This window comes from Micrococcus sp. KRD012, assembly GCF_017168555.1.
Lineage (GTDB): Bacteria > Actinomycetota > Actinomycetes > Actinomycetales > Micrococcaceae > Micrococcus > Micrococcus luteus.
The window spans coordinates 447-52680 of record NZ_JABFBB010000016.1 but is presented as its reverse complement, the minus strand read 5'-3'; the positions used below and the strand labels follow the sequence as shown (position 1 = coordinate 52680).

Here is a 52234-nt window from a genome sequence, read left to right as displayed (position 1 = left end):
CGTGGGCGATGCGGTGCATGGCGGCGGTGGACTTGAGCCAGCCCTGCCCGTTGGGCTGCAGGTCGTGGAGGGCGTCGAGGGAGCTGAGGGCGCGGACGGCGTCGAGGACGTCCGCGGTGGCGGCACCGTCCGGGGCCGCGTAGCGCACGGCGTTGGTCAGGACGGCGGGGATACGGGCCTGGCGGGCGGCGCGGAGGGTCTTCACGGCGTGCCCGGTGTCGAGGCGCCGGCCGGGGGCGGAGAGATGCGTGACGACGTCGGCGTGGGGGCTGCCTGCGGGCAGGGCCGCCTTCCAGCGGCGCAGGGCGGCGAGGCCGGCCGCCGCGGCGGCGAGCTCGGCGACGCTGGCCCACGGGCTGCCGCCTGCCGCTCCCCCGGTGGTGCGGGCGTGGGCGGCGGAGACGAGCTCGCACAGGGAGCGGTAGCCGGAGCCATGACAGCCTCCTCGGGCGAGCACGACCACGCGGCCGGCGTTCTCGTCCTCGCTCCACCGGACGGCCAGGTCCACGCCCACGATCGGGGTGATGCCGTGGCGCAGGCAGGCGCCCACGTGCTTGGCCATGCCGTAGAGCCCGTCCCGGTCGGTGCAGGCCAGCAGGTCCATGTCCGCGGCCGCGGCGGCGGCCACGAGGTCCTCGGGCCAGCTGACCCCATAGTGGGCGCTGAACGCGGAGGCGACGTGCAGGTGGGCGAAGGGTGCGGCGGTGCGTCCGGCCGCGGCGGCCTGGCTCATGCCGACCGCCTCAGGTCCTGGGCGTGCTCGTGGACGCGCACGAGCCGCCACCGGCCGGAGTCCAGGTGGTGGGCGACGTCGAGGGTCTGCAGGGGCGCGGCGCCGGCCCGGGCCAGGCGGACCTGCAGCCGCCACATCTCGTGGTCGACGAGACCGGCGCCGCGGCCCTTCTCCGCGCGGACCTCCTCCGCCCACCAGCGGCGCCGCTCGAACCAGCGCACGGGGCGCTCTGCGAGGACGTAGTCCCGCCCGTTCCAGCGCAGCCCCTGCGGGGTACCGTCTGCCCCGCACTCCACCGCCACCGACTGTGTGAGGACTCCCATTCTGCTTCTCTCCCTGTGCACTGCTGACCGGACCGACGACGGGGTGCCGTCGGGCGATGGGAGCGCGGCCCGTCCGGCGGACCGGACGCGGGGAAGAAGTGGGAAGGTGGGGCCGCACCCCCGATCGTACTCGAACACGTGTTCGAATGCGATGTGTGCGAAGGTAGGGCGCCCGCCGGACACGTTAAGGACGCATCGCCCCGAGACGGGCGAGGCCGGGAACGCCCTTTTCGTGAGGCCGGCTGGCCGAGTCCTGGCCGTAGGCCTCAAACCCGACCTTGGGGCGCACACGCACGAGAAAATCGTCTCTTGGGCCGGAAGAAGTGCGCCGGCACGGTCCTGTGGACAATGCGAGCAGGACCACAATCCGTCTGCGTATACTCCGAACCAACCGGGCCTCGCATGCCACGGGCACCGCGCTGCGGGATCAGCGCGGGAGGCGCGGACACACGACGGACGTCCAGTTGGAGGGGAAATGTCTCTCACCGCACCCGGGCGCGCCCTGCGCCGCCACCGATTCGCCCAGGCGGGCACGCTCAGCGTGGCCTTGGCGCTCACACTGACCGCCTGCGGCGGACAGTCCGAGCCCGCCGAGTCGTCGACGACGTCGCCCTCGTCCGCCAAGCCCGCCGTCGAGACGTCCGCGCCCGCGAGCACGAGCGAGACCGCGGGCGTCAGCTCATCCCCCGCGGCCAAGACGAGCGGGTCCGGCGAATACGTGCCTGCGTCTGCCGACGGTCCCGCTCAGAACGTACCCAAGCCGAAGATGCCCGCCGCCATGAAGGAAGAGACCAAGGAGGGCGCCGAGGCGGCGATTCGCTATTTCTGGGAGGCGACTTATTTCCTGCAGCAGACGGGTGAGCCCCAACCTCTGCAAGAGGTATCAGGCAAGACTTGCAAATTTTGCGAGCAGTACAAGCAGTCAATGACAGGTCTATATGAGAACGACGGATGGATGTCTGGCGACGGCCCAAGCATCACCTCCATGGCGACCCAGCCATCTACAGACGGATATATAGCAACACTTCTCATCGATCTGAGCCCTGAGACTGCCCGTGACTCCAAGGGAAAAATTCTTCCCGGCGGAGAGGTTTCAGCCTCACCTGAAAGTCCGTGGATTGCAGAACTTTCCTACTCAAGTGACCTTGGACATTGGGTCGTAGACAGCATGACGCTCGAGTCTCCAGCCGGATGACCAGCATGAAACCTAGGCTTTTCCTGTGCGGTTTCGCTCTTACCTCCCTGCTCCTTACTGCACAGCCCGCCGCCTCCGAAGAACCCGTAGTCAAATGTGGCACCCAGGGAAATTCCTATGGAATAGGCGACAACGCCGTGAAGTCTGAAGTAAATTGCACCGATCCGTCGGAGATTTCTTCACCTGGAACAGACGGTGCAAACTCGTCGGCTCCCGTGGCATCCCACCTAGAGCACAAGACGGTCAGTGCGTGCATCCCAGGGCAGCTCGGCAACTCGGATTTCGAGAGCTGCCGAGAGCAGGAGGACAACTTCTGCCCCGAGGGTTCATGGATCCGGGCGCAGACCATAGACACCCGTCAACCTGATGCGAATCCCGTCTATGGCGCCCCCAAATGTTGGACGGCCAAGGCCTCCAGCAACGGCGCCCCGCCCGTCTCCATCGACGAGGTCCGCACGCTCCTCGTGCTGGAGCCTGAGATCCGGTCGGACAACGGCGGACGCGGGATCCGCAATGCGGAGACGAACTTCTACGCAGACGCCGAGACGCGCACGCTCGTCACCACCCTCAACGGGGTCGAGGTCGAACTCCGCGCCACGCCGGTGAGCTTCCACTGGGATTACGGGGACGGGTCCCCCACCAAGACCACCTCGGTCGCAGGCCAGAGCCAGCCGGAGTTCAACGTCCCCACCCCCACGAGCCACGTGTACGAGGACACCGGGCAGTACACGGTCCGCCTCACCACCGTCTACATCGGCGAATACCGGGAGGCCGGGGGCGAGTGGGTGCTCATCCCGGGCACCATCAGCCTCGACTCGGCCCCCGTCACCGCGAACATCTGGCGCACCATCACCCGCAATGTCGCCGATGACTGCAGCGTCGACTCTTCAGCCTGGGGCTGCGCCGGCCCCATCGAATCCGCCCCGGCCGGCTGAGGACGGACCGCGGGGCGGCCGACGGTCTCCCGTCCACCGCCCCGCGGCCCCCTCGTCGGCCGGGTGTGTCAGACCCGGCGCACCCGCCCCCGGGCCATGAGCACGAGTCCCGCGCCGAGGGCCGCGAGTGCTCCGAGCACGCCCGCCGGAACCTCACGCCCGGTCTCGACCGTGTCCGGGGTCGTGTGGGTCTCCTCCCCGCCCGTTCCTTCTCCCGGCTCCTCCCCGGCCACGGGCGCCGGAGTGTCGACGGGCTCCTGCTCGGCGGGCGGCACCGGGTCCGCCTCGCCGGGAGACGGGGCGTCCTCCCCCGCCGGCACGTTCAGGGCCCGGGGCTTCTGCCCGTCCGCGAGCAACTCGACGAGCGCGAAGACGTCGGACCGCGCCGCGTCCTGGGTGATGATGACGTCCTCACTCTTGGTCATCCCGTCCAGCGACCAGTCGAGGACGAGGCGGTCGTCGGTCGGGTATGTCGCGTCGGCGAGGTAGTGAAACCCGGTGAAGGAGTCCACCGTGGTGTCGCGCCAGAGGGCACCCCAGCGCGGACCCCACGAGAGTTCCGCGACCGCCGCGTCGTCGCCCAGGCCTTCGGACCGGAACGGCAGCAGCACGCCCGACTCGGCGTGCTCCAGCGTGAGGAACCGCTCGGGGTAGTCCCCGAACACGGGGTCGGCCAGGCTGTGCTCGCCCCACGCGTAGACGAGTCCGGCAGAGGGGCCTATGTTGCCCTCCGGAGTGCCGGCGGCCTCGTCATAGAGGGCGGCGGCCACCGGGGTACCGTCCACGGACAGGGTGAACAGGAGATGACCGTCTCCGGCCTCGCCGAGCAGCGCCCGCGCATCCGCCACGCGCACCGCACCGAGGTCTGAGTAGACGTCGTCGTACACCAACGGGACGGCCACCTGGTCACCGTGGCCGGTCTCCATGCTGTACGGGGCGACGGTGAGCGCGATCTGGTCCTGACGCAGGTCGAAGAAGCCCTCCATGACGACGAGGCCCGGCACCATCTGGCGGAACGTGCCGGAACGGATGCCCTGCTCGGGAGTCCAGCGGGAGGCCAGGTCAGGCAGCTCGAAGCCCGGGCCGGGCGCCGGCTCCGGGCCCCACGCGCAGTCACACACCCCCTCGGAGACGGTGGGTCCCGCCTCTTCCACGGCGACGGCGGGCGCGGCCCCGGCGAAGAGACTCACGGTCAGGATCGCGGCGGCGGCGAGACGGGCGGGGCGGGTGGTCGGGACGAACGGGCGGGTGGACACCTTGAACGAGGACGGGGACGACATCATGGCAGGACGCTCCTGGTGAATGGCCACGCGGGCTCGGGTGACGGACTGCGGTTCACCGGCCTCACCGTGGCACCCCTCCAAAAGATGCGGCGCTCATACCGGCCCGGTGACACCCACGCTACGCAGAGCCCATTCTCAGGGGGAGTTCAGAACGGTCTCGGATCCGTCTCGATCCGGTCACGATGCCGCGGCACCGCGTTCCCGCGTCTCACGGGCAGGTCATCCCCGTCGCCCCGTCCTTCAGAGCAGCGTTCCCTGCTGCTCTCTCATCTCTTGGGTCAGCTCCGGCCCGTTGTTCCGGACGTTCCCCACGGCGCTCCCCACGGGCCGCAGCGACCAGCCCGCCGCGACGTCGTACGCGCCGGCGCACACCTCGCCCACGAGGGCGTCAGCTTCTTCGGCAGACCCGAGCGTGTCCGGGGCGAGCCACCGGTCCATCGTCTCGGCGTCCATGGGCACGGGCATCCGGTCGTGCAGCTGGCCGAGTGCGGCGAGCACCGGCTCGTCGTCGTCCGCGTCGGGTGCGGCCATGGTGAGGATCGTCGTCGAGAGGACCCAGGCGTCCTCCCCCGCGGCCTGGGCCTCGGGGTCCTGCCACCACTCGTACAGGCCGGCGAACCAGATGACCGGCCCCTCGCCGTCCCCGGCCCCGGCCGGGTGCACGTAGTAGGGCTGCTTCTTCGCGGCCCGCCCGTCGGGGCCCTTGGCGCCAGGCTCCGGCGTCTTCCACTCGTAGTAGCCCTCCACCGGCACAGCGCAGCGGCGGGCGCGGACGGCGGCCCGGAACGTCGGCTTGGAGGCCACGGTCTCCGAGCGCGCGTTGAACGCACGGGACCCCACGGACAGCCCCTTCGCCCACGGCGGCACCAGGCCCCAGCGGGCCACGTGGATCCGCCGGGTCACCCCGGCACCGCCGTCGTCCGCGTGCGCCACGAGGATCGGCACCTCGGCTGTCGGCGCCACGTTCCAGCTCTGGCGCAGCACCAGCTCCTCATTCGTCTCGGCATCGCCCAGGGCCACCAGGTCGCTCGTGGCGCGGGCCATCACGTAGCGGCCGCACACGTCAGCGGTCCCTCCCGTCCCGGCCACGCTCGACATACATCCACGCGATGCCGAGGGCGAAGCCCATCATCGCGCAGCCGAGCACAGTGCCCCAGGGCCTCTCGGTGCCCAGTCCGAACACCACCCCCAGGCCGACGCCGATCAGCAGCCCCACCAGCGGGATGCGCCACTGCGCGAGCGTGTCGGCACCGGCCGGAGCCTCGTGCGCCTCGTCCTCGTCTCTGCCATGTCGTGCCACGGTTCGCCCCTCCGTTCACATCGGTGCTGCGGGTCAGGTTGCAGTCTCCCCTGGCCGCCGCGGCGACACCACACACCAGGCCCCCCGGCTGCTCACCGATGCGTCGCACAGACACCTGTGATGGGATGGGCAGAACGAGCCCGCACGTCGCGCCGCCCCACGCATGCGCGGCATCGGGCAGATCCCCACCACCAGGAGGAACAACGTGTCCCAGAAGGTCCGCGGCGTCGTCGCCATGGCGAAGGACGCCCCCGTCACCATCGAGACCATCGTCATCCCCGATCCGGGACCCGGCGAGGCCGTCGTCGACATCAAGACCTGCGGCGTCTGCCACACGGATCTGCACTACCAGCAGGGCGGGATCGGCGACGAGTACCCGTACCTGCTCGGCCACGAGGCCACGGGTGTGGTCTCCGCGATCGGCGAGGGCGTCGACCACGTCAAGGTCGGCGACACCGTGATCCTCAACTGGCGCGCCGTGTGCGGCGAGTGCCGCGCGTGCCGCAAGGGCGAACCGAAGTACTGCTTCAACACCCACAACGCGACCCAGAAGATGACCCTCGAGGACGGCACGGAGCTGTCCCCGGCCCTGGGCATCGGGGCGTTCGCGGACAAGACGCTCGTCCACGCCAAGCAGTGCACCCAGGTCGACGGCGTCGACACTCCCGAGGAACAGGCCGCGGTCGGCCTGCTCGGCTGCGGGATCATGGCCGGCATCGGCGCGGCCATCAACACCGGCGAGGTCAAGCGCGGCGAGTCCGTGGCCGTGATCGGCTGCGGCGGCGTCGGCGTGGCCGCGATCGCCGGGGCGAAGCTCGCCGGCGCCACCACGATCATCGCGGTGGACATCGACGCCAAGAAGCTCGCCAAGGCTGAGGAGCTCGGCGCCACCCACACCGTGAACTCGAAGGACGAGGACCCCGTGGAGGCCATCCGCGCGGCGACCGGCGGCTTCGGCGCCGACGTGGTCATCGAGGCGGTCGGCCGCCCGGAGACCTACGAGCAGGCGTTCTACGCCCGGGACCTGGCCGGCCGCGTCGTCCTGGTGGGCGTGCCCACCCCCGGCATGGAGCTGAAGCTGCCCCTGCCGGAGGTGTTCGGCCGCGGCGGCGCGCTGAAGTCCTCGTGGTACGGCGACTGCCTGCCGGAGCGCGACTTCCCCATGCTCGTGGACCAGTACCGCCTGGGCCGCCTGCCGCTGGACGAGTTCGTCACGGAAACCATCGCCCTGGACGAGGTGAACGAGGCCTTCGAGACGATGAAGTCCGGCGACGTCCTGCGCTCGGTGGTGGTGCTCTGATGGCGCGCATCGATCACCTGGTCACCTCCGGCACGTTCTCCCTGGACGGGGAGACGTTCGACGTGGACAACAACGTGTGGATCGTCGGCGGCGCGGAGCAGTGCGTCGTCATCGACCCGGCCCATGACGCCTCGGCCGTCTGGAAGAAGGTGAACGGCCGCCAGGTGCTGGCCATCGTCCTCACCCACGGCCACGACGACCACATCCGCCAGGTCCAGGAGTTCCGCCAGATGGTGGACGCCCCCGTGCTGCTCCACCCCGCAGACCGCATGCTCTGGGACGACGTCTTCCCCGACGAGGAGCCCGACGGCGCGCTCGCCGAGGGCGACGTCCTGCGCGTGGCCGGCGTCGAGCTGCGGGTGCTGCACACCCCCGGGCACTCCCCCGGCTCGGTCTGCCTGTACGCCCCCGCCCTGGGCGAGGCCGGCGACGACGGCGCCCCGACCGGCGTCGTGTTCTCCGGCGACACCCTGTTCCAGGGCGGGCCCGGCGCCACCGGCCGCTCGTACTCGGACTTCGACACGATCATCGAGTCCATCCGCGAGCGCCTGTTCCCGCTGCCGGAGGCCACCGTGGTCCACACCGGCCACGGCGACTCCACCACAATCGGCACGGAGAAGCCGCACCTGCAGGAGTGGATCGACCGCGGCCACTGAGGACGCGCCGAGGTGGGGAAGAATGGTCCCCCGTGACCATCCTCCCCGCCTCGCCCCCTCCCTCCGTGATCCTGCTCGGCGGCGCGTCGGGCTCCGGCAAGTCCTACCTGGCCCGGCGGCACGGCCGGCCCCACCTCTCGCTCGATGCGTTCTACCGTCCGCAGTCCGACGACGGCGCCGCGGGCGGGCCCGGCCCCGTGTTCCCGCGCACCCCCTACGGTGAGATCGACTGGGACCACCCCGGAACGTGGGATGAGCAGGCGGCCGTGGACGCCGTCGTCGAACTGCTCGAGGAGGGCGCCACGCGCGTGCCCGACTACGACATCTCCACGTCCTCCGTCCGCGGGCACAGCACCGTCGCGCTCGAGCCGGGCGGGGTGATCGTGGCGGAGGGCATCTTCGCTGAGCGCATGCCCGCCGCCCTGGACCGGGCCAGGGTCCGCTACGCGGCCTGGTACATCGACCAGGCGCGGACCACGACGGCGGCCCGCCGGTTCGTGCGCGACGTCGCCGAACGCCGCAAGCCGGTGCCGTTCCTCGTGCAGCGGGGCTGGTCCCTGTACCGGACGGACGCGGCGCGCCGGGCGGCGGCCGTGGCGGCCGGCTTCACCCCGCGACGCAAGCGGGAGATCATCGCGGATCTCACGGCCTGACGGGCCGCCCGCAGCCGGGCCGCCCGTGCCCTCAGCCGGCGGTGCCCGCGCCGAGGACGGCGAGTTGCTCGTCCACGACCTCGAGCCCGGCGGCGGCGGCCCACGCCGTGTACTCCTCCCGCAGGGCCACGGCGAACGCGGGGACGCTCACCCCGGGACGCACGTCCTCGGCCGCGCCCGCCGTGCGGGGGTCCATGTCCAGGCCGAGCTCCCGGTAGACGTCGACGAGCACGGCCCGCAGCGGGGCGGGGTCGGACACCACCACGTGGGTGGAGAACAGGAACGCCCCCTTCACCACGCGCTGCGCGGAGCCGGCCAGCTTCACCGGGTAGGTCGGCGCAGGACCCTGCACGGAGAACTCACCCGGGCAGTACTCCCCCGGGATCTCGCCCACGGAGGCGGGCACGTCCATGCGCGCGAACGCCCGCACGAACAGGTCGGCGAACTCGGCGAACCGGGCCTGCTGGGTGAGTGCCGCGTCCTCCTGCTGGCTCAGGTGGTCCACCACCAGGCAGCCGTGATGGTAGGCCGCCGCCCGCCCGCCGGCCCGGCGCACCACCGGCGCGAAGCCGTGGGCCCGGGCCGCCGCAGCCGCGGCCGCGAAACCGGGCAGCCGCGCGTCGCGCTGGCCGAACGCGACCGTCGGTTCGGGCACGTAGACGCGGATCAGATCGTCGAGGGCCCTTCCCTCGGCCGCGGCGGCGCGGAAGACGGCCAGCTCGCCCATGGCCCAGTCGAGGTCTTCAGCGGCCCCGAGGGTCCGCTCCTGCACGGCCCAGCGCAGCCGGGGAGCTGGGCTCACAGGCCGCCCTCGACCGGCCAGGAGCGCAGGGTGAGGGTCTGCTCGACGTGGGCGAAGGGGCCGTCGTCGTCGTGGAGGACGGTGCTGGTCAGGCCCACGCCGTCCGGGCCCACCGTGACCTGCCCCGCGAGGCCGAGCCAGTGGCCGGTGGGCTCGCGGTACAGGTGGATCTGCAGGTCCACGTTGGGGAAGAACCACCCGCCCGGCTTCGCCGGCAGGGCGGGGGCGATCCCGTTGGCCGCATCGGTGAGGCTGATCAGGCGCACCAGGTCGCTCGTGCTCTCCCCCGCCACCATCTCGCGGTCCGTGGTGAGCCACACCCGGCCGTGGCCCGGCCCGTGGCCGGGCAGGACGACGCCGTCGAGGGAGGCGATGTACCCGCCTCCCCATCCGTGGAGCGCGTTGTGCGACTGCGCCTGCGAGCGCGGCGGGAGGGGCTCGTCCGGCAGCTGGGCGACGGCGGAGGTGTCCGAGGTGGACAGCAGCCAGGCGCGCAGGGTCAGCACGGTGCGGCCCCGGGCGTGGAGCACGGACTCGACGAGCTCGATGGTGCGGCCCGGACGCAGGGTGCGCGTGACCACCTCGAGCTCGCCCGACCAGAGCGTGCCCAGGATGTCGTAGGAGAGCCGTCCCACCCGCAGCCCGGGGGTGGTCTCGTGCGCGGCGACCTCGTGCAGCAGCAGGCCCGAGACGGCGGCCATGTGCATCTCCTCTTCCCGCCATGCGCCCTGGGCGTGCACGGTGGAGCGCACGCGGGAGGTGCGGACGCCGTCGGCGTCCACGGTGGGCTCGCCGAGGCGGACGTAGAAGGCCAGGGGATCGTCGGCGACGGAGGTCGCGGGGGTGGAGGTGATGTCGGTCATGGGCCGAAGTCTGCCAGAACGACGACGACGGCCGGTGACGTCCCCGCGGGGATGTCACCGGCCGTCACGGCGTGGGCCGAGCCGGGGTTCAGCGGCGCATGACCTTGCGGGCGATGCCGTTGCCGATCAGCTGCAGCGCCTGGACGAACACGATCACCACGACGACGGCCAGCCAGGTGACCTCCGGACGGAACCGGTTGTAGCCCTCCACGATGGCGAAGTTGCCGACGCCGCCGCCGCCGATGATGCCCGCCATGGCGGACATGTCCACGAGCGAGATGATCACGAATGTGAAGCCGAGGATCAGCGGGCCGAGGGCCTCGGGCAGCACCACGGTGCGCACGATCCGCATGCGTGAGGCGCCCATCGCGCGGGCGGCCTCGATCACGCCGGGGTCGAGGGAGACGAGGTTCTGCTCCACGATGCGGGCGATGCCGAACGTGGACGCCCAGATCATGCAGAACACCACGGCGGTGTTGCCGATGCCGGTGCCGAGCACCGCGATGGTCAGCGGCTGCAGGGCGGCGATGAGGATGACGAACGGGATGGGCCGGATGAGGTTCACGATGAAGTTCGTGACCAGGTAGACGGCGCGGTTGGCGAAGATGCCGCCCGGGCGCGTGGTGTAGAGGAGGAGCCCGACCAGCAGGCCGAGGACGCCGCCGATGACGAACGCCCAGCCGACCATGTAGAGGGTGTCCCCCACGGCGGTCAGGAGTTCGGGGCCGTAGTACCCCCAGTCGAGGTTCTGGAAACGGTCGATCACTGCTGCACCTCCTGCACGTCCCCGGCGCCGGCCAGGTCCGCGACGAACGCGTCCACCGCGGCGGGCTCACCCGTGAGCGCCACGGTGAGCAGGCCGTACGCGGAGTCCTTGGTGGCGGACATGCCGCCGTGGGCGATCTCGAAGCCGACGCCGCGCGTCGACGCGGTGCCGAGCACGGCCGACACCGCGGCGGCGTCCTTGAGCGAGACCATGATCAGCCGACCCTCGGTGCGCGCCCGGATGCGGGCCACCTCCTCGGCATTCGGCCGGTCCTTGAGCGCCGTGGCCACGAAGGACGCGGCGTCGGCGGAGTGGGCGGGCCGAGAGAAGAGGTCGTAGACCTTGCCGGACTCCACCACGCGGCCGCTGTCCATCACGGCGACACGGTCGGCGATCGAGCGGATGACCTCCATCTCGTGGGTGATGGCCACGATCGTGACCCCGAGCTCCTCGTTGACGCGGCGCAGCACGGAGAGCACCTCGTGCGTCGTCGAGGGATCCAGGGCGCTGGTGGCCTCGTCTGCGAGCAGGATCTCCGGCTCGGCGGCCAGGGCGCGAGCGATGCCGACGCGCTGCTTCTGGCCGCCCGAGAGCTGCTCCGGGTAGTGCTTGGCCTTGTCCGCCAGGCCGACGAACTCGAGCAGCTCCGCCACGCGAGCGCGGCGTTTGGACCGCGGCCAGCCGGCCGTGTCCAGGGCGAACTCGATGTTCCCGGCCACCGTGCGGGAGGTCAGCAGGTTGAACTGCTGGAACACCATGCCGATGCGGGTGCGCAGCGGACGCAGCTTCGCCTCGGACAGGTGGGAGACCTGCTGGCCCAGCACCGTGACGGTGCCCGACGTCGGCTTCTCCAGCCCGTTGATCATGCGGATCAGGGTGGACTTGCCGGCGCCGGAGAAGCCGATGACGCCGAAGACCTCGCCGCGGTTCACGGCGAGCGAGACGTCGTCCACGGCCTTCACACCGGCACCCTTCTTGGCGGCGTAGACGCGGCTGACGTGGTCGAAGACGATGACCGGCTCCCCCGGGGCGCCCGCGGAGGGGCGCCCCGGGGTGACCGCGTCACGGTCGGACGTATGGGAACCTGCCATGGATCAGGCGTCCTGCTTCGCGATCGCGTCCTGGTACTGCTTCAGGGTCTCGTCGATCTGGGCGGTGTCGAGCTGCACCGGCACGCTCGTGTCGGAGGAGAGCTTCGCGGACTCATCCAGCACGGGCTGCTCGTGGTACAGCGCCGCGATCTTCTTGTAGGTCTCGTTGTCGCGGTCCTCGCGACGCACGGCGAAGCCGTTGACGTACGGCTTGGCGGAGTCGTCCTTGGGATCGTCCTTGAACAGGGCGGTGTTCGTGTCGATGCCGGCGTCGGCCGAGAAGGTGTTGTTGATGACCGCGCCCTGGACGGACTCGAGCGCGTTCACGGTCTGCTGGGCGGCCACGGTCTGGACCTTCACGGTGGAGGCGGCCTCGTCGATGTCCTTCGGCTCCGGGCGGATGGTCTCGTTGGACAGCTTCAACAGGCCGGCGGCGACGAGCACGTTGATGGCGCGGGCCTGGTTCACGGTGTCGTTCGGGATGGCGACGGTGTCGCCCTTCTTGAACTCGGAGACGTCTTTGTACTTCTTGGAGTACAGGGGCAGCGGGATGATCTCGGTGGTCCCGATCAGCGTCAGGTCCTTGCCGGAGGCCTGGTTGTAGTCGGCCAGGTAGGCGATGTGCTGGAACCAGTTCATGTCGATGTCGCCGTTGTCCAGCGCCGGGTTCGGCTGCGTGTACTCGGTGAAGTTGCGGATCTCGACGTCGATGCCGTGCTTCTCCTTGGCGAGCTTCACCAGGGCGCGGTGCGTCTCGTTCTCGGACACGACGCCGATGCGCACGGTCTGGGCGCCGTCGTCGCCCTTCTTCTCGGCCTGCGAGTTGCAGGCGGTCAGGGCGAACGCGCCGACAGCGGCCAGGGACAGGCCGGCGAAGGAGCGGCGGGAGATGTTCGAGGGGGTCGTCATGGGGTTCTCCTTGGAGGACGGTGCGAGGCCGCCGGCGCGGGTGGGCACGGCGGGTGCGGAACGGTGCGGGGTGGGCCGTGCGGTGGGTGGTTCCCCGCGGGGCACAGCACGGCGGGCGGGGGCGAGAGACGCCCCGAGCCGGAGGCCGGGATCCTTTCGAACGCTGCTCTTGCCCGTCCCCCAGTCACCGCGGGCTCCCCTCGAGGGGTCTGCGCGCAGCGGAGGCGGGCCGCTTCTCGGTCCGTTGCCACCCGTGAACATGGGGTTGGCGAGCGGCTCGTCGTGGGACCACGTGGACCCGCCGAGGCGGGGTCCACAGCCGCTTCTCCTGAAGCTGGGCCCAAGCCTATCGCAGCGTGTGCACTCCATCGGGCAGGGCGGTGACGCGCAGCGTCATACTGCGGGGCCCGGGGCCGACGTGTGATGCCTCTCGCGGGACGACGACGGCCGGGCGCCTCCGCGGGGAGGCGACCGGCCGTCGTCGGGACGGGGCTCAGGCGGACGGGATCAGAAGTCCCAGTCCTCGTCCTCGGTGTTCTCGGCCTTGCCGATCACGTAGGAGGAGCCGGAGCCGGAGAAGAAGTCGTGGTTCTCGTCCGAGTTCGGGGAGAGCGCGGAGAGGATGGCGGGGTTCACGTTCGTGGTCTCGGCCGGGAACATGGGCTCGTAGCCCAGGTTCATCAGCGCCTTGTTCGCGTTGTAGTGCAGGAACTTCTTCACGTCCTCGGCCAGGCCGACGGCGTCGTAGAGGTCATGGGTGTACTCGACTTCGTTCTCGTACAGCTCGAACAGCAGCTCGAAGGTGAAGGCCTTGAGCTCCTCCCGCTTCTCCTCCGGCAGGGTCTCGATGCTCCGCTGGTACTTGTAGCCGATGTAGTACCCGTGCACGGCCTCGTCGCGGATGATCAGGCGGATCAGGTCGGCGGTGTTGGTGAGGCGGGCGTGCGCGGAGAGGTACATGGGCCAGTAGAAGCCCGAGTAGAAGAGGAAGGACTCGAGCAGGGTGGAGGCGATCTTCTTCTTGTACGGGTCCTGGCCGTCATAGCGCTCCACGATCAGGCCGGCCTTGGCCTGCAGGTTCCGGTTCTCACGGGACCAGCGGAACGCCTCGTCGATCTCCGGGGTGGAGGCCAGCGTGGAGAAGATCGAGGAGTACGACTTCGCGTGCACCGACTCCATGAACGCGATGTTCGTGAGGACGGCCTCCTCGTGCGGGGTCATGGCGTCCGGGATGAGGGAGACGGCGCCCACGGTGCCCTGGATCGTGTCCAGCAGCGTCAGGCCCGTGAACACGCGCATGGAGAGCAGTCGCTCCTCGTCCGTGAGGTGGGACCAGGACTGGACGTCGTTGGACAGCGGCACCTTCTCCGGCAGCCAGAAGTTGTTGACGAGGCGGTTCCACACCTCCACGTCCTTCTCGTCCTGAATGCGGTTCCAGTTGATCGCCTCGACGAGGTGGGACTGCTGGGTCTCGGTCACGGCAGGGCACATCCTTCAGAAGAATTCGTTGAGAATCCGCGGATTCCGGGGGCTCTCGGGAGCACGGTCATCGGGGCGCGGGTCCGGGACAGTCTAGGCCCGCAGGGGCAGCGGCAGCCACTCGGGCGGGTCCGGGCTCACGACGTCGTGGGCCCGCCCCGTCCGTCCGTGCGCGCCGCCCCACTTCGAGGCGGGAAATCGAGCGCACCTGCGCTCAGAAGCGCGGAATACGCCGGATTTCCCGCCTCGAAGGGCTGGCTGTCAGAGCATGCAGCTGACGCAGCCCTCGACCTCGGTACCCTCCAGCGCGAGCTGGCGCAGGCGGATGTAGTAGATCGTCTTGATGCCCTTCGTCCACGCGTAGATCTGCGCGCGGTTCAGGTCACGGGTGGTGGCCGTGTCCTTGAAGAACAGCGTCAGGGACAGGCCCTGGTCCACGTGCTGCGTCGCCGCGGCGTACGTGTCGATGATCTTCTCGTAGCCGATCTCGTACGCGTCCTCGTAGTACTCGAGGTTCTCGTTGGTGAGGTACGGCGCCGGGTAGTACACGCGGCCGAGCTTGCCCTCCTTGCGGATCTCGATCTTCGAGGCCACCGGGTGGATCGAGGAGGTCGAGTTGTTGATGTAGGAGATCGAGCCCGTCGGCGGGACGGCCTGCAGGTTGCGGTTGAAGATGCCGTGCTCCATGACGGAGGCCTTCAGCTCACGCCAGTCGTCCTGCGTGGGCAGGGCGATGCCGGCCTCGGCGAACAGCTCGGCGACGCGCTCGGTGGCGGGCGCCCACTCCTGGTCCGTGTACTTGTCGAAGAACTCCCCCGAGGCGTACTTCGAGTCCTCGAACCCGCCGAACCGCTGGCCGGTCTCGATCGCGATCCGGTTCGAGGCCCGCAGCGCGTGGAACAGCACCGCGTAGAAGTACATGTTCGTGAAGTCGATGCCCTCCTCCGAGCCGTAGTGGACGCGCTCGCGCGCCAGGTAGCCGTGGAGGTTCATCTGCCCCAGGCCGATGGCGTGGGAGGCCGCGTTGCCCTTGGCGATGGACGGCACCGACTGGATGTCGGACATGACCGACACGGCCGTCAGCGCACGGATCGCGGTCTCCACGGACCGGCCGAAGTCCGGCGAGTCCATGGTCTTGGCGATGTTCATCGAGCCGAGGTTGCAGGAGATGTCCTGGCCCACGTGGGCGTAGCTCAGGTCCTCGTTGTACTCGGAGGCCTCGGAGACCTGCAGGATCTCGGAGCACAGGTTGGACATGGTGATGCGGCCCTTGATCGGGTTCGCGGCGTTCACGGTGTCCTCGAACACGACGTACGGGTAGCCGGACTCGAACTGGATCTCGGCGATGGTCTGGAAGAACTCGCGCGCGTTGATCTTGGTCTTCTTGATCCGCGCGTCGTCGACCATCTCGTAGTACTTCTCGGTCACGGAGATCTCGGAGAACGGCACCCCGTAGACACGCTCGACGTCGTACGGCGAGAACAGGTACATGTCCTCGTTCTTCTTCGCCAGCTGGAACGTGATGTCCGGGATCACGACGCCGAGGGAGAGGGTCTTGATGCGGATCTTCTCGTCCGCGTTCTCGCGCTTGGTGTCGAGGAAGCGGTGGATGTCCGGGTGGTGCGCGTTGAGGTACACCGCTCCGGCGCCCTGGCGCGCGCCGAGCTGGTTGGCGTAGGAGAAGGAGTCCTCGAGGAGCTTCATCACGGGGATGACGCCGGAGGACTGGTTCTCGATCTGCTTGATGGGCGCGCCGTGCTCGCGGATGTTGGTCAGCGAGAGGGCCACCCCGCCGCCGCGCTTGGACAGCTGCAGGGCGGAGTTGATGCCGCGGGCGATCGACTCCATGTTGTCCTCGATGCGCAGCAGGAAGCAGGAGACGAGCTCACCGCGCTGCTTCTTGCCCGAGTTGAGGAACGTGGGGGTGGCCGGCTGGAAGCGGCCGGCGATCATCTCGTCCACCAGGTGGGTGGCCAGCTCCTGGTCGCCCCGGGCCAGGTGGAGGGCGACGACGGCGACGCGGTCCTCGTAGCGCTCGAGGTAGCGCTTGCCGTCGAAGGTCTTCAGGGCGTACGAGGTGTAGAACTTGAACGCGCCGAGGAAGGTCGGGAAGCGGAACTTGGCCTTGTAGGCACGGTCGAACAGGCCTCGGATGAACTCGAAGGGGTACTGCTCGAACGTCTCGGTCTCGTAGTAGTCGTTCTTCTGCAGGTAGTCGAGCTTCTCCTCCAGGTCGTGGAAGAACACCGTGTTGGTGTTGACATGCTGCAGGAAGTACTGGCGCGCGGCCGCGTGGTCGGCCTCGAACTGGATGCGACCGTCGGCGCCGTAGAGGTTCAGCATGGCGTTGAGCTCGTGGTAGCCGAGGTTCTGCCACTCGGCGGGCATGTTCTTCGCCTGGCGGATGAGGTCCGCCTCGGTGGGTGCGGTGGTGGTCATGTCCACAGTCCTTCCAGGCCGCCGCGGACGCGTTCGACGTCGTCGGGCGTGCCCATCAGCTCGAATTTGTACATGAGGGGCACCTGGCACTTGCGGGAGATGATGTAGCCGGCCAGGCAGTAGCCCTCATGGAAGTTGGTGTTCCCGGACGCGATCACACCCCGAATCCAGTGACGGTTCTCCGGGACGTTGAGGAACTTGATCACCTGCTTCGGGACCGCGCCCGGCCCGCTGCCCCCGCCGTAGGTGGGGGTCATCAGGACGTACGGGGCGGTGGCCCCGAGGGTGGGCTCCCGGGTGATCAACGGCAGTCGAGCCACCCGGTCCTCGGGCAGCTCGAGCTTCTCGACGAAGCGGTGCGTGTAGTTGGAGGCGGAGGAGAAGTAGATCAGTCCCGCGTCGGTGGGGACGAGCCCCTGCGCCTCGGCCGAGCGGATGTGGCTCGGGTCCGCGGCGACGGTCATGTCGACTCCGGTCAGGCCACCGATGCCGCGGCGGACTCGGCGAGCTCGGCGATCTTGTCCGGGCGGAAGCCGGACCAGGAGTCGGTCTCGGTGACGACGACGGGGGCCTGCATGAAGCCGAGGGCACGGACGCGCTCGAGGGCGGCGGGGTCCTGGGACATGTCCACGACCTCGTAGGCGATGCCCTTCTTGTCCAGTGCACGGTAGGTGGCGTTGCACTGCACGCAGGCCGGCTTGGTGTACACGGTGACGGTCATGGCGATCCCTGTTCCTTCGTGGTCTCTGGTGGTCTGCGGGTGTCGGCGCGGCGCCCGCGAGGTGAATCACGGGGCGTGCCGAACATCTGCGTCGATACTACATCTAGTGATCACAGCCGGGAACCATCCCTACATGTAGTAGTCACACCGCTGTAGTTACGTATCCCCACCCTCTGCCCATCCTGTCCACACCCTGCTGTGCGAGACGATCCGCGCGGACATGCGGGACACGCCGGGACCGAGGTCGACTGTCCACAGCCGGTGGAGATCTCGGGGCCGGGTTCCCACAGCCGGAAAGTCGGGTTCGCCACGTCCGCGAGCGGCGTGTCCGGCCCCCGCGGACCACTACATGTAGGAGCCCGCCGCCGGCCGGCGTCGGAATACCCCGTGACCACCGGGGGTTGCCCCGGCATGAGCACCTCCCCCACCGTCACCCGCAATGACGCCGAGTCCCGCTACGAGCTCCACGACGGCGGCACACTGCTCGCCGTCCTCGACTTCCGGGACAACGGCGCGGCCGTCTCCCTGAACCGCGCGTTCACCATCCCGGTGCACCGCGGCCGGGGCCACGCCGCCGCGCTGACCGCGGGCGCCGTCGAGGACATCGCGACGAACGGCGGCCCCGCAGGGGGCCGCCGCATCGTGCCGATGTGCTGGTACGTCGCCCAGTGGTTCGACGAGCACCCGGAGAAGAGCGCGCTGCTCGCGCCCCGCTGACCGGCGCGGTCAGGCCGCGACGCGGTGCCGGCGCACCACGGCCAGGACGCCGGCGGCCAGCACCACGAGCGCGGCGGGCCACGCCCCGAGACCACGCCCGGTCTCGACCGCGTCCGGCACCGTGTGCTCGCCCTCGGCCGGCTCCGCGGGGGTCTCGGGCCCCGCCGGCGAGGTGGGGGTGTCGTGATCGGCCGGCTGGCCCGGAGCCGGTGCGTCGAACAGACCGGCCACGGGGAAGGTCACGAACCCCGGGATCCGCCCGTTCTCCCAGTCGTAGAGGTCCACGCGGGGATCGCCGAACCGCACGGTCACCGTCCGCGTCGTCGTCACGCCGTCCCTCGTGGCCCGCAGGGTGACGGTGTCGGATCCGGTGAAGCCCTCGGGCGCCTGGTACACGTAGCCGCGCGGCCCGCCGGTCTCCTCCTCCGTCACCTCGACGACCCGACCCTCGGCCGGGCCCGCGACGAGCGTCAGCGGCGCCGCCTCATCGCCCGTGTACGAGGAGATGAACACGTGTCGCTCCCCCGGCGCCGCGAGCAGGGTGGTGTCCCAGGCGGTGGGGAGCATGTGGAAGCCGAGCTCATGACGCTGGTCGGCGCGCAGCGGCTCGCCCGGGTCAGCGTCGGTGAGGTCGGCGTCCGGACCGTAGGTGAGGGCGGCCACCTCGCCGCCCAGGACGTAGAGGGTGTAGACGACGGGACCGGTCCCCGACTCGCCCAGGCTCCGCCGGGCCGCGGCGACGTCGAAGTCACCGCGCTCCAACTCGTCGTCGTACGTGAACGGGACCTCGGTCTCGGCGCCGCGGGCCTCCCCCTCCAGCACCGGAGCCACCGTCAGGCGGACGTCGGACTCGTCCACCTCGAACTCGGTGCCGAAGGAGGCACCGGTCTCACCCTCCGCGCCGGCCACGAGGAAGGATCCGCCGGGCAGGCCGTGCTCGGCGGTCCATCCAGCGGGGTGGGCGGGTGAGGCGAGGGCAGGGGTCGCCCCCAGGCCGGTGAGAAGGACGCCGGCGCCCAGGGCGGCGGCAAGGCGGGTCGGTCGGGCGGTGCGCATCGTGCTCCTCCAGGGGTGCGGTGCTGCGACGGGCCGAAGGGTTCTCCGGCTCGGACGCCCGAGGTCGACCGGATGCCGCACTCGCCGCGTCGGCACGAATCTACGCCGCACGGACGTGAGGCGGGTCACCATCCGGTGACGAAGCGCTATCGACTCGGTCACGGCGACGCGCGATGCGGATCGGGCCGCCCGGCCGGCCGGTGTGTCAGCGGGATGCGCTGGGCGAGGGGCTTGCCCCGGAGGAGGGGCGCGGGGTGGCCTGCGCCGTGTCGGCCGGGCTGGGCGACGGGCTCGCCGATGCGGTGTCCCGCCCCCGCTGGTCCTCGGCGTCCCGGCCGGACGCGCTGGCGGAGCCCGACGCGCTGGAGGAACTGGGCGAGCTCGACGACGGCAGCACCGGCTTCTGGGTGGCGCGGAAGTTGCGCACCCGCTGCAGCGGCTCCGGGACGAAGTCCGAGGGGACGGAGCCGCCGTCGGCGCCGGTGCCCTCGATCTTGATGGGGCCGGTGAACCCGGACGGTTCCGCCGTGCGCGCCCCGCTCGACCCGATCACGCCCATCTCCGCGAGCGTCGCGGCCAAGCTCTCCAGCTCCTTGCGGTGGCCCTCGACCACGCTGGAGGCCAGCTCCTTCGCCGCGTCGTCCGAGCCGTCCTCCGCCTCCGTGGCGGAGATCGTCAGCGCGCCCTGATAGAGGCGGCGCATCTGGAGCAGGTAGATCCGTCCTGCCTCCTCCGGCTCGGCGGCGGCCAGCACGTTCTTCTCCCGGTCGGACAGGAGTCCGGCGCGCAGCTCGTCGCCCACGATCTCCGCCGGCTCCGCGTCCTCCGTGGACTCGGGCTGCGCAGACGGGGTCGCCTCGGCACCCGCACCGCGCACGTCATCCGAGGGGACGCCCCAGCCCTCGAGCATCGACTCGAGCCGGCCCGCCCGCTCCTCGTGCTCGGACTTCATCCGTTCGGCGGTGGCCCGGATCTCCTGGTCCACGCCGTCCTTGCCCAGCACCTGATCGGACTGCTGGATCGCGTCGCGGTGGTTGCGCAGCAGCAGACCCGCGAACTGGATGTCCGCCGCGAGCGGGTCGGCGGACGTCTGGCTGGGGCTGGCCAGCACGCCCTCCAGGTAGGTGTTCCCCGCCTCCGTGCCACCGGTCTGTCCGGGCTCCTCGGCGACGCTGCAGCCGCCGGTGGCCAGGGTGATGCTCAGGAGCGCCCCTCCGACGGCCACGCTCCAGCGGCGGGGGTGCACGCGGGCGGGGGCGATGTCGGCTCGGCTCATGGGCGCAGGTCCTCTCGGCGGTCGTCACCCGGTCACGGGGTCAAGGGCGGTCCGACGCGGTCGGCCGCCCCGGCCTCCCCAGGGTACCCCTCCGGCCTCCCGGCCCCGGGGTCGCCGCGGCCTCAGGCGACGCGGGTGGCCTGCACCACCCAGTTGTTGAAGGCGTTCCCGGCCATCCCGGTGCCCGGCACGAGGTCGCACGTGATCAGCGTGACCTTCGCGTCGTCGCCCCCGGGCTCCCATGCCCAGCGGTGCGCCGGATCCTGGGTGAGCGCCTCCTTCTCCACCGAGACCGCGTCCGCGTCCGCCTCGAAGGCGGCCTGCGTGCCGTCGTCGTACGTCACCACGACGACGGCGCCCGCCCGCACGTCGCCCAGGTTCCAGAACACGTCCCGCACGCCGTAGTAGACGACGTGCCCGGCCAGGACCCCCGCGTACCGGGACCGCTCCCCCGGCGTGGTGCCCCACTGCGGCGGACCGTACCAGCCGACCGTCTGCGGCTCCGGGTCCAGGTCGCCGCCCTCATCCAACTGCGTCAGGTCGATCCCCGCTCCGACGATCTGCTCGCCGTCCTGGTGGACGTCCACGTGCACGGGCGTCGCCGTGACCTCGTCCCACGGGGCGGCGAGGCCGGAGAGGTGGGCGGCCGCGGCGGGGGTCGGCTCCTCGGACGGTGCCGGCTCCTCGGACGGCGCCGGCTCCTCGGTGGGGGTCGGCTCCTCGGACGGCGTGGGTGTGCCGGCGAGCTCCTGGGTCTCGACGGGAACCGCCGCCTCCCGCGTGGGTGACGCCGAGGACGGGCTCGGCGTCGGGGTCGGGGTGGCCGTCGTTGCGGGGCTGGGCGTGAAGCGTGCCGAGGACGGCGACGGCGACGGCGACGGGGTCGCGGACGCCGTGGCGCTGAGGGTGGGGGCAGCGCTGATCGGCACGGCGCCGACCGCCAGCACCCCGCGCAGCGCGAGGAACACGAGGCTCAGGCACAGCAGCAACAGGACCACCCACAGGGCGCGTCGGACGGTGGTGTTCATCCGGGTTCTCCCCTCGTGTGCATCGACCCGGCCCGCCCGGGGCCGCGTCCGACGACGGCATGGTCTCACGCGCTCCGGCCTCGGCCCGGCGCGTCGTCTCCGGGCTCGGCATAGCGGTCCCGGACGAAGGCCTGCAGCCGACGGGCGATCTTCTCCAGCGTCGCGGTGGCGAAGTGGTCCTCCCGCCACGCCGCGTGCAGTTGCACCGCGAGCGCCCGCCCCTGCGCGATGACCCGCACCGGCGTCAGCTCGAAGGCCGGGTCCTCGGTGACGACGGCGACGCCCGCCCCCGTCGCGACCAGGGCCTGGGCCACCCGCCCGGAGTTCGCCTCGGTGAGAGCCGGCGGCGTGAGGCCCGCCACGGCCACGGCGCCGTCGAGGACGCGCCGCGCCATGAAGGTGCGGGCGGGCGCGACGACCGGCTGGGCCACGAGGTCGTCGAGGGACACCCGCGTCCGGCCCGCCCAGGGGTGGCCCGGGGCGACGTACGCCCAGACCGGCAGGTCCATCAGCGGCAGCGACGCGACGGAGGGCGGCGGAACCGTCGGCATCACCACGAGGTCGTGCCGCGCGACGGCGTCGAGCAGCGAGTCGTCCAGCTGGGTCTCCGCGACGCGCGGGCGCGGGTCCTCCTCCCCGAAGGTGGCCACGAACGGCAGCACGACGTCGATGAGGGTGGTGCCCGGCGCGGCCACGGCCACGTCCGTGAGCCGACCGGAGGCGAGCGCGCGGGCCGCCTGCTCCGCCCGTCGATGGGCGACGAGGACCTCGCGCGCCACCGGGAGGAACGCCTCGCCGGCCGTCGTCAGCTCGAGCCGGCCACCGACCCGGGCGAACAGGGGCAGGCGCAGCTCACGCTGAAGCCGCTGCAGCTGCCGACTGAGCGCGGACTGCACGAGATCCAGGCGGATCGCGGCCCCCGAGACCGTGCCGACCTCGGCCACCGTGACGAAGGCCCTGAGCAGTTTCTCCTCCATGCCGGATGAGCATAGCCGCCATGCCGGATCATCACTGGACGGCATGGAGTCGATACCCCACCATGGGAGGACGCGGCCCGACGCGTCGTCGTCGTGCCCACCCGTCGTCCACGCTCCCCGTGAGCCGTCCCCAGGAGGCATCCCCATGACCGCCACCCCCGACCTCGAGCAGACCCGCCATCTGGCCACCGAGCTGCCCGGCCCACGCTCCCGTGAGCTCGCCGAGCGCCAGAAGCGCGCCGTCCCAGCCGGCGTGGCCACCACCATGCCGGTGTACGCGGCCCGCGCCGCGGGCGGCATCCTCGAGGACGTGGACGGCAACCGCCTGATCGACCTGGCCTCCGGCATCGCCGTCACCTCCGTGGGCGCCTCCCACCCGCGCGTCGTGGCCGCCGTCCAGGAGCAGGTCGCGCAGTTCACCCACACCTCGTTCATGATCACGCCCTACGAGGGCTACGTGGCCGTGGCCGAGCAGCTGGACCGCACCAGCCCGATCCCCGGCGAGACCCGCACCGCCCTGTTCAACTCCGGCGCCGAGGCCGTGGAGAACGCCGTCAAGGTGGCCCGCGCCTACACCGGCAAGCAGGCCGTGGCCGCGTTCGACCACGCCTACCACGGCCGCACCACCCTGACGATGGCGCTGACCGCCAAGTCCATGCCCTACAAGCACAGCTTCGGACCGTTCGCCCCCGAGATCTACCGCGTGCCCGGCTCCTACCCGCTGCGGGACGGCCTGTCCGGCGCCGAGGCCGCGCAGCGCGCCATCTCCGCGCTGGAGAAGCAGATCGGTGCCGACAACCTGGCCGCCGTGATCATGGAGCCGATCCAGGGCGAGGGCGGCTTCATCGTCCCGGCCGAGGGCTTCCTGCCGGCCGTGGTCGAGTGGTGCAAGGCCAACGACGTCCTGTTCATCGCGGACGAGGTCCAGTCCGGCATCGCCCGCACCGGCGCCTGGTTCGCCTCCGAGACCGAGGGCATCGAGCCGGACCTGATGGCGACCGCCAAGGGCATCGCCGGCGGCATGCCGCTCTCCGGCGTCACCGGCCGCGCCGAGGTGATGGACTCCGTGCACCCGGGCGGCCTCGGGGGCACCTACGGCGGCAACCCCGTCGCCACGGCGGCGGCGCTCGCCGTGTTCGAGGCCGTCGAGGAGGACGGTCTCCTGGAGAAGGCCCGCCGGATCGAGCAGGTCATCCGCGAGCACTTCGCGCAGAACGCCGACGACCGCATCGCCGAGGTCCGCGGCCGCGGCGCGATGATGGCGATCGAGTTCGTGGACCCCGCCACCGGCGAGCCGGACGCGACGCTGACCGCCACCGTGGCCGCGGCCGTGCGCGCCACCGGCGTCATCCTGCTCACCTGCGGCACCTACGGCAACGTCGTCCGCTTCCTGCCGCCGCTGACCATCGGTGAAGACCTCCTCAAGGAGGGCCTGAGCGAGGTCACGAAGGCGCTGCAGTCCGCCTGAGCCCCCGCCACCGGCGGACCGACGACGGCCCCGCATCCCTGCCCGGGATGCGGGGCCGTCCGCCTGTCGGCGGAGGACTCAGATGTCGTCCTCGTACGCGGGGCCGCCTTCGTTCTCCAGGGCCTCGAGGCGCCGGGACTTCTCGGCGGTGAAGATCCGGCGGACCCCCGTGCCGCCGAACTCGTCCTCCGGGACCAGCCCGACGCCGTACTTCCGCAGGGCCTTCTCCAGACGCAGACGCTCGTCCACCCGCAGGTCGGCCAGCCCCTTCTCGAAGCGGCGCAGCTGCTCCTTCTCGAGGCCTGCCGCGGTGGCCAGGGTGCGGACACTGACCTGGGCGAGAGCGCGGCCGGCGCGCGCCACGTCGAAGGTAATCGGGGTGGGGTACATCAGACATTCTCGATTCTGCAGTTCTCGACGGGGATCCGGTCCATGATGGCCACGCCCCGGATGAAGGGACAAGGGCGCGCCAGCCTAGAACCCGCTGTGTGACAGGCGCGTCACTGACGGAGACGGCCCCGGCCGACGATCGGGGAGAATATGGCGGTCATCACTTCCCCACCCCCGAGAAAGGGGGCTGCATGAGCCACGTGACCTCCTCCCCGCCCGCGACAGGGCCGGGTCTCAAGAAGACCCTCTCGTCGCTCGACGCCTACGCCATGGGCTTCGGCGCCATGATCGGCTTCGGCTGGGTCGTCCTCGTGGGCGGCTGGCTCAAGGACGCCGGCACCATGGGCTCGATCATCGCGATCGTCTCCGGCGGCCTGATCATGACCGTCGTCGCGCTGGTGTACGCCGAGCTCGTCGCAGCGATCCCGAAGGCCGGAGGCGAGCATCACTACCTGCTGCGTGGCATGGGCGCGCGGTGGAGCTTCCTCGGCTCGTGGGGCATCACGGGCGGATACATCTCGATCGTCGCGTTCGAGGCCGTCGCCCTCCCCCGCACCGCCGCGTACATCTGGCCCGAGATCGAGTCGATCCCGCTGTGGAACGCCTTCGGCTCGGACGTCTACCTCGTCTGGGCGCTGGTCGGCGCCGGGGCCGCCGTGGTCATCACCTGGATCAACTACATCGGCGTCAAACTGGCCGGCATCGTGCAGACGATCGTCGTCGCCACGCTGCTCGTCATCGGCGCACTCCTGGTGTTCGGGGCCGGAACGGGTGGCTCCGTCGCGAACTTCGAGCCGCTCTTCACGGACGCCCGGGGCCTCTTCACGGTGATGGTCGTCGTGCCGTTCCTCTTCGTGGGCTTCGACGTCATCCCTCAGTCGGCCGAGGAGCTCAACATGCCCCCTCGCCGCATGGGCGTGATGATCATCGTCTCGGTGGCCGCCGCGACCCTCTGGTACATCATGGTGATCCTGACGAACGCGTCCTCGATGCCCCGTGAGCAGCTCGTGAACGCCGACCTCGTGACGGCTGACGCCATGGCGGCCCTGTTCCACAGCCCGGCCATGGCCAACGTGCTGCTCGTGGGCGGCATGGCCGGCATCCTCACCTCCTGGATCGCCCTGCTCATGGGCGCGGCTCGCCTGCTCTACGCGATGGGCGTCTCGGGCATGCTGCCCCGCTGGTTCGGACACATCCACCCGAAGTACCGGACCCCGTCGAACGCGGTGCTGTTCATCGGCGTGCTCTCCATCGCGGCGCCGTTCTTCGGCGCGGGCGCCCTGGGCTGGTTCGTGGACTCCGGCTCCCCGTCCATCGTGTTCACCTACATGATGGTCTGCGTCGTGTTCCTGCTCCTGCGCCGCCGCGAGCCGGAGATGGACCGCCCCTTCCGCGCGGGCGGCGCGACCGCCGGGCGAGTGCTGGGCGTGACCGGTGTGATCCTCACAGCGGGGCTGCTCAGCCTCTACATCCCGGGGATGCCCGCCTCCATCGCCCCGATGGCCTATGCCTTCTTCGGCCTGTGGTGGCTGCTCGGCTTCGTCTTCCTCTTCCGCATCCCGCGCGGGATAACCCCGGGCGAGTACGCAGAGGAGCGTCTACTGGAACGTCTGGCGCGTCGCTGACCCATCGCTCCCGCCACGCCGGCGGGACGCGGACGGGCCCGCCTCCGGTCACCGGAGGCGGGCCCGTCGTCGTCGTGGGGTGTCAGTCCTGGACGAAGTACATCTGCTTGTTGACGAACTCGTCCATGCCGAGCGGGCCGAGCTCGCGGCCGAAGCCGGAGCGCTTGATGCCGCCGAACGGGATCTCCGCCCCTTCTCCCGCCGGCGTGTTGACGTTGGCCATGCCGACCTCGAGCTGCCGGGCGATCCGCTCGGCCTGAGCCTCGTCCTGGGAGAACACGGCGCCGCCCAGGCCGTACTGGGAGTCGTTGGCGAGAGCGAGCGCCTCGTCCGCGGACTCCACCTTGTAGACGACGGCGACGGGGCCGAAGAGCTCCTCGCGGTAGGCGTCCATCTCGGAGGTGACGCCCGTGATCACGGCCGGGGCGAAGCGGGCGCCCGCCTCGTCCGTGACGGTCCCGCCGACGTGGACGGTCGCGCCCTGCTGACGGGCCCGCTCCACCTGCTCGGCCAGGCCCTCGGCGGCACCGCGCGAGGACAGCGGGGTGAACACCGTCGGGTCCTCGTCGGCGGCCTCCCCGGGCTTCATGGCGTCGGCCAGGGACACCAGCTCGGCCACGAAGGCGTCATGGATGTCCGCCGAGACGATCATGCGCTTGTTGGAGTTGCAGGCCTGGCCCATGTTGTACATGCGGGTCGCCCACGCGGTGCGGGCGGCCTCGGCCGGATCCTCGGCGTCGAGCACGATGTACGGGTCCGACCCGCCGAGCTCGAGGACGGCCTTCTTGAGGTGCTGGCCCGCGAGCGCGCCGATCACGGAGCCGGCCCGCTCGGAGCCGGTCAGGGAGACGCCGGCCACGCGCGGGTCGGCGATGAACTCGGCGATCTGGTCGTGCGTGGCGAACACGTTGGTGTACACGCCGGCCGGCACGCCGGCGTCGTCCATGATCTGCTGCACGGCCAGGGCCGAGCGCGGGCAGATCTCGGCGTGCTTGAGCACGATCGCGTTGCCGAGCATGAGGTTCGGCGCGGCGAAACGGGCGATCTGGTAGTACGGGAAGTTCCACGGCATGACGCCCAGCAGCACACCCAGGGGCAGGTGGCGGATCATGGCGCGGCCGCCCCCGTAGGTCTCGATGGGGCGGTCCGCGGCGAGGGTGGGGCCCTTGTCCGCGAAGTAGCCGAAGATGGCCGAGCTGAACTCCGCCTCCTCGACGCCCTCGGTCACGCGCTTGCCCATCTCGGTGGCGATGATCTGCGCGAGCTCGTCTTTGCGCTCCTCGAAGAGGTCCGCGACCTTCTGCACGATGGTGGCGCGTTCCTCGATGGGGCGGGCGGCCCATGCGCGCTGGGCGGTCTCGGCGGCGGCCAGCACCTGGTCGACCTCACCGTCGGCGAGGGCGGGGAAGGTCTCCACGACCTGGTCGGTGCTGGGGTCCTGCACGCGATAGCCGGTGGGGGTGCTCATGAGTGGGTCCTCTCGTTGGGGTCCCGGACCACGGCAGTGCCGTCGTCGTCCGGACGGATGATCGGGATGGGTCGGGTCGAGTCCGTCTGCGGCAGGGTCTCGCCACGGAAGTAGGCCGGGTGGCGCAGCCGCGTCCACATCATCAGTACCACGCCGATGGCCAGCACGCCCATGCCCAGGATGAACACGGTGCCGACACCGAACACGGAGGAGCCGGAGCCGTAGTCGGGGTCGGTGGAGTCCATCGCGGTCACGCAGAACATCACCAGCAGCACGAGGCCGCCGATCAGCGGGAACAGGAAGGTGGTGAGGGCGTTGCCCACCGAGGTGAACCACTCGCGGCGGAAGTACCAGACGCAGGCCAGGGCGGTGATGCCGTAGTAGAAGCAGATCATCAGGCCCAGAGCGGTGATGGTGTCCCACAGGGCGTTCTCGGAGAGCAGCCGCGTGACGACGTAGAAGAGGCCGGCGAAGCCCGCGCACACCCAGGTCGCGAAGGCCGGGCTGTTGAACCGGGGGCTCAGCTCGGCGAAGCGCGCGGGCACAGCCCGGTAGAAGCCCATCGCCAGCAGGGTGCGGGCCGGGGAGACCATGGTGGACTGCAGGGAGGCCAGGGAGCTGACGAGGATCGCGCTGGACATGATCACGGCAAAGGGGCCCAGGATCGGGCCGGCGAGGACCGCGAAGATCGACTCCTGGTTGTCCGGGTTGCCCGCGCCCAGGCCCTCGGAGCCGATGCCCGCCCAGGAGATCACGGCCAGGGCGGACAGGATGTAGACGGCGATGATGACGAACACGGTGACGGCGGCGGCCCGGCCGGGGGTGCGCTCGGGGTCCTTGGTCTCCTCGTTCATCGTGAGGGTCACGTCCCAGCCCCAGAACAGGAAGATGGACAGGGAGACGCCGGCCGCGACCACACTGAAGTCGCCCGCGGTGAACGGGTTGAACCAGTCCAGCTGCACCGGGGTGGGGTCGAAGCCCGCGCCACGGGAGGACTGCGTCAGGGCGGCGACCGCGAACGCACCGAGGGCCAGGATCTGGAAGGCCACCAGGATGTACTGCAGGTGCTTGGTGGTCTCCATGCCGCGGTGCGAGATCCATCCGGCCAGGGCCAGGTACACCAGGGTCAGGGGGATGTTGACCCACAGGTTGCCGGCCAGGTCCGCGATGGCCTGGCTCCCGGTGATCTGGGCGAGCAGCAGGAACGTGAAGTCGACGGCGACGGCCGCCAGGTTGGACAGCACGATCACGGAGGCGGCGATGAGCCCCCAGCCGCCCATCCACCCGACATACGGCCCGAAGGCGTGCGTGGCCCAGGTGAACGACGTGCCGGAGTCCGGCACCCGCGTGTTCAGCGCCCGGTAGCCGAGGGCCACCAGGAGCATCGGGATGAAGCCGAGCAGCAGGATCGCGGGCACGTGGGTGCCGACGGTGCTGATGGTCGGCCCGAGGCCCGAGGTCAACGTGTAGGCGGGGGCGACGACGGAGACGCCGATCACCACCGCCCCGAGCAGGCCGACCTTGCCGGCCTGGAGCCCCTTGTTGCTCACCCCGCCCGGGTTGAGCAGGTTGACCTGCTCGATGGCGGAGGTGGTCGGGTACACGTGCTCGTGTCCCTCATTGTCGACGACGCGGCGTCGTGGGGTGGATGCGCTCATGAGGATGTCCTTGTCCGTCGGGCCGGTCAGCCGGTGGGCTGCCCCGCGTCGGTGGCTTCCCGCTCGGCGATGGCCAGGGCGGCGGCCTCGCCCATGCGGATCGCGCCGTCCACGTGCTGGTAGCCCTCGGCTGCGATGTCCGAGCACGCGTAGTGGATGGGACCGGTCGGGCGGTTCTGGAGGTGGCCCCAGCGGGAGAGCCCGCCGAGGTCGTAGCTGGTGGCGTAGGCGCCTCGGGTCCACTCCTCGGCGGCCATGTCCGAGAGGAAGAACGCGATCGGCTCGAGGGTCCGGGGGCCGAGGTACTCGGCCATGGCGCCGAGGATCGCGGCCTTGCGCTCCTCCTCCGGCAGGGCCCACATCTGCTCCGCGTACACGTCGGACACGAAGCCGACGAGGGTGCCGTGCGGGTCCTCCTTGCCCGGGGCGCCACCGGCCAGGTTCTCGCCGCGGTTGGTGTTGTCATAGATCTCCTGGACGAGACGGCCCCCACCGAAGCACGTGCCGGACAGGCCCTCCTCGCGCCAGAACGGGGTCTCGTACACGGCGTGCACCTTGATGACCAGGCCCATGGAGATGTGCTGGTGCGCGATCTGCTGCTCGCGCGGCATCGGCGGCTCGAAGGAGATGCGGCTGTAGAGGTTCGGCGGGACGGCCAGGACCGCGTAGCGGGCGTGCACCTCGTAGTCGTCAGTGAGCGCCACGACGTCGCCGGCGGCGCCGTCGTGCGCCACGCCGTTGCGCACGTCTGCGGCCACACCGTTCTTCTCGTCCGCGGTGGACGGGTCCGGCTCGGCCCAGCGCAGGGTGCGCACCGGCTGGCCGAGGACGACGTCGTCGCCCAGCTCGGCGGCCATGGCCAGGGACACGGACTGCATGCCGCCCTCGACGCGCTTGTCCAGGATGAAGTCCTCGTCCACCAGGTTGCGGAACGACCCCGCCGAGGCGGACATGAGCAGCGCCTGGAGCAGGGAGAAGGTGTGGGAGGGCTTGGTCAGCATGCCGGAGGCGATGTAGATGGAGACGTTGTCGATGGCCTCCGGGTCGTCGGACTGCTGCTCCAGCCAGTGCCGGAAGGAGATCTTGTCCAGCTCGGCGGCCCGCGGGTGCTCCCACGGGGCGGCGGCGTCGATCTCTGCGGTCAGTTCGTCGATCTTGGCGATCAGGCGATCCATCTCCCGGTCCGTCTTCTCGGCCACCGGGAAGTCGAGGCCGTCGTAGACGTGGCGTTCTCCGCGCGGGTCCACGTAGACGTTGCGACCGTCGCGGAAGCGGGAGAACGTCGGCAGGCCGAGCTCCTCCACCAGGGAGATGAGGCGGGTCTGGTCCGGGGAGATCCACTGGCCGCCGATCTCGATGAAGTGGTCCTTGCCGTCGGCGCCCTCGACCAGGCCGTTCCAGGTGCGGCCGCCGACGCGCCGGCGAGCCTCCAGGACGGTGACGGACAGGCCCTGGGCCTTCGCGGTGCGGGCGGCCATGAGGCCGGCCGGGCCGGCGCCGATCACGACGACGTCGCTCGTCCGGCGCTCGCGGCCGGCGGTGGCGGGGGCGGTGGTCATGGGGGTGCTCCTCTGGCGGGGACGGGGCATCGGGCAGAGCCCGGGTGAATGCCGTTCATTTAGAGTGTCGGCGCTCACTGTACGGGCCGCGCGCCGGGAAGGGAAGGCCGGTCCGTGGCCGGCCTGACACCTCCTGTCCGTCCGACGGGTCAGAATGGCCGGATGGACGAGACCCCTGAACCGCCCCGGACGCGCCGCCGCCGCGGACGACCTCTCTCCCCCGCTCTGAGCCGCGAAGCGATCGCGGACGCGGCGCTCGTGGTCGCCCGCACCGAGGGATACGAAGGGCTCACCATGGCGGCGGTCGGCCGTCGCCTGGGCGTGGCGCCGAGCGCGCTCTACAACCACATCAGCGGCAAACATGAACTGCTCGTCCTGCTGCAGGACGCCGTGATGGGCGAGGTCTCACTCGTAGAGCTGGAGGCCGCGATCCTGGGCGAGGCGCCCGTCGTCGCCGCCCTGCGGGCGTGGGCGCGCTCCTACCGCGACGTCTTCGCGGCCCATCCGCCGCTGATCCCGCTCATCGCCACCCTGCCGATCGAGGGCGCCCCGTCGACGCAGCGCGTCTATGAGACGGTGTGCGCGGTGCTGGCCCGGACCGGTCTGGCGCCGGAGCAGGTGCTGGCCCGGGTGATCGCGCTCGAGTCGTTCATCTACGGGTCTGCGTACGACGTCGACGCTCCGGCCGACATCTTCGAGGTGGCGGGGGCGCAGGAGCGCCTGCCCGCGCTCGGCGCGGCCGCCGAGGCCTTCCGGGCGGGCGGGGGCACGCGCGCGACGGGGGCGCGGAACCCCTACGCGGACGCACCCTTCGAGGAGGGACTGGACCTGCTGCTCGCGGGCCTCGGCGACTGACGCGCGGACTTCCGACCCGGCGCCGTCCCGACGCCGGCACGGACGCGCCGCCCCTGCGTGTGAGAGGGGCGGCGCGTCGACGGATCTGTGCGCGGCAGGCTGTCAGTCGGTCAGACCCAGACGACGGCGGGCCGCGACCAGCACCCCCGCGGCGGCGGCGCCGAGGCCGGCCAGCCACCAGCCGGTGGACTGCCCCGTCTCGACGGTGTCCGGGGTCGTGTGCTGCTCGTCGGCGTCGCCGTCGTCCTCGACCGGAGCGGGCCGTTCCTCCTCCTCCACCGGCGCGGGCGCAGGCCGCTCCTCCTCGTCCTCCGGAGCCGGGGCGGCCTCGTCGCCCCGGAACGCGGCCAGCGCCGCGGCGTTGTCCGGGTCGGTCAGGTCGAGCGGCTTCCCGTTGAGGACGCCGTCCTCGGCATCGAGGAAGCCGTCGTACGCGGCGGGGATCTCCTCGCCGACGTGCACGGTGACGGTCTGGACATGGGCGACGTGCTCGCTGTGGAAGTCGACGGTGAAGGTGTCCGTGCCGACGAAGCCCTCCTCGGGGATGTACCAGGCACGGAGCTCGGAGCGCTCCGAGTCACGGAACGCGAAGACCTCACCGTGGGCCGGCTCGGCCACGACCGTCGCGTAGGTGTTCTCCATCGTCGGCGCGGCGACCAGGTGGACGATCTCGGCGCCCTCCACCCCGGGTGCCAACTGCATGGCCGAATCCCAGGCCAGGGGCCGGTCCCCGAGGTGGGCCATCTGCGGGCCGTCGACGGAGTGCACGGCCGCCCCCTGATCGTCGGTGAGGTCGGCGTCCGCCTGGAGCGTGATGCCCATGTTCAGCATCTGCCCGTCGGCCACGACGTCGTACCGCACGAGGCCTTCACCGGCCGCGCCGAGCGCGCGGCGGGTCTCGAGGACGTCTACGGCGCCGCCGTCGATGACGTCCAGGGCGGTGAACTCGACCTCCTGGCCGCCCTCCAGGCGGGTGCCGTCCTCGGCCACCGGGGTGAGCGTGAGCGTGAGGTCCTCCGGGTCGTATCCGTCGTAGGTCTGGAAGAAGGCCGCGGTGACGTTCTCGTGGTCGACGGCCTGGAAGTAGCCGGCCTGGGGGCCGTGGGCGTCGTCCCAGGCGGCGGCGGGGCCGGCGAGGGCGACGGTGGTGACGAGGCCGGCGGCGGCGACGGCGGCGGGCAGGTGACGGAGGGAGGGACGACGGGTACGGATGACGGACATGGCAGCTCCTCACTGAGTCGGCCGGACAGGGCCGGCGGCCCCCGCCTCTGCAGCACCGGCGTTCCGGGCTCCACGGGTGGGGACGCCTCGAGTCTGTCCGCCGAGAGCCTGCCGTGAAAGGGCTGTGCGACGTCGATGCGTGATCGACGCTGGACCGCAACCCGGCCGTGACCGGTGGTTCTCGACGGCGAGCTGGCCGTCACGACGACGAAGGCCCGGTCCGCACGGACCGGGCCTTCTGACTGGTGGAGGTAAGGGGATTCGAACCCCTGACCTTCTGCATGCCATGCAGACGCGCTACCAACTGCGCCATACCCCCAGGTGGGTGGTGACTCCGTTTCCGGCGGACCGGCCGGAGCACCTGAACAGAATACCCGGCCTGCGGCAACCGCGCAAACCGGCCGGGCGGCGTCGATGGACCGCCGCGACGCCACGGCCTAGCGTGCAGGAGACGCCCCCATGCCCCCCCGCCAGCCCAGGAGGTCCTGCATGTCCCGCACTGACGCACCGATCCGCACCGCCCTGATCGGCTATGGGTTCGCCGGGAAGACGTTCCACGTCCCCCTGCTCCACGCCACGGAGGGACTCGCTCTCACCCATGTCGTCTCGAGCCGCCCGGACGCGGTGCACGCGGATCTGCCGGACGTCGTCGTGGTGCCCGACGTGGACGCGCTCCTGGCGTGGCACGACGTGGACCTCGTGGTGATCGCCGCCCCGAACGACCAGCACACGCCGCTCGCGCGCGCCGCCCTCAGGGCGGGCAGGCACGTGGTGGTGGACAAGCCGTTCACGCTGAGTCTCGCCGAGGCGCGGGAGCTGCGCGACCTCGCGGCCGAGACGGGGCGGGTGCTGCGGGTGTTCCAGAACCGCCGCTTCGACAGCGACTTCCTGGGCATCGCCGAGCTCGTCCGCTCCGGCCGGCTCGGAGACGTCGTCCACCTCGAGTCCCGGATCGACCGCTTCCGCCCGACCGTCCGGAGCCGCTGGCGGGAAGCCGCGGTGCCCGGGGGCGGCATCTGGTTCGACCTCGGACCGCACCTGGTCGACCAGGCGCTCCTGCTCTTCGGCGTCCCCGAACGCGTGGACGCCGACCTCGCGGCCCTGCGTCCGGGTGCCCCGGTCGAGGACTGGGCGCACTGCGTGCTGCAGTATCCGGGCCGGCGCGTGGTCCTGCAGGCGTCGATGCTCGTGGCCGGCGGCAGCCCGCGCTTCGCGGTCCACGGCACGCGTGGCACCGCGGTGAAGGAACTGCCGGATCAGCAGGAGGCGCAGCTGCGCGCTGGTCTGCTCCCCGGCGCCGAGGGCTGGGGCGTCGATCCGGACCCGATCCTCCTGCACGACGGGGAGGGGAACACCGAGCGCGTCCCCGCGCCGATCGGAGCCCAGCAGCGGTCCTACGCGGGCGTGCGCGACGCGATCCTGGGCCGCGCGAGCAGCGACGCCGCCACCCCCGACCAGGCCGTCGCCGTGATGGCGGTGCTCGAGGCCGCCGTCGCCTCGGCGCGGGAGGGCCGTGCGGTGGAACCCGCACTCACGGCGGCGGAGCGCGCAGCGTACCCCGGCGTGTCCCCCGCACCGACCGCGGCGGAGCGACATCACCGCAGTGCAGAACCGCGGTGATGTCGCGGGGCGGCGGTCGCCTCCCGGCCCCGCACGGGAGTCCGACGACGACGAAGGCCCGGTCCGTACGGACCGGGCCTTCTGACGGGTGGAGGTAAGGGGATTCGAACCCCTGACCTTCTGCATGCCATGCAGACGCGCTACCAACTGCGCCATACCCCCAGATGTGGGCGTCGCCCGCGATGTTCACGCGCCGTTTCCGGCCCGTTCGCCTCGCTGGCAACTCGACCAGCGTACACGGTCCCCGCGCGGGCGCCAAATCGGCGTCCGGGCCGAGGCGCCCTCAGATGTTGTAGCCCTCGAAGGTCCAGTCGCCCCAGCCCTCGGCCCCGGTGTCGGCAGTGAACGCGCCCTGCAGCACGGCGGCGCGGGCGTTGCCGATCCGTTCCATCGCCGCGAAGGCCTCGCCCTCGTGACGCAGGAGCAGCCCCGTGGCCGCGCGGATCAGCGCACCGTGGGCCACGACGAGCAGAGTCTGGGCACCACCGTCGCGCGGAGTGTCTGCCCAGTGCGGGGGCACGTGTCCGCGCAGCGCACGCAGGGCCCGCTCGCCGCCCCCGCGCAGGGTCTCCCCGCCCACGGGGCCGGCGTCGAGAGCCGGCTCGGGCCGCCAGAGGCGGTGCTCGTCCGGCCAGCGTTCCGCGATGGAACTGAGCTCCAGGCCCTCCCACTCTCCCCCGGCCAGCTCCATCAGCTCCGGGTCGACGGCCACGGACGCCGCGCCCACCCGGGCTTGGAGGACGATCTCGGCCGTGCGCCGCGCCCGGGCCAGCGGGGAGCACACGGCCACGAGCTCCTCCGCGTCCTCGATCAGGTCGCCCACGGGCCCGCCGGCGGCGCGACGCGCCTGGCCCTCCCCCTCGGCGTTCAGCTCGATGTCCGTGTGCCCCTGGTACCGGTCCAGGGCGTTCCAGTCGGTCTCGCCGTGTCGCAGCAGGATCAGGCGCATCTCCCGGCCCGCTCAGGAGGCGTGCGAGGCGGAGGCGCCGTCGTCCTGGGTGGCCGCGTCCGGTCGGGTGCTCTCCTCCGGCAGGCCGAGGTCGATCGCCGGGGTGTCCTTCCACAGGCGGTCCAGCGCGTAGAACTCGCGGTCCTCGCGATGCTGGACGTGCACCACGAAGTGTCCGTAGTCGAGCAGCACCCAGTGGCCGTTGGACCGGCCCTCGCGACGCAACGGCTTGAGCTGCTCGTCCTTCAACAGCGCCTCCTCGACGCCGTCGACGATCGCGTTGACCTGACGCTCCGAGGCGCCGGAGGCGATCAGGAAGGCGTCGGTGAGGCCGAGCCGCTCGGCGACGTCGAACGCGACGATGTGCGTGCCGAGCTTGTCCGCGGCGGCGGCCGCGGCGGTGGTGAGGGCGTCCAGGGTGGTCTGGGGAACGGTCACGAGGTCTCCTCTTCCGAGACGTAGAGGTGGTGCTTGGCGATGTATTGGACGACGCCGTCCGGGACGAGATACCAGACGGGCCGGCCCCGGCGGACGCGCTCCCGGCAGTCCGTGGAGGAGATCGCCATGGCGGGGATCTCCATCAGGGAGACGTCGGCGCCCAGGCCCATGTCCGAGAGGTCGTGGCCGGGACGGGTGACACCGACGAAGTGCGCCAGGTCCCAGAGTTCGTCCACGTCCTTCCACGTGAGGATCTGGCCCATGGCGTCCGCGCCGGTGATGAAGAACAGCTCGGCGTCCGGGTGCAGGCGGCGCAGGTCCCGCAGCGTGTCCACGGTGTAGGTCACGCCGGGGCGGTCGATGTCCACGCGGGAGACGGTGAACCGGGGGTTGGAGGCGGTGGCCACCACGGTCATGAGGTAGCGGTCCTCGGCCGGGGAGACCTGCCGGTCCGACTTCTGCCACGGCTGGCCCGTGGGGACGAAGACGACCTCGTCCAGCTCGAACTCGGCGGCCACCTCGGAGGCGGCCACGAGGTGCCCGTGGTGGATCGGGTCGAAGGTGCCGCCCATGATGCCGAGGCGACGACGGTGCGCGCCCCCGGCGGTGGGCGCGGGGACGGGGGTGCGGGAGGCGACGGTCATGCGCTCAGGAGACGAACGGACGGCCCGCCGCGTCGCCCCCGGCGGAGGCGGCGACGCGGCGGGCCGGTGAGACGTCAGTGACCGGAGGTGTGCGAGCCGCGGCCGGTGCCGTGGTGCTGGACCGCGGTGGTGGGCTCGGGCAGGCGCAGCGCGCGGGAGCGCATGGACATGGTGGCGGCCAGGGCGGCCATCAGCAGCGCGAAGACGAGCAGGCCGTACCAGATGGGGTCCATCGGCAGCTCGTTGACGACGTGGTGGCCCTCCTCGGCGGCGGCCAGGATCAGGGAGGTGTTCAGCATGGATGCTCCTCGGTGCAGCGGGTCAGACGGCCGGGCCGGGGCCGGGCCGAAGGGGTCCTGGTGTCCATCGTAGCCCGGCTCAGCGGCGGATCTGCCCGTCGCCGCGCAGGATCCACTTGGTGGTCGTGAGCTCCTCCAGGCCCATGGGCCCGCGGGCGTGCATCTTCTGGGTGGAGATGCCCACTTCGGCGCCGAGGCCGAGCTCGCCGCCGTCGGTGAAGCGCGTGGACGCGTTCACGATGACGGCCGCGGCGTCCACCTCGGTGATGAACCGCTCGGCCGCGGCCAGGTCGTTCGTGACGATGGCCTCGGTGTGGCCCGTGGACCACCGGCCGATGTGCTCGATCGCCTGGTCGAGGGAGTCCACGACGCGCACGGCCATCTCCATGTCCAGGTACTCGGTGCCCCAGTCCTCCTCGGTGGCGTCCACGGCGTCCCGGGCGTGGTCGCCGCGGTCGGCGAGCGTGGGCAGCCAGGCCCGCGCGGCCTCGTCCACGTGCAGCAGCACGCCGGCACGGGTGAGGGCGCGCAGCACTTCTCGGCCCGTCTCCTCCGCGTCCCGGTGGAGCAGCAGGGTCTCGGCCGCATTGCACACGGAGGTGCGGTGGGTCTTCGAGTTGAGCACGATGTCCACCGCCATCTGCTTGGGTGCGGAGGCGTCCACGTACAGGTGCACGTTGCCCTCACCCGTCTCGATCACGGGCACCCGGGCCTCACGGACCACGCGCTGGATCAGCTCACGGCCGCCGCGCGGGACGAGGACGTCCACCGCGCCACGGGCGGCCATCAGGGCGGCGACGCCAGGACGTCCGAGGTCGTCGATGCCCTGGATGATGTTGGGGTCGAAGCCCTGGTCCACGAGCGCCTCCCGCAGCACCTGGATCAGGACCGCATTGGTGGACTCCGCGGCCGAGCCGCCGCGCAGGATCACGCCGTTGCCCGACTTCAGGGCGATGCCGGCGATGTCCACCGTGACGTTCGGACGGGCCTCGTACACGGCGCCCACGACGCCCAGGGGCACCCGCACCTGGCTCATCCGCACGCCGTTGGGCAGCGGGCCGCCGCGGACCACGGTGCCCACGGGGTCCGGCAGGCCGGCCAGGGTCTCCAGGGCGAGGGCCAGCGCCTCGACGCGCGCCTCGTCCAGCTTGAGGCGGTCCAGCATGGCCGCCGAGGTGCCGGCCTCGCGGCCGCGGCTGCGGTCCTCGCGGTTGGCCGTGATGATCGCGGCCGCGTTGGCGCGCAGGGCCTCGGCCATGTGGCGCAGGACGGCGTCCTTGCGGACGCGGCCGGCGGTGGCCAGCTCGGGCACGGCCTGACGCGCCCACTCGGCCCGTTGGCGGACGGCCTCCTCGACCTCGGGCGTCGGCGCCTCGGCGTCCTGGCGGCCGGACTGATCCTGGGGTGCGGTGCTCTCGGTGGTCTGCATGCCCCCAGCCTATCGAGCGCCCCGGACGAGGCACGAGGCCCCGGTCCGTCGCCGCGGCCGGAGCCCGTGCCGGTCAGCGCTGCGGCGGAGCCAGGCGCACCCAGTCGTCGGCGTGCACGACGACGCCGTCGTAGCCCGCGCCCAGGTCCTCGCGGAGGTCGGCGGTCGTCCGCCCGAGCATGGCGGGCAGCTGCGACGAGGAGTACTGCACGAGGCCGCGCGCCCGCACCCGGCCGTGCGCGTCCACGATCTCGACGACGTCGCCCGGCGTGAAGTCGCCCGTGCAGCCGGTGATGCCCGCGGCCAGCAGGGAGCGGCCGCGGTCGATCGCCCCGGCCACCGCGCCGTCGTCGATGACGAGCCGGCCCCGGACCTCCGCCGTGAGGCCGAGCCACGCCGCGCGCGCGGACCGGCGGCGGCCGGTGGCGGAGAACCACGTGCCCACGTCCTCCCCCGCGAACGCGGCGCCCGCGTTCGCGGCCGAGGTGAGCAGGGTCGGGATGCCGGTGGTGGCCGCGATGCCGGCCGCGTCCACCTTGGTCACCATGCCGCCCGTGCCCACGCCCGCGGAACCGGGCACGCGCACGTCGACGCCGGCCAGATCGTCGTCCGAGGTGACCTCCGGGATGCGCCGTGCGTCCGGGTTCGAGGGGTGGCCCGTGTAGAGGGCGTCCACGTCCGAGAGCAGGACCAGCAGGTCCGCCTTGCAGAGGTTGGCGGTGAGGGCCGCGAGGCGGTCGTTGTCGCCGAAGCGGATCTCGCGCGTGGCCACGGCGTCGTTCTCGTTCACGATCGGCATCACGTCGAGCGTGAGCAGCCGCGACAGGGCGCGGTGCGCGTTCGTGTACTGGGTGCGCCGCATGAGCTCCTCGGCGGTGAGGAGCACCTGCGCCACCTCCGTGTCGTGCCGGCCGAAGCTCGTGGTGTAGTGCGCCATGAGCTTGCTCTGGCCGACCGCCGCCGAGGCCTGCTGGGTGGCGGTGTCCTTGGGGCGTCGGCCCAGCCCGAGGTGGGGGAAGCCGGCCGCGATGGCGCCGGAGGACACGAGCACCACCTGGGTGCCCTTCTGCCGCTCGGCGGCGAGGACGTCCACGAGCCGGTCGATGGCCTCCACGTCCAGGCCGTCCGGGGTGGTCAGCGAGGACGAGCCGATCTTCACGACCACCCGGCGTGCGGCCTGCATCGTCTCCCGCGAGGTCACGGGGTTGGCCCGCGGGTCCTCGGAGCCGCGCGTGGCGGGGGTCGGATAGCGGGTGACGACGGTGCGCCGCACGGACATGGATCATCCCTCTCGATCGTCGGTGTCGGTCCACAGGCCGGAGCGTCGCTCGGCCTCCATCTCGGCCCGGGTCGCCGCACGGGCGGCCCGGCGGGCATCCTGCTCGGCGCGCTTCTCCGCGCGGGTCGCGCGGGTGCGCTCGTCGAGCCGCAGGTCGGTGCCACGGGGCCCGGCGAGCAGCTCGGCTCCCGCGGACAGCGTGGGCTCCCAGTCGAAGACGACGCCCGTGACGTCGTCGCCGATCACGACGGCGTCGCCCGGCCTCGCACCGGCCTTGAACAGGCCGTCCTCGACGCCGGCCCGCTGGAGCCGGTCCGCAAGGTAGCCGATCGCCTCGTCGTTCTGGAAGTCCGTCTGGGCGACCCACCGCTCGGGCTTCTCGCCGCGCACGCGGAACAGCGGCTCGAGGTTGCGCTCCTCGCGGCGGATCGTGAATTCGGCCCGCTCGCCACGGCGGCGATGCCGGCGCGGCACCTCGACGGGCGCGGCCGGCGCGGGCTCGACCACCCGGGAACGGGCCTCCGCCACGAGCTCGGCCATGGCGTACTTGAGGGCGTCCAGGCCCTCGCGGGCCAGCGCGGAGATGTCGAAGACCCGTAGGCCACGGCCCTCGAGCTCGTCGCGGACCATGTCCGCCATCGCGGCGCCGTCGGGCAGGTCGGTCTTGTTCAGGGCGATGAGGCGGGGCCGCTCGTTCAGCGGTACGACGCCCTCCCCGCCCTGGGAGAAGACGGGCTCCACCGCGTAGGCCTCGAGCTCGGCCTCGATGGCCTCGAAGTCGGCGATCGGGTCGCGGTCGGACTCGAGGCTGCCGCAGTCGAGGACGTGCACGAGCGCGGCGCAGCGCTCGACGTGGCGCAGGAACTCCAGGCCGAGGCCGCGGCCCTCCGAGGCACCGGGGATCAGGCCCGGGACGTCGGCCACGGTGAAGCGCACGTCGCCGGCCTGCACGACCCCGAGGTTGGGCACGAGCGTGGTGAACGGGTAGTCCGCGATCTTGGGACGGGCCGCAGACAGGGCAGCGATGAGGGAGGACTTGCCGGCCGAGGGGAAGCCCACGAGCGCGACGTCCGCCACGGTCTTGATCTCGAGCGTCAGGTCCCGGCTCTCCCCCGGCAGGCCGAGCAGCGCGAAGCCGGGCGCCTTGCGCTTCACGGAGGCCAGAGCCGCGTTGCCGAGGCCGCCCTGACCGCCGGCGGCGGCGACGTAGGTCGCGCCCTCCCCCACGAGATCGGCCACGATGTTGCCCTGCTCATCCTTGACCACCGTGCCGTCCGGCACGGGCAGCACGAGCGACTGGCCGTTCTTGCCCTCGCGGTGGTCGCCCATGCCCGGCTGGCCGTTCTCAGCGGACCGGTGCGGGGCGTGGTGGTAGTCCAGCAGCGTGGTGGTCTGCGAGTCCACCACGAGGGTGATGTCGCCGCCGTCGCCCCCGTCGCCGCCGTCGGGGCCACCCAGGGGCTTGAACTTCTCGCGATGCACGGAGACGCACCCGTGCCCGCCGTTGCCGGCGGTGAGGTGGAGGACCACGCGGTCCACGAAGGCTGCCATGGGAGTGCTCCTAGGGGCTGGAGGGATCGGACTCAGACGGCCCAGGGGCCGGAGACGCCGACGGCGGGGGCGGGTCCGGTGGATGCCGGGCCCGCCCCCGCCGGGGCGTCAGGGGGTGCGGGTGTCCTCGCCGGGCGAGGGTCCGCACGCAGACCGCACGAGTGTCAGATCACTCCGCGGCGGGGACGATGTCCACGACCTTGCGGCCGCGGCGCTGGCCGAAGGCCACGGAGCCCGCGGACAGCGCGAAGAGGGTGTCGTCCTTGCCGCGGCCGACGTTGCGGCCCGGGTGGAACTTGGTGCCACGCTGGCGGACGATGATCTCGCCGGCGTTGACGTCCTCGCCGCCGTAGCGCTTGACGCCGAGGTACTGCGGGTTCGAATCGCGGCCGTTCTTCGAGGAACTGCCGGCCTTCTTATGTGCCATTGCTGTTGCCTAACCTCTCGGATGCTCGGTTTCGCCGGTGCCGGTGACGGCTCAGGCGATCCCGGTGATCTTGACCGTGGACAGCTCAGAGCGGTGGCCCTGGCGCTTCTTGTAGCCGGTCTTGTTCTTGTACTTCATGATGACGACCTTCTTGCCACGGGAGTGGGAGACGACCTCGGCGGTCACCTTCACACCGGCGGCATCGGCACCAGCCTTGACCTCGTCCCCGTCCACCAGCATCAGAGCGGGCAGCTCGACGGAGCCACCGGTCTCAGCGGGAACGCGGTCGAGGGTAACGAGGTCTCCGACGGAAACCTTCTCCTGGCGGCCGCCAGCGCGGACAATCGCGTACACCACTTGGGACTCACTTCTCTCGACGTTTCAATGGATCAGATCGGGTTCTGCTCGCCCGCACCTCGACCGCAGCTGCGTCCGGGTCCGGCGGTCCCTCACCGGGACATGCGGGAGCGTGCGGGCGGTGAACACCGATGGTCCAGCATACTCGCTGCCGGGCATCCGGACCAAACAGAGGCGTGTCGGCGCGTCGCCGCCGCCCGGGGCAGGCCCGGGGCGGCGGCACCGACGACGGTCAGCGGCCGCGACGGGCCAGGTCGGCGGCCTTCACTCCGACGCCGAGCATCACCGGGGCGGCACCCTGCGGCTCGGCGGGGGTGGACGCCTCGGCCACGGCCGCGGTGAAGCGGCCGCCCTGGGCGCCGCCGGGCGCGGCCTGGACCTGGACGTGGACGCCGTCGGACGACACGGCGCGACGCGAGCGCCGGCGCGGCGATCCAGGCACCGGGGCGGTCGGAGCCGCCTGGGCCTCGGTCGGGGCGTCCGCGGCGGACGCCTGGTCCGCGTCCGCCGTGGGCTCCGCCGTCGGCTCGGTCGCCGCAGGCTCCACCATCACGGCCTCCTCGGCGGCGGCCGGGGCGGCGGGCTGCTCGTGGACCTCGGTGGCGTCCGTGGACTCCTCGGGCGAGGGCTCGGTGGCCTCCACCGGAGCCGCGTCCGTGCGGTCGGCCGTCCGCTCGGCGGACGCGTCCGCACCGGCGGCCGGACGGACGACGCCGTCGCTCGAGGCCCGGCGGGACCGGCGGCGCCGGGGCGCCGGGGCATCCTCGGCGGGCACGGGCGCCGGGGCATCCTCGGCAGGCACAGGCTCCGATGCGACCTCGGAGGACACGGCCACCGAGGAGTCGGCGTCCGCGGCCTCGTGCCGCGACGGCGTCGCGCGCTCCGCACCGTGGTCCTCGGCGTCGGCGTCGGCCTCGGTCGAGGCCGCCTCGCCGCCTCGGCGAGACCGCCCGCGGCCACCCCGGCGACGCCGGGACCGGCGGGGACGGTCGCCCTGCTCAGCCGCGTCTTCCGGGGACTCGGCCTCCTCGGCCTGCGCGACCGGGTCCTGGTGCTCGGGGGCCTCGGCGGCGGCCGGCTCGGCCTCCTCCTCCGTCTGACGGGGCTGATCGGCGGACTCGGCGGGGCCGTCGTCGTGTGACCGCGCGGCATCCTCAGAGCCCGCGACCTCGGCGCCGGTGTCCCCCGACTCCTCAGCGCGGCCCCGGCTGCGCCGGCGGCCCCGACGGCGCCGGCGACGCGGCGTCTCCTCCTCGTCCGCCGCGGCCGGCTCCCCGGCCTCCGCGGGCCCGGTCGACGCGGCCTCGACGGCCTCGGCCACTGAGTCCTCGGCGGCGTCCGCCGCCTGCTCGGCGGGGGCGGGCTCCTGCGCGGGGGTCTCGTCCTCGGCCACCTTGCCGGAGGCCTTCGCGATCGAGTGCAGGGCGACCCGGGCGGCCTCGGCCCGCTCACGGCGCTGCCGCTCGTCCTCGGAGTCGGCGTGCTCGGCGCCCGTCGTCGTGGCCGCGGCGGCGTGGGCGTGCTCGCCCTCGCCGTTGCCCCGGCGCCGGCGACGACGGCGGCCCTCCGCCTCGCCGCGCTGCTCACCGCCGGAGCGGCCCCGCTCGACGGGGGTGTCCTTGATGATGATGCCGCGGCCGGCGCAGTGCTCGCAGGTCTCCGAGAACACCTCCACGAGCCCGGTGCCCATGCGCTTGCGCGTCATCTGGACCAGGCCGAGCGAGGTCACCTCGGCGACCTGGTGCTTCGTGCGGTCCCGGCCCAGGCACTCCACGAGACGCCGCAGCACGAGGTCGCGGTTGGCCTCGAGCACCATGTCGATGAAGTCGATGACGATGATGCCGCCGATGTCCCGCAGGCGCAGCTGCCGGACGATCTCCTCGGCGGCCTCGAGGTTGTTCTTGGTGACGGTCTCCTCGAGGTTGCCGCCGGAGCCCGTGAACTTGCCGGTGTTCACGTCCACCACGGTCATGGCCTCGGTGCGGTCGATCACGAGCGAGCCGCCGGAGGGCAGGTACACCTTGCGCTCGAGCGCCTTGTGGAGCTGCTCGTCCACGCGGTGGGTGGCGTACAGGTCCTCGCCGTCGTGGTCCTCCGGCACCCAGTGGTGCAACCGGTCCAGCAGGTGCGGGGCCACGTAGGTCACGTAGGCCTCGATGTTGTCCCACGTGGCCTCGCCCTGCACGAGCATGGCGGAGAAGTCCTCGTTGAAGACGTCGCGGACCGTCTTGATGGTCAGGTCCGGCTCGGCGTAGAGCAGCTCGGGGGCGAGCACCTTGGTGCCGGACGCCTTCTCCTGGATGCCCTCCCACTGGGCGCGCAGACGGTTGATGTCGTTCTGCAGCTCCTGCTCGGAGGTGCCCTCGGCCGCGGTGCGCACGATCACGCCGGCGTCCTGCGGCAGGTGGTCCTTGAGGATCTTCTTCAGACGCGAGCGCTCCACGTCCGGCAGCTTGCGGGAGATGCCGGTCATCGAGCCTCCCGGCACGTACACGAGGTAGCGGCCGGGCAGGGAGACCTGGCTGGTCAGACGGGCGCCCTTGTGGCCCACCGGGTCCTTGGTGACCTGGACGAGCACGGTGTCGCCGGACTTGAGCGCGTTCTCGATCTTCCTCGGCTTGCCGTCCAGCTGGGCGGCGTCCCAGTTGACCTCGCCCGCGTAGAGCACGGCGTTGCGTCCGCGGCCGATGTCCACGAACGCGGCCTCCATGGACGGCAGCACGTTCTGGACCTTGCCCAGGTACACGTTGCCGATCATCGAGTCCTGCGTGGTGTGCGAGACGAAGTGCTCGGCCAGCACGCCGTCCTCGAGCACGGCGATCTGGATGCGCTGGTCGCGCTGGCGCACCAGCATCTTGCGGTCCACGGCCTCGCGGCGGGCCAGGAACTCGGCCTCGGTGATCACGGTGCGGCGACGCCCGCCCGAGCGGGAGTCGCGGCGGCGCTGGCGCTTCGCCTCGAGCCGGGTGGAGCCCTTGACGCTCTGGACGGTGTCCGAGGCGGTGCTCACGGCCTGGCGCGGCGCGCGCACGCGGGTGACGGTGTGCTCGGGATCGCCGGCCTCGCCGCCGTCGAGCTCCATGTCCACCTCGCCGCGGCGGCGTCGGCGGCGCCGGCGGGAGACCACGGCGCCCTCGGCCCGGTCCTCGGACTCTCCGGCGTCCTCGTCCTCGGAGCGCTGCCGGGACGTGGTCTCGGTGCGCAGGACCTCGATCAGGTTCGCCGGCACGGCGAACGGGTCGGTCGGGTCGACCTGCAGCGTCGGCGCGCTCGGCTCCTCGGGCGCGTCCGCGGCGTCGTCGGACGCGGGGGTCCGCTCCGGCTGAACCGCCCCGGCGGCGGTGTCCGCCGCGGTCTGCGTCACGGCCTGCTCGGCCGTCTCCTCCACGCGTTCGTCTGCGCGGGTCGTGTCCTCGTTGTTGGCCGCCATGGCAGCACCTCCCGCCGACCGACGACGCCACACTCGCCGCCGCCCGGCGTGTCCGCGTCCGCCGCCGGCCGCGTTGCCCCGGGCGCCGTGCGCCACGGGTGCGCCGGGAGGCGGACTCCGAGAAGTCATCGGGTGGACCGCGTCGACCGTCAGGGCCCGGCGCGGAACCGCTGCGCCCTCGAGATCGGGGCCTGGGCGTCACGTGCCGTCCGCCGGCCGGCGCACGGACGCGCACGGGCGAAGCCCGGCGTCCACCTCCCGCACGATGCTCGACGCGGGGGCGCCTCGGCGGCGGCCCGACGTCGGGCGCGCAGCGGGCTGCCCCGCGGTGTGGCCACGGGACGGCCAGGGCCGATTCTCTCACATCCGCCCCGGGCACGCGCCTAGAATCGTGTCCATGCCTGCGACCCCGCTGACGGACGACATCCGCCTCTCCCCCGCCGACGACATCCCCGCCGAGGAGGCCCGGCTCACCTGGTACGCCCGGCCCGCGGGCACGGCGGCGCTGCTCCTGATCACCTCGCTCGTGGCGCTGACGGCCACCATCATCATCATCGTCGAGCGCGCCCTCCTCACCGCGGACCCGACGCACCGCACGTCCTGCGACCTCAACCCGTGGGTGTCCTGCGGCCAGGTGATGCAGTCGTGGCAGGCCCACACCTTCGGCTTCCCGAACACGTACATCGGCGTGGTCGCGTTCTCCGTGCTCATCACCGTGGGGATGTCCCTGCTCGCCGGCGCCCGCTTCGCCCGCTGGTACTGGCTGCTGATGAACGCGGGGATCCTGGCGGGCTTCGCGTTCTGCGTGTGGCTCTGGTACTCGGCCGTCTACAGCATCGGCACGCTCTGCCTCTACTGCATGATCGTGTGGGCCATGGTCATCGCCCAGCTCGTGCTCGTGACGTCCCGGAACCTGCAGACCGGCACGCTGCCGGCCCCGGCCGGTCTCGTCCGCCTCGCCCGGGAGCTGGCCTGGCCCGTGATCGTGCTCCTCTACGTCCTGGTGTTCGCCTCGATCCTGCTGGAACTGGGCCTCGGGGTCATCGGGATCGACTGAGCCCGCGCTCCCCCACCGGGCACGACGACGGCGGCCGGTCACCCCACCAGGGTGACCGGCCGCCGTCGTGCGGGCCCGGAACGGGCTCAGCCGAACCAGATCGCGAGCTCGCGCTCGGCCGAAAGGGTCGAGTCCGAACCGTGGACGAGGTTCTTCTGGACGGCCTCGCCCCAGTCCCGGCCCAGGTCGCCGCGGATGGTGCCCGGGGCGGCCACGGTGGGGTCGGTCTTGCCGGCCAGCGAGCGGAACCCCTCGATCACCGAATCGCCCGTGACGCGCGCGGCCACCACGGGGCCGGAGGCCATGAACGCGACCAGCGGCTCGAAGAACGGCTTGCCCTGGTGCTCCTCGTAGTGGCGCTCCAGCATGGCACGGGTGGGCGTGAGCATCTTCAGATCGGCGATCACGTAGCCCTTGCGCTCGATGCGCGCGAGGATCTCGCCGACCAGGTTGCGGGCCACCCCGTCCGGCTTGATGAGGACGAGGGTCTCTTCGGTCTGGTGCGTCATGGGGTGTGCTCCTAGCGTCGTCGGACGGCCGCGAGCGCGGTCCGGTTCCCGCCCCACCCTAGTGGGGCCCGGGTCTCAGCGTCCGTGCTCGGCCTCCCAGGCGGCCTGGAGGCGGTCGCGCTGGGCGTTCTCGACGTCCATGGCCCCGCCCTTGATCACGGCGTACGCCCACGTCAGCGCGAAGAGGGCCCCCACCACGAACATCGAGTACTCCCAGAAGCCGGAGGCCAGCAGGACGGCCTGGATCGCCCAGCCGATCGCGATGCCGACGGGCCTGCGCACCAGGGCGCAGGTCAACACCGCGACGACGGCCAGCGCGGAGTAGCCCGCCACGAACCACCAGGCGCCCGGCTCGTCCCGGTGCATGCCGAACAGCATGAGCCCGAGGAAGAAGATGAGCACCGCCTCGAGCATGAGGATCGTGGAGGTGAACAGGGCGCGCACGGAGCGGCGGCGCCGACGAGTGCCGGGGCGCCACTGCCGCTGGGCTCGCGTCTCGCGCGCGGGGCGCCAGGGCTCGTCGCCGAAGCGCCCCTGCTCCGTGGCGCCTCCGGTCTCCGGCTGGTCGTCGGTCATCGGTCCTCCTCCGGCCGGCGGCGGGCGCCGGCGTCGTCGCGGTCCTCGAGCAGCTCGAGGATCTCCGGGTCCAGATCGTCTTCGTCGGCGTCCGCCAGCCCGACGGCGTCGAGCAGGTCGGCGGGGTCGAGGCCGCGGGCGGCCACGGTGACAGGGCCGGCATGCCGGGGTTCGCCCACGAGGGTGCGGACCTCGGCGGCCAGGGTGATCGAACCGAGCACGAGCACGCCGCCGCCGGTGCCAGAGGCCAGTTCATCCGCACTCGTCTCCAGGGCCTCCGCGCGGCCGACCGCCCACTCCAGGGCGTCCGGCACGGACTCGGTGGCGTACACGTCATCCTCGGGCCAGCCGGCGTCGACGGCCATGCGGGCCAGCTCCCCGGCCGGGATGGCGCGGGCCGAGGAGGACTGCGTCACCGCGAGGTCCTCCACGTCGTCGCCGAACGCCCGGTAGAGCGCCGCGAGCATGCCCGGCGCGTCCTTCTCCTGGAGGATCCCGACGACCAGCGAGAGGCGGGTGAAGCCGAACGCCTCCTGCACCGCGCGGGCCGTGGCCCGCACGCCGTCCGGGTTGTGGGCGGCGTCCACGATGAGCGTGGGGGCGGTGCGCAGCACCTCGAGCCGGCCGGGCGAGGTGACCTGGGACAGCCCCTCGCGCAGCAGCTCCTCGTCCAGCGGTCGCTCGCCGCCGCCCAGGAACATCTCCAGGGCCGCCACGGCCACCGCGAGGTTCTGCGCCTGGTGCTCCCCGAGCAGCGGCAGGAACAGGTCCCGGTACTCGGCCGCGAGGCCACGCACGGACACCTGCTGGCCGCCCACGGCCAGGGAGCGCTCGAGCACGCCGAACTCGACGCCCTCGAAGCGGAACGGCACGTCGGCCGCTCGGGCCGCCTCGAGCAGCACCTGGGCGGCGTCGCGCTCCTGGGCGGCGGAGACGAGGGCGCCGCCGGGCTTGATGATGCCGGCCTTCTCCTCGGCGATCTCGGCCTCGGTCTCCCCCAGCAGGTCCGTGTGGTCCAGGGAGATGGGGGTGACCACGGAGACGACGGCGTCCGCGACGTTGGTCGCGTCCGTCACGCCCCCGAGGCCCACCTCGAGGACGACGACCTCGACGGGTTCGTCCGCGAACACCGCGAAGCCCAGCGTGGTGACCGCCTCGAAGTACGTCAGCGGGACCTCGCCCGCGGCTTCGAGCTCCGCGTCCACGGTCTGCACGATCGGGAGGATCTCCCCCCACACGCGCACGAAGGTCTCGTCGGCCACCGGGGCGCCGTCGATGCTGATCCGCTCCGTGACGCGCTGCAGATGCGGCGAGGTGTAGCGCCCGGTCCGCAGCCCGTAGGCGCGCAGGACAGCCTCGACCATCCGCGCCGTGGACGTCTTGCCGTTGGTGCCGGTCAGGTGGATCACCGGGGCCGCGTGCTGCGGGTCGCCGAGCAGCGCGAGCACGCGCCGCATCGGCTCGAGCCGCGGCTGCATCTTGTTCTCCGGGGCGCGGGCGAGCAGGTCCCGGTAGACCTCCTCGACCGTGCCCGGGGCGTCCGCGCGCATCACGCGTCCGCCTTCGCGACGGTGACGGCCACGGTCTTCATGGCGTCGTCGGCCGGGTCCTTGCGCGGGTCGGCCGCGCCGGAGTCCACGAGCTCCAGGTCCACCGTGAGGGTCTCCTCCGCGACGAGACCGCGGTGGGCCTCGAGCGCCGCCACGACGGTGGTGGGGCCTTCGATCCGCGTGCGCACGCGGTCGGAGACGTCCAGGCCGGCGGCCTTGCGGGCCGCCTGGACGGCGCGGACCACGTCCCGGGCGGTGCCCTCGGCGGCCAGCTCCGCGGAGACCTCGGTGTCCAGCACGAGGAAGCCGGCGGTGCTGGGCAGCACGCCCACCGCGGTCCCCTCGGGGGCACCGGTGGAGACGGTGCGCAGCTCGTAGAGCGCGGGGGCCAGGGTCACGGTCTCGCCGTCGGCGAGCGTGACCGCCAGGCCCTCGGCCGTCTCCTCGTACGCGCCGGCGTCGACCGCCTGCTTCACGAGCGGCACCTGCCGGCCGAACGCCTTGCCGAGCTCGCGGAAGTTCAGCTTCAGCTCCGTGCCGATGCCGTAGCGGGCGATCGCCTCCTCCGAGAGCTCGGTGAGCTCGACGTCCTTGAGGTTCAGCTCGTCCGCCACGATGCGGGCGTAGGTGCCCTCGAGGCCCGCCGCGTCCGGGACGACGACGGACAGGCGGGGCAGCGGCAGGCGCACCCGGCGCCCGGCCCCCTTGCGCAGGGCCGAGCCGGCCGAGCTGATGCGGCGCACCGCGTCCATCCGGGCCACGAGGGAGTCCGCCTCGGGCCCGTGCGGGAACAGGTCGGCGTCCGGGTAGTCGGTCAGGTGGACCGAGCGGCCGCCCGTGAGACCGCGCCAGATCTCCTCGGCGATCAGCGGCATCAGCGGTGCGGCGGCCCGGGCGAAGGCCTCCAGGACGGTGTAGAGGACGTCGAAGGCGACGGTGTCCTCGTCGAAGAACCGCTCACGGGACCGGCGGATGTACCAGTTGGTCAGGGTGTCCATGAAGCCGCGCAGCGCGTCCGTGGCGTCCGAGACCTCGTAGGCGTCCAGGCTGGTCTTGACCTCCCGCAGCATGCGGCCCGTGGCGGCCAGGATGTACTGGTCCAGGGGGTCCTCTGCGGTGTGCCGCTCCTGCGCGCGGTACCCCTCGGGGCGGGCGCCGCCGTCGTGCGCGGTGTTCGCGTACAGGGTGAAGAAGTGGTAGGCGTTCCACGCCGGCAGCAGCACCTGGCGGACGCCCTCGCGGATGCCCTCCTCCGTGACGATCAGGTTGCCGCCGCGCAGGATGGGGCTGGCCATGAGGAACCAGCGCATGGCGTCCGCGCCGTCGCGGTCCAGGACCTCCGTGACGTCTGGGTAGTTGCGCAGCGACTTGGACATCTTCTGTCCGTCCGAGCCGAGCACGATGCCGTGCGAGATCACGTGGGAGAAGGCCGGCCGGTCGAACAGGGCGGTCGCCAGGATGTGCATGGTGTAGAACCAGCCGCGCGTCTGGCCGATGTACTCCACGATGAAGTCCGCCGGGTTGTGCGTGGGGAACCAGTCCGCGCGCTCGAACGGGTAGTGCACCTGGGCGTACGGCATGGAGCCGGAGTCGAACCAGACGTCCAGCACGTCCTCGACCCGGCGCATGACCGCACCGGCCGCGGCGGCCTCGGGGTCCGGGTGGGGGCGGGTGAGGTCGTCCACCCACGGGCGGTGCAGGTCCACCTCGCCCTGGGCGTTGCGCGGCAGGCGGCCGAAGGCCTCCTCGATCTCCGCGAGCGAGCCGTAGACCTCCTGGCGGGGGAAGTCGGGGTGGTCGGACTCCCACACCGGGATGGGCGAGCCCCAGTACCGGTTGCGGGAGATGGACCAGTCGCGCGCGTTGGCGACCCACGTGCCGAACTGCCCGTGCTTCACGTTGCCGGGGATCCAGGTGATCTCCTCGTTCAGCTCGAGCATGCGCTCCTTGATCTGGGTGACCTTGACGTACCAGGACGTCACCGCGCGGTAGATCAGGGGCGTGCGGCACCGCCAGCAGTGCGGGTAGGAGTGCTCGTAGGAGGCTTCGCGGGCCACGCGGCCCAGGGCGCGCAGGGCGCGGATGATCGTGCGGTTGGCCTCGAAGACCTGCACGCCGGCGATCTCGCGCAGGTCGCCGCGCCCGACGTCCTCGCGGGCGAACAGCGGCAGGAACCGGGCACCGGAGTCCACGGAGAGCAGCACGGGGATGCCGTTGGCCTCGCACACGCGCTGATCGTCCTCACCGTAGGCCGGCGCCTGGTGGACCACGCCGGTGCCGTCCTCGGTGGAGACGTAGTCGTCCACGAGGATGCGGTGGGCGCCCTCGACGCCGAGGTCACGGCCGTTGACGGTGAAGGTCTCCCCGCGGTGGGCGTCGAACACGTCCGTGAACAGCGGCGCGTAGGCCAGGCCGCCGAGGCGGGCGCCGGGGATCGTCTCGGTGACCGCGGCGCGGGCGGCGTCGGCATCGGCGTAGCCGAGCTCCCTGGCGTGGGCGCCCACCAGGTCCACGGCCAGGAGGAAGCGGTCCCCGTCCGCGGTCGCGCCCTCGGGGCCGGCCGGCACCACGGCGTACTGGATCTGGGGGCCGACGGCGAGGGCCGCGTTGGTCGGCAGCGTCCAGGGCGTGGTGGTCCAGGCCAGGACGTGGACGCCGGCCAGGTGCGCGGCGAGCGCCGCGTCGGCGCCGCCGTCGGGCACGAGGGCGGGGTCCGCCGGGAGGCCGGTGATCGGGAACGTGACGGTGACCGAGGGGTCCTGGCGCATCTTGTAGACGTCGTCGTCCATGCGCAGCTCGTGGTTGGACAGCGGGGTCTCGTCGTTCCAGCAGTAGGGCAGGACGCGGAAGCCGCGGTAGGTCAGGCCCTTGCGGTGCAGCTCGGAGAAGGCCCAGATCACGGACTCCATGAAGTCCGGGGTGAGGGTCTTGTAGTCGTTCTCGAAGTCGACCCAGCGGGCCTGGCGGGTCACGTAGTCCTGCCACTGGTCCGTGTACTTCAGGACCGAGGAGCGGCAGGCGTCGTTGAACGTGTCGATGCCCATGGCCTCGATCTCGGACTTGTCCGTCATGCCCAGCTGCTTCATCGCCTCGAGCTCGGCGGGCAGGCCGTGGGTGTCCCAGCCGAAGCGGCGCTCCACGCGGCGGCCCTGCTGCGTCTGGTAGCGGGCCACGAGGTCCTTGACGTACCCGGTGAGCAGGTGGCCGTAGTGCGGCAGGCCGTTGGCGAAGGGCGGGCCGTCGTAGAAGACGAACTCGTTCTGCGAGCCGTCCTCGTTCCGGGTGGGACGCTGGTCGATCGAGGCCTGGAAGGTGCCGTCCTCGTCCCAGTACGCCAGGATGCGGCGCTCGATCTCCGGGAAGCGCGGGGAGG

48 protein-coding genes and 2 tRNA genes are annotated in these 52234 nt (G+C 71.8%); 11 read left to right on the top strand and 39 right to left on the bottom strand.

Features of this window, described 5'->3' with window-relative positions:
* A partial coding sequence (locus tag J1M37_RS06825; protein WP_206452365.1) for a PHP domain-containing protein occupies window positions 1–733 on the bottom strand: 733 nt, incomplete at its 3' end.
* Window positions 730–1056: a DUF6504 family protein gene (locus J1M37_RS06820; protein ID WP_036338972.1), complete on the bottom strand. Its 327-nt coding sequence runs from the start codon at window positions 1054–1056 to the stop codon at window positions 730–732. The genes J1M37_RS06820 and J1M37_RS06825, both read right to left, overlap by 4 nt.
* A 475-nt stretch (window positions 1057–1531) precedes the next feature.
* Here J1M37_RS06820 and J1M37_RS06815 point away from each other — a divergent pair, with 475 nt between their 5' ends.
* A complete protein-coding gene (locus J1M37_RS06815; protein WP_206452364.1) occupies window positions 1532–2251 on the top strand; it encodes a DUF6318 family protein in 720 nt (239 codons plus the stop codon).
* A gap of 215 nt (window positions 2252–2466) precedes the next feature.
* A complete protein-coding gene (locus J1M37_RS11540; RefSeq protein WP_247297959.1) occupies window positions 2467–3186 on the top strand; it encodes a PKD domain-containing protein in 720 nt (239 codons plus the stop codon).
* A 68-nt stretch (window positions 3187–3254) separates the two neighbouring features.
* On the opposite strand, the gene J1M37_RS11535 is transcribed toward J1M37_RS11540, so the two are convergent.
* The 3 genes from J1M37_RS11535 to J1M37_RS06795 all read right to left on the bottom strand — a co-directional run bounded on the left by J1M37_RS11535 (window position 3255) and on the right by J1M37_RS06795 (window position 5769).
* Window positions 3255–4469, bottom strand: a complete 1215-nt coding sequence (locus J1M37_RS11535) for a hypothetical protein (RefSeq protein WP_241250924.1) — start codon at window positions 4467–4469, stop codon at window positions 3255–3257.
* Between the two features lie 240 nt (window positions 4470–4709).
* Window positions 4710–5531 carry an SOS response-associated peptidase gene (locus tag J1M37_RS06800; protein ID WP_060973840.1) on the bottom strand — a complete coding sequence of 274 codons (822 nt, stop codon included), beginning with the start codon at window positions 5529–5531 and terminating at the stop codon, window positions 4710–4712.
* Between the two features lies 1 nt (window position 5532).
* Complete coding sequence (locus J1M37_RS06795; protein WP_060973839.1) at window positions 5533–5769, bottom strand: hypothetical protein; 237 nt, start codon at window positions 5767–5769, stop codon at window positions 5533–5535.
* A gap of 205 nt (window positions 5770–5974) precedes the next feature.
* Between J1M37_RS06795 and J1M37_RS06790 the strand changes: the two genes are divergently transcribed.
* From J1M37_RS06790 to J1M37_RS06780, 3 genes are read left to right on the top strand one after another with little or no spacing between them, the layout of a single operon-like run.
* Complete coding sequence (locus tag J1M37_RS06790; RefSeq protein ID WP_065572993.1) at window positions 5975–7069, top strand: S-(hydroxymethyl)mycothiol dehydrogenase; 1095 nt, start codon at window positions 5975–5977, stop codon at window positions 7067–7069.
* Complete coding sequence (locus J1M37_RS06785; RefSeq protein WP_004167600.1) at window positions 7069–7725, top strand: MBL fold metallo-hydrolase; 657 nt, start codon at window positions 7069–7071, stop codon at window positions 7723–7725. The genes J1M37_RS06790 and J1M37_RS06785 overlap by 1 nt, the downstream gene beginning before the upstream one ends.
* Before the next feature lie 32 nt (window positions 7726–7757).
* On the top strand, window positions 7758–8378 hold the full coding sequence (locus J1M37_RS06780; RefSeq protein WP_020628074.1) for a uridine kinase family protein: 621 nt from the start codon (window positions 7758–7760) through the stop codon (window positions 8376–8378).
* A gap of 31 nt (window positions 8379–8409) precedes the next feature.
* Here the strand turns inward: J1M37_RS06780 and J1M37_RS06775 are convergent, their stop codons facing one another.
* The 9 genes from J1M37_RS06775 to nrdH form a co-directional block, all read right to left on the bottom strand.
* Window positions 8410–9180: a lipoate--protein ligase family protein gene (locus J1M37_RS06775; RefSeq protein WP_044659655.1), complete on the bottom strand. Its 771-nt coding sequence runs from the start codon at window positions 9178–9180 to the stop codon at window positions 8410–8412.
* Complete coding sequence (locus J1M37_RS06770; RefSeq protein ID WP_095695658.1) at window positions 9177–10043, bottom strand: thioesterase family protein; 867 nt, start codon at window positions 10041–10043, stop codon at window positions 9177–9179. The genes J1M37_RS06775 and J1M37_RS06770 overlap by 4 nt, the downstream gene beginning before the upstream one ends.
* An 88-nt stretch (window positions 10044–10131) precedes the next feature.
* Window positions 10132–10809 carry a methionine ABC transporter permease gene (locus tag J1M37_RS06765; RefSeq protein WP_061867741.1) on the bottom strand — a complete coding sequence of 226 codons (678 nt, stop codon included), beginning with the start codon at window positions 10807–10809 and terminating at the stop codon, window positions 10132–10134.
* Complete coding sequence (locus J1M37_RS06760; protein ID WP_084785995.1) at window positions 10806–11900, bottom strand: methionine ABC transporter ATP-binding protein; 1095 nt, start codon at window positions 11898–11900, stop codon at window positions 10806–10808. The genes J1M37_RS06765 and J1M37_RS06760 overlap by 4 nt, the downstream gene beginning before the upstream one ends.
* A gap of 3 nt (window positions 11901–11903) precedes the next feature.
* On the bottom strand, window positions 11904–12809 hold the full coding sequence (locus tag J1M37_RS06755) for a MetQ/NlpA family ABC transporter substrate-binding protein (RefSeq protein ID WP_206452363.1): 906 nt from the start codon (window positions 12807–12809) through the stop codon (window positions 11904–11906).
* 507 nt (window positions 12810–13316) lie between these two features.
* On the bottom strand, window positions 13317–14300 hold the full coding sequence (nrdF, locus tag J1M37_RS06750; RefSeq protein ID WP_205810588.1) for a class 1b ribonucleoside-diphosphate reductase subunit beta: 984 nt from the start codon (window positions 14298–14300) through the stop codon (window positions 13317–13319).
* A 249-nt stretch (window positions 14301–14549) separates the two neighbouring features.
* Window positions 14550–16676: a class 1b ribonucleoside-diphosphate reductase subunit alpha gene (gene nrdE, locus J1M37_RS06745; RefSeq protein WP_180537555.1), complete on the bottom strand. Its 2127-nt coding sequence runs from the start codon at window positions 16674–16676 to the stop codon at window positions 14550–14552.
* 47 nt (window positions 16677–16723) lie between these two features.
* Window positions 16724–17191: a class Ib ribonucleoside-diphosphate reductase assembly flavoprotein NrdI gene (gene nrdI, locus J1M37_RS06740; protein ID WP_004167610.1), complete on the bottom strand. Its 468-nt coding sequence runs from the start codon at window positions 17189–17191 to the stop codon at window positions 16724–16726.
* 11 nt (window positions 17192–17202) lie between these two features.
* Entirely contained in the window at window positions 17203–17448 is a 246-nt protein-coding gene (gene nrdH / locus J1M37_RS06735; protein ID WP_036313172.1) for a glutaredoxin-like protein NrdH, read from the bottom strand.
* 411 nt (window positions 17449–17859) lie between these two features.
* On the opposite strand from nrdH, the gene J1M37_RS06730 reads away from it, so the two are divergent.
* Window positions 17860–18165: a GNAT family N-acetyltransferase gene (locus J1M37_RS06730; RefSeq protein ID WP_036338933.1), complete on the top strand. Its 306-nt coding sequence runs from the start codon at window positions 17860–17862 to the stop codon at window positions 18163–18165.
* A gap of 9 nt (window positions 18166–18174) precedes the next feature.
* Here the strand turns inward: J1M37_RS06730 and J1M37_RS06725 are convergent, their stop codons facing one another.
* The 4 genes from J1M37_RS06725 to J1M37_RS06710 all read right to left on the bottom strand — a co-directional run bounded on the left by J1M37_RS06725 (window position 18175) and on the right by J1M37_RS06710 (window position 22502).
* Window positions 18175–19221 carry a hypothetical protein gene (locus J1M37_RS06725; protein WP_206452362.1) on the bottom strand — a complete coding sequence of 349 codons (1047 nt, stop codon included), beginning with the start codon at window positions 19219–19221 and terminating at the stop codon, window positions 18175–18177.
* Window positions 19222–19426: 205 nt separating this feature from the next.
* The gene (locus tag J1M37_RS06720; protein WP_036338927.1) at window positions 19427–20497 is read right to left on the bottom strand and encodes a DUF305 domain-containing protein; all 1071 of its coding nucleotides are present in this window, start codon (window positions 20495–20497) and stop codon (window positions 19427–19429) included.
* A gap of 122 nt (window positions 20498–20619) precedes the next feature.
* On the bottom strand, window positions 20620–21525 hold the full coding sequence (locus tag J1M37_RS06715) for a class F sortase (RefSeq protein ID WP_206452361.1): 906 nt from the start codon (window positions 21523–21525) through the stop codon (window positions 20620–20622).
* A 65-nt stretch (window positions 21526–21590) separates the two neighbouring features.
* On the bottom strand, window positions 21591–22502 hold the full coding sequence (locus tag J1M37_RS06710; RefSeq protein ID WP_206452360.1) for a LysR family transcriptional regulator: 912 nt from the start codon (window positions 22500–22502) through the stop codon (window positions 21591–21593).
* Between the two features lie 145 nt (window positions 22503–22647).
* Here J1M37_RS06710 and gabT point away from each other — a divergent pair, with 145 nt between their 5' ends.
* The gene (gene gabT / locus J1M37_RS06705; RefSeq protein ID WP_134416943.1) at window positions 22648–23970 is read left to right on the top strand and encodes a 4-aminobutyrate--2-oxoglutarate transaminase; all 1323 of its coding nucleotides are present in this window, start codon (window positions 22648–22650) and stop codon (window positions 23968–23970) included.
* A gap of 78 nt (window positions 23971–24048) precedes the next feature.
* On the opposite strand, the gene J1M37_RS06700 is transcribed toward gabT, so the two are convergent.
* A complete protein-coding gene (locus J1M37_RS06700) occupies window positions 24049–24360 on the bottom strand; it encodes a hypothetical protein (RefSeq protein ID WP_100057717.1) in 312 nt (103 codons plus the stop codon).
* A 191-nt stretch (window positions 24361–24551) separates the two neighbouring features.
* On the opposite strand from J1M37_RS06700, the gene J1M37_RS06695 reads away from it, so the two are divergent.
* Window positions 24552–25985, top strand: coding sequence for an APC family permease (locus tag J1M37_RS06695; RefSeq protein ID WP_144786348.1), 1434 nt, complete (start codon window positions 24552–24554; stop codon window positions 25983–25985).
* 82 nt (window positions 25986–26067) lie between these two features.
* Here J1M37_RS06695 and J1M37_RS06690 read toward each other — a convergent pair whose 3' ends face one another.
* From J1M37_RS06690 to J1M37_RS06680, 3 genes are read right to left on the bottom strand one after another with little or no spacing between them, the layout of a single operon-like run.
* A complete protein-coding gene (locus J1M37_RS06690; protein WP_095354173.1) occupies window positions 26068–27453 on the bottom strand; it encodes an NAD-dependent succinate-semialdehyde dehydrogenase in 1386 nt (461 codons plus the stop codon).
* Window positions 27450–29111, bottom strand: coding sequence for an APC family permease (locus J1M37_RS06685; protein ID WP_036316957.1), 1662 nt, complete (start codon window positions 29109–29111; stop codon window positions 27450–27452). Before J1M37_RS06685 ends, J1M37_RS06690 begins: the two co-directional genes overlap by 4 nt.
* A 26-nt stretch (window positions 29112–29137) precedes the next feature.
* Window positions 29138–30670: a flavin monoamine oxidase family protein gene (locus J1M37_RS06680; RefSeq protein WP_041103003.1), complete on the bottom strand. Its 1533-nt coding sequence runs from the start codon at window positions 30668–30670 to the stop codon at window positions 29138–29140.
* 162 nt (window positions 30671–30832) lie between these two features.
* Between J1M37_RS06680 and J1M37_RS06675 the strand changes: the two genes are divergently transcribed.
* Complete coding sequence (locus tag J1M37_RS06675; RefSeq protein ID WP_043276383.1) at window positions 30833–31525, top strand: TetR/AcrR family transcriptional regulator; 693 nt, start codon at window positions 30833–30835, stop codon at window positions 31523–31525.
* A 102-nt stretch (window positions 31526–31627) separates the two neighbouring features.
* Here J1M37_RS06675 and J1M37_RS06670 read toward each other — a convergent pair whose 3' ends face one another.
* Together J1M37_RS06670 and J1M37_RS06665 are read right to left on the bottom strand one after the other, a co-directional pair.
* Window positions 31628–32746: a hypothetical protein gene (locus J1M37_RS06670; RefSeq protein ID WP_144786349.1), complete on the bottom strand. Its 1119-nt coding sequence runs from the start codon at window positions 32744–32746 to the stop codon at window positions 31628–31630.
* 243 nt (window positions 32747–32989) lie between these two features.
* Window positions 32990–33065: transfer RNA gene (locus J1M37_RS06665), tRNA-Ala, on the bottom strand.
* Window positions 33066–33235: 170 nt separating this feature from the next.
* On the opposite strand from J1M37_RS06665, the gene J1M37_RS06660 reads away from it, so the two are divergent.
* The gene (locus J1M37_RS06660) at window positions 33236–34366 is read left to right on the top strand and encodes an oxidoreductase (RefSeq protein ID WP_144786350.1); all 1131 of its coding nucleotides are present in this window, start codon (window positions 33236–33238) and stop codon (window positions 34364–34366) included.
* An 89-nt stretch (window positions 34367–34455) separates the two neighbouring features.
* Here the strand turns inward: J1M37_RS06660 and J1M37_RS06655 are convergent.
* The 11 genes from J1M37_RS06655 to J1M37_RS06605 form a co-directional block, all read right to left on the bottom strand.
* Window positions 34456–34528: transfer RNA gene (locus J1M37_RS06655), tRNA-Ala, on the bottom strand.
* Between the two features lie 121 nt (window positions 34529–34649).
* Window positions 34650–35315: a histidine phosphatase family protein gene (locus J1M37_RS06650; RefSeq protein WP_036316944.1), complete on the bottom strand. Its 666-nt coding sequence runs from the start codon at window positions 35313–35315 to the stop codon at window positions 34650–34652.
* Between the two features lie 12 nt (window positions 35316–35327).
* Window positions 35328–35753 carry a ribosome silencing factor gene (rsfS, locus tag J1M37_RS06645; RefSeq protein ID WP_206452359.1) on the bottom strand — a complete coding sequence of 142 codons (426 nt, stop codon included), beginning with the start codon at window positions 35751–35753 and terminating at the stop codon, window positions 35328–35330.
* Window positions 35750–36397 carry a nicotinate-nucleotide adenylyltransferase gene (gene nadD / locus J1M37_RS06640; RefSeq protein WP_036316939.1) on the bottom strand — a complete coding sequence of 216 codons (648 nt, stop codon included), beginning with the start codon at window positions 36395–36397 and terminating at the stop codon, window positions 35750–35752. Before nadD ends, rsfS begins: the two co-directional genes overlap by 4 nt.
* A gap of 74 nt (window positions 36398–36471) precedes the next feature.
* Window positions 36472–36696, bottom strand: a complete 225-nt coding sequence (locus J1M37_RS06635; RefSeq protein WP_036316935.1) for a hypothetical protein — start codon at window positions 36694–36696, stop codon at window positions 36472–36474.
* Window positions 36697–36775: 79 nt separating this feature from the next.
* Window positions 36776–38125, bottom strand: coding sequence for a glutamate-5-semialdehyde dehydrogenase (locus J1M37_RS06630; RefSeq protein WP_144786351.1), 1350 nt, complete (start codon window positions 38123–38125; stop codon window positions 36776–36778).
* 73 nt (window positions 38126–38198) lie between these two features.
* Complete coding sequence (gene proB / locus J1M37_RS06625; RefSeq protein WP_049145121.1) at window positions 38199–39404, bottom strand: glutamate 5-kinase; 1206 nt, start codon at window positions 39402–39404, stop codon at window positions 38199–38201.
* Between the two features lie 3 nt (window positions 39405–39407).
* A complete protein-coding gene (gene obgE, locus J1M37_RS06620) occupies window positions 39408–40955 on the bottom strand; it encodes a GTPase ObgE (protein ID WP_020622077.1) in 1548 nt (515 codons plus the stop codon).
* 169 nt (window positions 40956–41124) lie between these two features.
* Window positions 41125–41382, bottom strand: coding sequence for a 50S ribosomal protein L27 (rpmA, locus tag J1M37_RS06615; RefSeq protein WP_002853915.1), 258 nt, complete (start codon window positions 41380–41382; stop codon window positions 41125–41127).
* A gap of 51 nt (window positions 41383–41433) precedes the next feature.
* Window positions 41434–41739: a 50S ribosomal protein L21 gene (gene rplU / locus J1M37_RS06610; RefSeq protein ID WP_002853919.1), complete on the bottom strand. Its 306-nt coding sequence runs from the start codon at window positions 41737–41739 to the stop codon at window positions 41434–41436.
* 232 nt (window positions 41740–41971) lie between these two features.
* The gene (locus tag J1M37_RS06605; RefSeq protein ID WP_241250922.1) at window positions 41972–45169 is read right to left on the bottom strand and encodes an Rne/Rng family ribonuclease; all 3198 of its coding nucleotides are present in this window, start codon (window positions 45167–45169) and stop codon (window positions 41972–41974) included.
* A gap of 397 nt (window positions 45170–45566) precedes the next feature.
* Between J1M37_RS06605 and J1M37_RS06600 the strand changes: the two genes are divergently transcribed.
* Window positions 45567–46226 (top strand): vitamin K epoxide reductase family protein, encoded by a 660-nt coding sequence (locus J1M37_RS06600; RefSeq protein WP_044659082.1) that lies wholly within the window; start codon window positions 45567–45569, stop codon window positions 46224–46226.
* An 86-nt stretch (window positions 46227–46312) separates the two neighbouring features.
* Here J1M37_RS06600 and ndk read toward each other — a convergent pair whose 3' ends face one another.
* The 4 genes from ndk to ileS all read right to left on the bottom strand — a co-directional run.
* Window positions 46313–46735 (bottom strand): nucleoside-diphosphate kinase, encoded by a 423-nt coding sequence (ndk, locus tag J1M37_RS06595; protein ID WP_044659083.1) that lies wholly within the window; start codon window positions 46733–46735, stop codon window positions 46313–46315.
* A gap of 75 nt (window positions 46736–46810) precedes the next feature.
* Window positions 46811–47311, bottom strand: coding sequence for a DUF4233 domain-containing protein (locus J1M37_RS06590; RefSeq protein ID WP_206452357.1), 501 nt, complete (start codon window positions 47309–47311; stop codon window positions 46811–46813).
* Complete coding sequence (locus J1M37_RS06585; RefSeq protein ID WP_060973659.1) at window positions 47308–48861, bottom strand: bifunctional folylpolyglutamate synthase/dihydrofolate synthase; 1554 nt, start codon at window positions 48859–48861, stop codon at window positions 47308–47310. Before J1M37_RS06585 ends, J1M37_RS06590 begins: the two co-directional genes overlap by 4 nt.
* On the bottom strand, window positions 48861–52234 hold a 3374-nt coding region (gene ileS, locus J1M37_RS06580; protein WP_206452356.1), incomplete at its 5' end, for an isoleucine--tRNA ligase. The genes ileS and J1M37_RS06585, both read right to left, overlap by 1 nt.

Bases quoted from the DNA above. Each gene is read 5' to 3' on its own strand.
- J1M37_RS06820 (WP_036338972.1), bottom strand. From the start codon at position 1,056: ATGGGAGTCCTCACACAGTCGGTGGCGGTGGAGTGCGGGGCAGACGGT.
- J1M37_RS06815 (WP_206452364.1), top strand. From the start codon at position 1,532: ATGTCTCTCACCGCACCCGGGCGCGCCCTGCGCCGCCACCGATTCGCC.
- J1M37_RS11535 (WP_241250924.1), bottom strand. From the start codon at position 4,469: ATGATGTCGTCCCCGTCCTCGTTCAAGGTGTCCACCCGCCCGTTCGTC.
- J1M37_RS06785 (WP_004167600.1), top strand. From the start codon at position 7,069: ATGGCGCGCATCGATCACCTGGTCACCTCCGGCACGTTCTCCCTGGAC.
- J1M37_RS06770 (WP_095695658.1), bottom strand. From the start codon at position 10,043: ATGACCGACATCACCTCCACCCCCGCGACCTCCGTCGCCGACGATCCC.
- J1M37_RS06760 (WP_084785995.1), bottom strand. From the start codon at position 11,900: ATGGCAGGTTCCCATACGTCCGACCGTGACGCGGTCACCCCGGGGCGC.
- J1M37_RS06755 (WP_206452363.1), bottom strand. From the start codon at position 12,809: ATGACGACCCCCTCGAACATCTCCCGCCGCTCCTTCGCCGGCCTGTCC.
- nrdF (WP_205810588.1), bottom strand. From the start codon at position 14,300: ATGTGCCCTGCCGTGACCGAGACCCAGCAGTCCCACCTCGTCGAGGCG.
- nrdE (WP_180537555.1), bottom strand. From the start codon at position 16,676: ATGCCCGCCGAGTGGCAGAACCTCGGCTACCACGAGCTCAACGCCATG.
- nrdI (WP_004167610.1), bottom strand. From the start codon at position 17,191: ATGACCGTCGCCGCGGACCCGAGCCACATCCGCTCGGCCGAGGCGCAG.
- nrdH (WP_036313172.1), bottom strand. From the start codon at position 17,448: ATGACCGTCACCGTGTACACCAAGCCGGCCTGCGTGCAGTGCAACGCC.
- J1M37_RS06730 (WP_036338933.1), top strand. From the start codon at position 17,860: ATGAGCACCTCCCCCACCGTCACCCGCAATGACGCCGAGTCCCGCTAC.
- J1M37_RS06725 (WP_206452362.1), bottom strand. From the start codon at position 19,221: ATGCGCACCGCCCGACCGACCCGCCTTGCCGCCGCCCTGGGCGCCGGC.
- J1M37_RS06720 (WP_036338927.1), bottom strand. From the start codon at position 20,497: ATGAGCCGAGCCGACATCGCCCCCGCCCGCGTGCACCCCCGCCGCTGG.
- J1M37_RS06715 (WP_206452361.1), bottom strand. From the start codon at position 21,525: ATGAACACCACCGTCCGACGCGCCCTGTGGGTGGTCCTGTTGCTGCTG.
- J1M37_RS06710 (WP_206452360.1), bottom strand. From the start codon at position 22,502: ATGGAGGAGAAACTGCTCAGGGCCTTCGTCACGGTGGCCGAGGTCGGC.
- gabT (WP_134416943.1), top strand. From the start codon at position 22,648: ATGACCGCCACCCCCGACCTCGAGCAGACCCGCCATCTGGCCACCGAG.
- J1M37_RS06700 (WP_100057717.1), bottom strand. From the start codon at position 24,360: ATGTACCCCACCCCGATTACCTTCGACGTGGCGCGCGCCGGCCGCGCT.
- J1M37_RS06695 (WP_144786348.1), top strand. From the start codon at position 24,552: ATGAGCCACGTGACCTCCTCCCCGCCCGCGACAGGGCCGGGTCTCAAG.
- J1M37_RS06690 (WP_095354173.1), bottom strand. From the start codon at position 27,453: ATGAGCACCCCCACCGGCTATCGCGTGCAGGACCCCAGCACCGACCAG.
- J1M37_RS06685 (WP_036316957.1), bottom strand. From the start codon at position 29,111: ATGAGCGCATCCACCCCACGACGCCGCGTCGTCGACAATGAGGGACAC.
- J1M37_RS06680 (WP_041103003.1), bottom strand. From the start codon at position 30,670: ATGACCACCGCCCCCGCCACCGCCGGCCGCGAGCGCCGGACGAGCGAC.
- J1M37_RS06675 (WP_043276383.1), top strand. From the start codon at position 30,833: ATGGACGAGACCCCTGAACCGCCCCGGACGCGCCGCCGCCGCGGACGA.
- J1M37_RS06670 (WP_144786349.1), bottom strand. From the start codon at position 32,746: ATGTCCGTCATCCGTACCCGTCGTCCCTCCCTCCGTCACCTGCCCGCC.
- J1M37_RS06660 (WP_144786350.1), top strand. From the start codon at position 33,236: ATGTCCCGCACTGACGCACCGATCCGCACCGCCCTGATCGGCTATGGG.
- J1M37_RS06650 (WP_036316944.1), bottom strand. From the start codon at position 35,315: ATGCGCCTGATCCTGCTGCGACACGGCGAGACCGACTGGAACGCCCTG.
- nadD (WP_036316939.1), bottom strand. From the start codon at position 36,397: ATGACCGTCGCCTCCCGCACCCCCGTCCCCGCGCCCACCGCCGGGGGC.
- J1M37_RS06635 (WP_036316935.1), bottom strand. From the start codon at position 36,696: ATGCTGAACACCTCCCTGATCCTGGCCGCCGCCGAGGAGGGCCACCAC.
- J1M37_RS06630 (WP_144786351.1), bottom strand. From the start codon at position 38,125: ATGCAGACCACCGAGAGCACCGCACCCCAGGATCAGTCCGGCCGCCAG.
- proB (WP_049145121.1), bottom strand. From the start codon at position 39,404: ATGTCCGTGCGGCGCACCGTCGTCACCCGCTATCCGACCCCCGCCACG.
- obgE (WP_020622077.1), bottom strand. From the start codon at position 40,955: ATGGCAGCCTTCGTGGACCGCGTGGTCCTCCACCTCACCGCCGGCAAC.
- rpmA (WP_002853915.1), bottom strand. From the start codon at position 41,382: ATGGCACATAAGAAGGCCGGCAGTTCCTCGAAGAACGGCCGCGATTCG.
- J1M37_RS06605 (WP_241250922.1), bottom strand. From the start codon at position 45,169: ATGGCGGCCAACAACGAGGACACGACCCGCGCAGACGAACGCGTGGAG.
- J1M37_RS06600 (WP_044659082.1), top strand. From the start codon at position 45,567: ATGCCTGCGACCCCGCTGACGGACGACATCCGCCTCTCCCCCGCCGAC.
- ndk (WP_044659083.1), bottom strand. From the start codon at position 46,735: ATGACGCACCAGACCGAAGAGACCCTCGTCCTCATCAAGCCGGACGGG.
- J1M37_RS06590 (WP_206452357.1), bottom strand. From the start codon at position 47,311: ATGACCGACGACCAGCCGGAGACCGGAGGCGCCACGGAGCAGGGGCGC.
- J1M37_RS06585 (WP_060973659.1), bottom strand. From the start codon at position 48,861: ATGCGCGCGGACGCCCCGGGCACGGTCGAGGAGGTCTACCGGGACCTG.